The organism is Citrobacter sp. Cpo089, from assembly GCF_030332695.1.
Taxonomy (GTDB): domain Bacteria; phylum Pseudomonadota; class Gammaproteobacteria; order Enterobacterales; family Enterobacteriaceae; genus Citrobacter; species Citrobacter portucalensis.
The window spans coordinates 57534-115204 of record NZ_JAOWHJ010000002.1 but is presented as its reverse complement, the minus strand read 5'-3'; the positions used below and the strand labels follow the sequence as shown (position 1 = coordinate 115204).

General features: G+C 53.1%; 48 protein-coding genes (2 of these 48 cut by a window edge). 21 read left to right on the top strand and 27 right to left on the bottom strand.

Translation table 11 applies throughout. The annotated features are described in order from the left end of the window. Positions 1–122, bottom strand: the 5' end (the start) of a protein-coding gene (locus OGX92_RS00900) for a porin OmpC (RefSeq protein ID WP_286586128.1). It extends 1003 nt beyond the left edge of the window; 122 of the gene's 1125 nt are visible here — the first part of the coding sequence; it begins with the start codon at positions 120–122; its stop codon lies off the left edge, out of view. Between the two features lie 737 nt (positions 123–859). Between OGX92_RS00900 and rcsD the strand changes: the two genes are divergently transcribed. After that, positions 860–3529 (top strand): phosphotransferase RcsD, encoded by a 2670-nt coding sequence (gene rcsD, locus OGX92_RS00895; RefSeq protein ID WP_148361718.1) that lies wholly within the window; start codon positions 860–862, stop codon positions 3527–3529. A gap of 16 nt (positions 3530–3545) precedes the next feature. After that, positions 3546–4196 (top strand): response regulator transcription factor RcsB, encoded by a 651-nt coding sequence (gene rcsB, locus OGX92_RS00890; RefSeq protein WP_003027592.1) that lies wholly within the window; start codon positions 3546–3548, stop codon positions 4194–4196. A 118-nt stretch (positions 4197–4314) separates the two neighbouring features. Here the strand turns inward: rcsB and rcsC are convergent, their stop codons facing one another. Continuing rightward, on the bottom strand, positions 4315–7161 hold the full coding sequence (gene rcsC / locus OGX92_RS00885; protein WP_125112621.1) for a two-component system sensor histidine kinase RcsC: 2847 nt from the start codon (positions 7159–7161) through the stop codon (positions 4315–4317). 121 nt (positions 7162–7282) lie between these two features. Beyond that, the gene (gene gyrA / locus OGX92_RS00880) at positions 7283–9922 is read right to left on the bottom strand and encodes a DNA topoisomerase (ATP-hydrolyzing) subunit A (protein ID WP_003834662.1); all 2640 of its coding nucleotides are present in this window, start codon (positions 9920–9922) and stop codon (positions 7283–7285) included. 158 nt (positions 9923–10080) lie between these two features. Here gyrA and ubiG point away from each other — a divergent pair, with 158 nt between their 5' ends. The 4 genes from ubiG (at position 10081) to yfaE (ending at position 15009) form a co-directional block, all read left to right on the top strand. Beyond that, positions 10081–10809, top strand: a complete 729-nt coding sequence (gene ubiG / locus OGX92_RS00875; RefSeq protein WP_008785314.1) for a bifunctional 2-polyprenyl-6-hydroxyphenol methylase/3-demethylubiquinol 3-O-methyltransferase UbiG — start codon at positions 10081–10083, stop codon at positions 10807–10809. A gap of 419 nt (positions 10810–11228) precedes the next feature. Beyond that, complete coding sequence (nrdA, locus tag OGX92_RS00870; RefSeq protein ID WP_286586127.1) at positions 11229–13514, top strand: class 1a ribonucleoside-diphosphate reductase subunit alpha; 2286 nt, start codon at positions 11229–11231, stop codon at positions 13512–13514. Between the two features lie 110 nt (positions 13515–13624). Further along, complete coding sequence (gene nrdB / locus OGX92_RS00865) at positions 13625–14755, top strand: class Ia ribonucleoside-diphosphate reductase subunit beta (RefSeq protein ID WP_003834668.1); 1131 nt, start codon at positions 13625–13627, stop codon at positions 14753–14755. Beyond that, complete coding sequence (gene yfaE, locus OGX92_RS00860; RefSeq protein WP_286586126.1) at positions 14755–15009, top strand: class I ribonucleotide reductase maintenance protein YfaE; 255 nt, start codon at positions 14755–14757, stop codon at positions 15007–15009. The genes nrdB and yfaE overlap by 1 nt, the downstream gene beginning before the upstream one ends. Positions 15010–15012: 3 nt before the next feature. Here the strand turns inward: yfaE and OGX92_RS00855 are convergent, their stop codons facing one another. Beyond that, positions 15013–16203: an MFS transporter gene (locus tag OGX92_RS00855; RefSeq protein ID WP_003834672.1), complete on the bottom strand. Its 1191-nt coding sequence runs from the start codon at positions 16201–16203 to the stop codon at positions 15013–15015. Positions 16204–16363: 160 nt separating this feature from the next. On the opposite strand from OGX92_RS00855, the gene OGX92_RS00850 reads away from it, so the two are divergent. Further along, complete coding sequence (locus OGX92_RS00850) at positions 16364–17242, top strand: LysR family transcriptional regulator (protein ID WP_008785317.1); 879 nt, start codon at positions 16364–16366, stop codon at positions 17240–17242. 60 nt (positions 17243–17302) lie between these two features. Here OGX92_RS00850 and glpQ read toward each other — a convergent pair whose 3' ends face one another. Then, entirely contained in the window at positions 17303–18370 is a 1068-nt protein-coding gene (gene glpQ / locus OGX92_RS00845; RefSeq protein WP_191222343.1) for a glycerophosphodiester phosphodiesterase, read from the bottom strand. Positions 18371–18373: 3 nt separating this feature from the next. Continuing rightward, the gene (gene glpT, locus OGX92_RS00840) at positions 18374–19732 is read right to left on the bottom strand and encodes a glycerol-3-phosphate transporter (RefSeq protein WP_003834677.1); all 1359 of its coding nucleotides are present in this window, start codon (positions 19730–19732) and stop codon (positions 18374–18376) included. Between the two features lie 270 nt (positions 19733–20002). On the opposite strand from glpT, the gene glpA reads away from it, so the two are divergent. The 4 genes from glpA to OGX92_RS00820 all read left to right on the top strand — a co-directional run bounded on the left by glpA (position 20003) and on the right by OGX92_RS00820 (position 25180). Next, complete coding sequence (gene glpA / locus OGX92_RS00835; protein ID WP_125112623.1) at positions 20003–21631, top strand: anaerobic glycerol-3-phosphate dehydrogenase subunit A; 1629 nt, start codon at positions 20003–20005, stop codon at positions 21629–21631. Beyond that, positions 21621–22880, top strand: coding sequence for a glycerol-3-phosphate dehydrogenase subunit GlpB (gene glpB / locus OGX92_RS00830; protein ID WP_003834683.1), 1260 nt, complete (start codon positions 21621–21623; stop codon positions 22878–22880). The genes glpA and glpB overlap by 11 nt, the downstream gene beginning before the upstream one ends. Beyond that, positions 22877–24067 (top strand): anaerobic glycerol-3-phosphate dehydrogenase subunit GlpC, encoded by a 1191-nt coding sequence (gene glpC, locus OGX92_RS00825; RefSeq protein ID WP_286586125.1) that lies wholly within the window; start codon positions 22877–22879, stop codon positions 24065–24067. Before glpB ends, glpC begins: the two co-directional genes overlap by 4 nt. A 183-nt stretch (positions 24068–24250) precedes the next feature. Beyond that, positions 24251–25180, top strand: coding sequence for an Rpn family recombination-promoting nuclease/putative transposase (locus tag OGX92_RS00820; RefSeq protein ID WP_191222341.1), 930 nt, complete (start codon positions 24251–24253; stop codon positions 25178–25180). A gap of 38 nt (positions 25181–25218) precedes the next feature. Here OGX92_RS00820 and OGX92_RS00815 read toward each other — a convergent pair whose 3' ends face one another. Both OGX92_RS00815 and OGX92_RS00810 read right to left on the bottom strand, forming a co-directional pair. Further along, a complete protein-coding gene (locus OGX92_RS00815; protein WP_286586124.1) occupies positions 25219–26415 on the bottom strand; it encodes a nicotinamide mononucleotide deamidase-related protein YfaY in 1197 nt (398 codons plus the stop codon). Between the two features lie 79 nt (positions 26416–26494). After that, entirely contained in the window at positions 26495–27037 is a 543-nt protein-coding gene (locus OGX92_RS00810) for a YfaZ family protein (protein WP_181510638.1), read from the bottom strand. Between the two features lie 318 nt (positions 27038–27355). On the opposite strand from OGX92_RS00810, the gene nudI reads away from it, so the two are divergent. The 8 genes from nudI (at position 27356) to arnF (ending at position 35441) form a co-directional block, all read left to right on the top strand. Next, positions 27356–27736, top strand: a complete 381-nt coding sequence (gene nudI, locus OGX92_RS00805; RefSeq protein ID WP_286586154.1) for a nucleoside triphosphatase NudI — start codon at positions 27356–27358, stop codon at positions 27734–27736. A gap of 328 nt (positions 27737–28064) precedes the next feature. Further along, positions 28065–29204, top strand: a complete 1140-nt coding sequence (gene arnB, locus OGX92_RS00800; protein ID WP_286586123.1) for a UDP-4-amino-4-deoxy-L-arabinose aminotransferase — start codon at positions 28065–28067, stop codon at positions 29202–29204. 2 nt (positions 29205–29206) lie between these two features. Continuing rightward, the gene (arnC, locus tag OGX92_RS00795) at positions 29207–30190 is read left to right on the top strand and encodes an undecaprenyl-phosphate 4-deoxy-4-formamido-L-arabinose transferase (protein WP_193134236.1); all 984 of its coding nucleotides are present in this window, start codon (positions 29207–29209) and stop codon (positions 30188–30190) included. After that, positions 30187–32169 carry a bifunctional UDP-4-amino-4-deoxy-L-arabinose formyltransferase/UDP-glucuronic acid oxidase ArnA gene (gene arnA, locus OGX92_RS00790; protein WP_286586122.1) on the top strand — a complete coding sequence of 661 codons (1983 nt, stop codon included), beginning with the start codon at positions 30187–30189 and terminating at the stop codon, positions 32167–32169. The genes arnC and arnA overlap by 4 nt, the downstream gene beginning before the upstream one ends. Next, on the top strand, positions 32166–33068 hold the full coding sequence (arnD, locus tag OGX92_RS00785; RefSeq protein ID WP_063940550.1) for a 4-deoxy-4-formamido-L-arabinose-phosphoundecaprenol deformylase: 903 nt from the start codon (positions 32166–32168) through the stop codon (positions 33066–33068). Before arnA ends, arnD begins: the two co-directional genes overlap by 4 nt. Then, positions 33065–34723: a lipid IV(A) 4-amino-4-deoxy-L-arabinosyltransferase gene (arnT, locus tag OGX92_RS00780; protein WP_125112628.1), complete on the top strand. Its 1659-nt coding sequence runs from the start codon at positions 33065–33067 to the stop codon at positions 34721–34723. The genes arnD and arnT overlap by 4 nt, the downstream gene beginning before the upstream one ends. Then, a complete protein-coding gene (gene arnE, locus OGX92_RS00775; RefSeq protein WP_003834709.1) occupies positions 34720–35055 on the top strand; it encodes a 4-amino-4-deoxy-L-arabinose-phosphoundecaprenol flippase subunit ArnE in 336 nt (111 codons plus the stop codon). The genes arnT and arnE overlap by 4 nt, the downstream gene beginning before the upstream one ends. Next, positions 35055–35441, top strand: coding sequence for a 4-amino-4-deoxy-L-arabinose-phosphoundecaprenol flippase subunit ArnF (gene arnF, locus OGX92_RS00770; protein ID WP_003834713.1), 387 nt, complete (start codon positions 35055–35057; stop codon positions 35439–35441). The genes arnE and arnF overlap by 1 nt, the downstream gene beginning before the upstream one ends. Positions 35442–35443: 2 nt before the next feature. On the opposite strand, the gene pmrD is transcribed toward arnF, so the two are convergent. From pmrD to OGX92_RS00725, 9 genes are all read right to left on the bottom strand, one after another. After that, entirely contained in the window at positions 35444–35707 is a 264-nt protein-coding gene (pmrD, locus tag OGX92_RS00765; RefSeq protein WP_286586121.1) for a signal transduction protein PmrD, read from the bottom strand. A gap of 95 nt (positions 35708–35802) precedes the next feature. Further along, on the bottom strand, positions 35803–37227 hold the full coding sequence (gene menE / locus OGX92_RS00760; RefSeq protein WP_063940554.1) for an o-succinylbenzoate--CoA ligase: 1425 nt from the start codon (positions 37225–37227) through the stop codon (positions 35803–35805). Further along, positions 37224–38186: an o-succinylbenzoate synthase gene (menC, locus tag OGX92_RS00755; RefSeq protein ID WP_286586120.1), complete on the bottom strand. Its 963-nt coding sequence runs from the start codon at positions 38184–38186 to the stop codon at positions 37224–37226. The genes menE and menC overlap by 4 nt, the downstream gene beginning before the upstream one ends. Next, a complete protein-coding gene (gene menB, locus OGX92_RS00750) occupies positions 38186–39043 on the bottom strand; it encodes a 1,4-dihydroxy-2-naphthoyl-CoA synthase (protein WP_003027671.1) in 858 nt (285 codons plus the stop codon). The genes menC and menB overlap by 1 nt, the downstream gene beginning before the upstream one ends. A gap of 14 nt (positions 39044–39057) precedes the next feature. Next, positions 39058–39816, bottom strand: a complete 759-nt coding sequence (gene menH / locus OGX92_RS00745; RefSeq protein ID WP_286586119.1) for a 2-succinyl-6-hydroxy-2,4-cyclohexadiene-1-carboxylate synthase — start codon at positions 39814–39816, stop codon at positions 39058–39060. Further along, complete coding sequence (menD, locus tag OGX92_RS00740; protein ID WP_286586118.1) at positions 39813–41483, bottom strand: 2-succinyl-5-enolpyruvyl-6-hydroxy-3-cyclohexene-1-carboxylic-acid synthase; 1671 nt, start codon at positions 41481–41483, stop codon at positions 39813–39815. The genes menH and menD overlap by 4 nt, the downstream gene beginning before the upstream one ends. A gap of 87 nt (positions 41484–41570) precedes the next feature. Beyond that, on the bottom strand, positions 41571–42869 hold the full coding sequence (gene menF / locus OGX92_RS00735) for an isochorismate synthase MenF (RefSeq protein WP_057066387.1): 1299 nt from the start codon (positions 42867–42869) through the stop codon (positions 41571–41573). Positions 42870–42973: 104 nt separating this feature from the next. Beyond that, complete coding sequence (gene elaB / locus OGX92_RS00730) at positions 42974–43279, bottom strand: stress response protein ElaB (RefSeq protein ID WP_003027683.1); 306 nt, start codon at positions 43277–43279, stop codon at positions 42974–42976. A gap of 63 nt (positions 43280–43342) precedes the next feature. Continuing rightward, on the bottom strand, positions 43343–43804 hold the full coding sequence (locus tag OGX92_RS00725; RefSeq protein WP_008785342.1) for a GNAT family N-acetyltransferase: 462 nt from the start codon (positions 43802–43804) through the stop codon (positions 43343–43345). A gap of 66 nt (positions 43805–43870) precedes the next feature. Between OGX92_RS00725 and rbn the strand changes: the two genes are divergently transcribed. Next, a complete protein-coding gene (gene rbn / locus OGX92_RS00720; protein ID WP_200921353.1) occupies positions 43871–44788 on the top strand; it encodes a ribonuclease BN in 918 nt (305 codons plus the stop codon). Between the two features lie 64 nt (positions 44789–44852). Beyond that, a complete protein-coding gene (locus OGX92_RS00715; RefSeq protein WP_003834740.1) occupies positions 44853–45857 on the top strand; it encodes a chemotaxis protein in 1005 nt (334 codons plus the stop codon). 58 nt (positions 45858–45915) lie between these two features. Here the strand turns inward: OGX92_RS00715 and nuoN are convergent, their stop codons facing one another. The 10 genes from nuoN to nuoE form a co-directional block, all read right to left on the bottom strand. Beyond that, positions 45916–47373 (bottom strand): NADH-quinone oxidoreductase subunit NuoN, encoded by a 1458-nt coding sequence (nuoN, locus tag OGX92_RS00710; RefSeq protein WP_003027689.1) that lies wholly within the window; start codon positions 47371–47373, stop codon positions 45916–45918. A gap of 6 nt (positions 47374–47379) precedes the next feature. Further along, entirely contained in the window at positions 47380–48909 is a 1530-nt protein-coding gene (nuoM, locus tag OGX92_RS00705; protein WP_003027692.1) for an NADH-quinone oxidoreductase subunit M, read from the bottom strand. 251 nt (positions 48910–49160) lie between these two features. Beyond that, positions 49161–51002, bottom strand: coding sequence for an NADH-quinone oxidoreductase subunit L (gene nuoL / locus OGX92_RS00700; RefSeq protein ID WP_125112632.1), 1842 nt, complete (start codon positions 51000–51002; stop codon positions 49161–49163). Beyond that, entirely contained in the window at positions 50999–51301 is a 303-nt protein-coding gene (gene nuoK, locus OGX92_RS00695) for an NADH-quinone oxidoreductase subunit NuoK (protein WP_000612644.1), read from the bottom strand. The genes nuoL and nuoK overlap by 4 nt, the downstream gene beginning before the upstream one ends. Further along, positions 51298–51852 (bottom strand): NADH-quinone oxidoreductase subunit J, encoded by a 555-nt coding sequence (nuoJ, locus tag OGX92_RS00690; protein WP_003028059.1) that lies wholly within the window; start codon positions 51850–51852, stop codon positions 51298–51300. The genes nuoK and nuoJ overlap by 4 nt, the downstream gene beginning before the upstream one ends. A gap of 11 nt (positions 51853–51863) precedes the next feature. Then, complete coding sequence (gene nuoI / locus OGX92_RS00685; RefSeq protein WP_003028062.1) at positions 51864–52406, bottom strand: NADH-quinone oxidoreductase subunit NuoI; 543 nt, start codon at positions 52404–52406, stop codon at positions 51864–51866. A 14-nt stretch (positions 52407–52420) separates the two neighbouring features. Beyond that, positions 52421–53398, bottom strand: coding sequence for an NADH-quinone oxidoreductase subunit NuoH (nuoH, locus tag OGX92_RS00680; RefSeq protein ID WP_003028063.1), 978 nt, complete (start codon positions 53396–53398; stop codon positions 52421–52423). Further along, positions 53395–56121: an NADH-quinone oxidoreductase subunit NuoG gene (nuoG, locus tag OGX92_RS00675; RefSeq protein ID WP_286586117.1), complete on the bottom strand. Its 2727-nt coding sequence runs from the start codon at positions 56119–56121 to the stop codon at positions 53395–53397. Before nuoG ends, nuoH begins: the two co-directional genes overlap by 4 nt. 80 nt (positions 56122–56201) lie before the next feature. Continuing rightward, the gene (nuoF, locus tag OGX92_RS00670; RefSeq protein ID WP_003834753.1) at positions 56202–57539 is read right to left on the bottom strand and encodes an NADH-quinone oxidoreductase subunit NuoF; all 1338 of its coding nucleotides are present in this window, start codon (positions 57537–57539) and stop codon (positions 56202–56204) included. Next, a protein-coding gene (nuoE, locus tag OGX92_RS00665) for an NADH-quinone oxidoreductase subunit NuoE (RefSeq protein ID WP_003028069.1) crosses the window boundary here: on the bottom strand, positions 57536–57671 show its 3' portion. The gene runs 365 nt beyond the window's last position; 136 of the gene's 501 nt are visible here — the last part of the coding sequence; its start codon lies off the right edge, out of view — the gene reads right to left on this strand; it ends in the stop codon at positions 57536–57538. The genes nuoF and nuoE overlap by 4 nt, the downstream gene beginning before the upstream one ends.

The following is a 57671-nucleotide window of genomic DNA, read 5'->3' as shown; positions in this document are numbered from 1 at the left end:
AGACCGTCGACTTTACCGTACAGATCTAATTTGTTGCCGTCTTTGTTATAAATTTCAGCCGCATTCGCTGCGCCTGCTACCAGCAGTGCTGGTACCAGGAGGGACAGTACTTTAACTTTCATGTTATTAACCCTCTGTTATATGCCTTTATTGCTTTTTTATGCCACTGCATACTGATTAAGGTCATTAACCAGTCGGCAACTTCATTCTCCGCAAAAACACAGAATAATCCAACACGAATATGATACTAAAACTTTTAAGGTGTTTCATTTATCGGTATAGATGTTTCAAAATATTAATATGAGGGAACTTTTTTAAAATCAAAAAACAGACAAAATAAGCACTAATAATCAAGAATCATTTTAATGATCTTTAAAATCAATGCATTACACAAAAAAATCTTATAGCACTGAATGACAAAACAAAATCTTCACTCGCAACTAAAATAGACCCGCTATCATCATTAACTTTATTTATTACCGTCATTCATTTATGAATGTCTGTTTACCCCTATTTCAGCCGAATGCTCTGCGTTCGGTTTTTTTTTACCCTTCTTTACACAAAACTTACCTTTCCGTGCTACCGATGCAAAACTATAACGACTATTAACTATCTCGGGCGTCACGATCAGATATAAGTTTGATAAATAATTTCTTGTTATTTAATGCTAAATGTATACATTCCGTACGAATATTTGTACCCGCCTTTAACTTCTGTACACCTTTGCACCGTCAAGGCTGCAACAAAATCAGGCGTAAAAAATGCAAGCCAGGCGACACGGTGTAAGTGTGGTAATTCATACATTACCCTTTATACTGCCTCTTCATCTTTCGCGTCGTTTAACAGGTCATAAACACGAATGAGTCAGTCTGACACAACGGTTTCCACCCGATTCTCCCTGTTACCAGGAAGTATTACCCGTTTCTTCTTATTACTGATCGTTGTGCTGTTGGTGATGATGGGTGTTATGGTCCAGAGCGCCGTCAACACCTGGTTAAAAGATAAGAGCTATCAGATTGTTGATATTACCCATGCCATTCATAAAAGGGTCGATACCTGGCGATACGTGACCTGGCAAATCTATGACAATATTGCCGCCTCAACCAGTTCGCCGGGTGCCGAAGGGCTGCAGGAAACACGTCTGAAACAAGACGTCTATTATCTTGAGAAGCCGCGCAGAAAGACCGAGGCGCTGATTTTCGGCTCGCATGACAGTTCTACATTGGAAATGACCCAGCGTATTTCAACGTATCTGGATACGCTGTGGGGCGCGGAGAATGTCCCATGGTCAATGTATTACCTGAATGGTCAGGACAACAGCCTGATCCTAATCTCGACGTTACCGCTGAAAGATCTGACCTCTGGTTTTAAAGAATCGACGATTGGGAATATTGTCGATTCCCGGCGCGCTGAGATGCTGCAACAGGCTAATGCGCTAGATGAACGTGAAAGCTTCTCTTCACTGCGCCGTCTGGCCTGGCAGAACGGGCATTACTTCACGCTACGCACGACCTTTAATCAGCCAGGACATCTGGCAACGGTTGTCGCCTTTGACCTGCCGATTAATGACTTGATCCCGCCCGGTATGCCGCTGGACAGTTTCCATCTGGAACCTGATGCCACCTCAACGACCGAGCACCTGAATGAAAAAGAGTCGCCTGACAGCGTCAGCATTAATTTCAACAACAGTAAAATTGAGATCTCTTCGGCGCTAAACTCAACGGATATGCGGCTGGTGTGGCAGGTTCCGTTTGGCTCATTGCTACTCGACACATTGCAAAGCATTCTGCTACCGCTTTTGCTGAACATTGCGTTACTGGCTCTGGCGCTGTTTGGCTATACCACCTTTCGCCACCTCCCTGCCCGTTCCACCCAGGTGGCGCCAAATCTTGCGGCAAATAATGAGTTGCGTGTTCTGCGCGCAATCAATGAAGAGATTGTTTCCCTTCTGCCGCTGGGATTACTGGTACACGATCAGGAAGCAAACCGCACGGTTATCAGCAATAAAATTGCCGACCACCTGCTGCCGCATTTAAATCTGCAAAATATTACCAATATGGCAGAGCAGCATCAGGGAGTGATTCAGGCCACCATCAATAATGAACTGTATGAAATCAGACTGTTTCGCAGCCAGATCTCCCCGAGAACGCAGATCTTTATCATTCGTGACCAGGACCGCGAGGTGCTGGTCAATAAGAAGCTGAAACAAGCGCAGCGGCTGTATGAGAAAAACCAGCAGGCCCGCGCGGCCTTTATGCAGAATATTGGCAGCGCGCTGAAAGACCCCGCGAAAACGCTGGCTGCTAATGCCGCCGCGCTCAATACACCAGACAGCCAGAAACTGGCCAATCAGGCCGACGTTCTGGTGCGGATGGTGGACGAAATCCAGCTAGCCAACCTGCTGGAGAACGATGCCTGGAAAGGTGAATCCACACTGTTTTCCGTGCAGGCATTAATTGACGACGTGGTTCCGGAAGTTCTGCCGGCCATTAAGCGTAAAGGGCTGCAGCTACTGATTAAAAATCACCTAAGCGCCCATGACGAACGCCGTGGCGATCGCGATGCCTTGCGCCGTATTTTGCTGCTGTTGATCCAATATGCGGTAACCACCACGCAGATAGGTAAAATCACGCTGGAAGTCGACCAGGATGAGTCGGAGGCCGAACGCCTGACCTTCCGCATTCTGGATACCGGGGAAGGCGTCACATTAAATGAAGTTGATAATCTCCATTTCCCATTCATTAATGACACGCAGGGCGATCGGTATGGCAAAGCCAACCCGCTGACGTTCTGGCTGTGCGATCAGTTAGCCCGCAAGCTTGGCGGACACCTGAATATTAAAGCACGGGAAGAACTTGGAACACGTTACATCGTCCATGTTAAAATGCCGCTGCACGATCAACATGCTGATAGTGAAGAGCGCCTGTTGGATGACGTCTGCGTAATGGTTGATGTCACCTCAAATGACGTACGGAGCATTGTATTACGTCAACTGGAAAACTGGGGAGCAACCTGCATCACGCCCGATGAACGGTTGAATAGTCAAGAATATGATCTCTTTTTAACAGATAATCCGTCTAATCTTACTGCCTCGGGCTTGCTTTTAAGCGATGATGAGTCTGGCGTACGGAAAATTGGCCCCGGTCAGCTGCGCGTCAACTTTAATATGAGCAATGCTATGCAGGAAGCTGTCCTTGAGCTGATTGAAGAGCAGCTGGCACAAGAAGAGTTCCAGGAACTCCCCCTCGGCGGAGATGAAAACGCCGAACTTCATGCCAGTGGTTACTACGCACTCTTTGTAGACACAGTACCGGATGATGTTAAGAGGTTGTATACTGAGGCGGCTATCAGCGATTTCGCTGCATTAGCCCAAACGGCCCATCGCCTGAAAGGCGTGTTTGCCATGCTTAATCTGGTACCCGGCAAGCAGTTATGTGAAGCGCTGGAACATCTTATTCAAGAGAAAGATGCTCCAGGTATAGAAAAATACATCAGCGACATTGACGTTTACGTCAAGAGCTTGCTGTAGCAAGGTAGCCCAATACATGAACACTATGAACGTAATTATTGCCGATGACCACCCGATTGTACTGTTCGGTATTCGTAAATCACTTGAGCAAATCGAGTGGGTAAATGTTGTCGGCGAATTTGAAGACTCCACTGCACTGATCAACAATTTGCCTAAGTTGGATGCGCATGTGTTGATTACCGACCTCTCCATGCCGGGAGATAAATACGGTGATGGGATCACGTTAATTAAATATATCAAGCGTCATTTCCCGAGCCTGTCGATTATCGTTCTGACCATGAACAACAATCCGGCTATCCTGAGCGCGGTACTGGATCTCGATATTGAAGGGATCGTACTGAAGCAAGGTGCGCCAACCGACCTGCCAAAAGCGCTGGCCGCGCTGCAGAAAGGTAAGAAATTTACCCCGGAAAGCGTGTCTCGTCTGCTGGAGAAAATCAGCGCCAGCGGCTATGGCGACAAACGTCTGTCACCGAAAGAGAGTGAAGTTCTGCGCTTGTTTGCCGAAGGTTTCCTGGTTACTGAGATCGCCAAAAAGCTCAACCGCAGCATTAAAACCATCAGTAGCCAGAAAAAATCGGCAATGATGAAGCTCGGTGTGGAAAACGATATCGCACTGCTGAATTACCTCTCCTCCGTGACGCTGAGTCCGTCAGACAAAGAATAATTCTTTATCACGTCAAAATGCCTGATGGCGCTGCGTTTATCAGGCCTACGAACACACAGCATCGTGCACGTTTCGTAGGCCGGATAAGACTAACGCCGCCATCCGGCTCTTTTATTCCCTATCCCCGCGTTTTTCTCACTCTTTCCGCATAGACCGCCAGCGTTTGCTTCAATACGTCTAAGGTCACCGGCTTGGACAGACAGCTATCCATACCTGATTCCAGACAACGCTGCTTTTCTTCGGCAAGCGCGTTTGCCGTTACCCCCACAACAGGCAGCGTTAACCCTAGCTGGCGGATACGCTGCGTCAGGCGATAACCATCCATATTTGGCATGTTGACGTCACTCAGCACAATGTCGATATGGTTTTTGCTGAGTACATTGAGCGCATCCACACCGTCATTCGCCGTTTTACACTGATATCCCAACGATCCCAGCTGATCGGCCAGTAAGCGCCGGTTGATAGGGTGATCGTCAACAACCAGGATCATCATGTCATCGTTCGTCGCACCGGCTTTATCCGGGGCTGGCAGCGCCGTGGAGAGATCTTCACTCCCCAGCTCTACACTGTATATATGCGCCAACAGCGCAGGCAGTTCGTGCGGTGACGCCACGCTGTGTACCCATTCTCCAGGCTCTCTTTCCAGCGGAATGCCAATATGGCGGCGGCAGAAAATCACCGCAGCCCGTCCCTGCCACGCCTGTTCCAGCACATCGTCAGCCACCAGCAGGTCATCCGCATCGGGCTGTTGTCCCTCATATCGCAGCACCGTCATCCCGTTACGCGTCAGGCTGGATTCGAGAAAATGGTACAATGACGCATTACGTACTGCCAGCCAGCAACGCGTGCCAGCCAATCCTTCAACACCCTTTTTCAGCGGATACTGTGCGCCATACAGCGGAATACGTAGCGTAAACTGACTCCCCATTCCCGGCTCGGAATCGACGGAAATATCCCCATCCATCATGCTGATCAGTTTTTCACAAATCGCCAAACCGAGTCCCGTTCCCTGGAAATTACGCTGTACGCCAGTCCCCACCTGGAAGAAAGGATCGAACAACCGAACCACCTCTTTGGCAGGGATCCCTACACCGGTATCACGCACTCGAATGCTCAGGTAGTCGCCGCTGCACTGCACGTGCAGCACAATACAACCGGTATCGGTAAACTTGATTGCGTTACTCAGCAGATTAGAAATCACCTGTTGTAAACGCATCGGATCGCCATTCAGCGCCACAGGCACATCCGGGTCGATAAAGCAGTACAACCCCAACTGCTTGCGGACCACCAGCGGCAAATAGTTAGCCGTAATATGGTTCATGACTTCACGCGGTGAAAACTCTCGCGGCTCAATCTTCAGCTGTTCAGATTCAATTTTTGAGAAGTCGAGAATATCGCTGATAATTTTCAGCAGCAGACTGGAAGAGTTATTCATCGCCGTTACCAGACGATCCACCCCACTCGGTAACTCTTTGGTTTGCAACAAATCAAGGTTACCGATAATGCCATATAGAGGTGTACGTAGCTCATGGCTCACCGTCGCAAGGAACATCGATTTGGACTGGCTGGCCTGTTCCGCCGCCTGCGCCATCTCCTGCAACGACTCTTCCATTTTAACGCGCGCACTGACATCAACCAGGACACAAATTGCCACGTTTTCATTGCGATAGCGCGAGTGCACAAAGCTGATTTGCAGATTGGTATTGTTGCTGGTCAGCACATCAACAAAATTGACCTGTTGGCCGCAAATAATTTGCGTTAACCGCTGACGGTCTTCATGCGTCAGCATGTTCAGATAGGTGTGCGCCAGTTCGTTACTCAGGATGTTAATGCCATCCATCGTGCGCAGAATACAAATACCCACCGGCGCAGAAGCTACGATTTTACGGTTAAACTGCTCATGTTCTTCCAGACGCTGAGCATCGCTTTCCGCTGGAATAAAAATGCGCCGTTCATACATGCGCGTGAGCATAAACAATGCCGCCCCGACCAGCACGTTCAACAAGATAGCGTTCAGGATCATCATGCGGATCCGCTCCAGCACCAGATCGACCGGTACGGAGTACACGATGCTCAGGGAGGACGGAGGCAGATTCTTCTTCAATACCAGCTCGCGGAAACCCGGTGTGTAACCAAACCAGGAGCGTTCCTGCATCCAGTGGGGCTCAGCCTTAATATTCCCTTCAGGGCCAGTGAGAGAAATTAGCGCATGCCCATTTTCGTCGAGGATGGTCACGCCCATCGGTAAACTGCCCGGCGTGAAGAAATTCTCCATGCGAATTGGCTGCTCTACGCCCAACAGCGCCTGGAGGCGATTGGCGAGGTAAACCGGCGTCAGCGCATAGAAATACCCTACTCCCGGACGTGGCCCCTGGCTGATCCAGAACAAGTTGTTGCCATTTTCGTCTTGCGTAGCATTACGATACTTAATAATGCGCTCATGCAGCGCCTTCAGGGCCTCGTCACGTTCGACAGGCATATCACGCAAGCCGAAATTGGCCATACAGAGGTTGTCGCTGCCAATCAGGAACACTCGATTTAAATCATAGGCGGCGGAAAAGTTGTCGCGCCAGTAGCGCATAAACCATGCCAGTGATTCCAGAGAACCTCGCCAGGCGTTGCCCATGACAGAACAGTCGGAGTCGGCAAACAACGGCTCAAAATTCGGCACGACGGTTTTATCATCTCGCGCCCGCAGCGACATCACGCCGTTTTCCGCCGTTAAGCGATTCTCGGCAATATATTTCAGTTCTTTAATGACATCAGATGTGCGCTGAATGTAGCGCTGGGCCTGATCGGAGCTGAGATTAAGCTCCTGATGGATCTCAGACTCTCGCTGGTGCAGCGCATTCACAATGTAGAACACGGAAGCAAACGCAATCAGACACCAGATAACGAGCGCCAACGCTCTGAACAGGTAGCGTGAGACTTTTAGGGTTGAATGAACGGAAGCAAGGTATTTCAAAGGGGCGAAGCTCCGCCTCAGGGCATTAATAGAGTGTGGTTAAGGTAGCGGTAAATGTCTTTTGTCGCAATGCCATTAAAAAAAGGGCCGGATTTCTCCGGCCCTTTTTATAGCGTCTTAATTACTCGTCAGCGTCATCCGCTGCTGCATCGTCATCGCTTTCCGCTTCAGGTGCGATATCCTCGTCACCTTCAGCTGCACTTCCGTCGATGGAGTCGAGCTCTTCATCATCAACCGGTTCAGCAACGCGTTGCAGACCCACGACGTTTTCGTCTTCCGCAGTACGGATAAGGATCACACCCTGGGTATTACGTCCTACCACGCTGATTTCCGACACGCGAGTACGTACCAGCGTACCTGCGTCGGTGATCATCATGATCTGGTCGGTATCTTCAACCTGCACTGCGCCAACAACGGAACCGTTGCGCTCGGTAACCTTGATGGAGATAACGCCCTGGGTGGCACGAGACTTGGTCGGATACTCTTCCGCCGCCGTACGTTTACCGTAACCGTTCTGAGTAACGGTCAGGATCGCACCTTCACCGCGCGGAACGATCAGCGATACCACGCTATCTTTTTCCGCCAGCTTGATACCGCGTACACCGGTCGCGGTACGACCCATTGCACGGACAGCATCTTCTTTAAAGCGCACCACTTTACCTGCCGCAGAGAACAACATGACTTCGTCACTGCCGGATGTCAGATCTACACCAATCAGTTCGTCGCCTTCGTTCAGGTTAACCGCAATAATACCGGCAGAACGCGGACGGCTGAATTCGGTCAGCGCCGTTTTCTTCACGGTACCGCTGGCGGTTGCCATGAAGACGTTCACGCCCTCTTCGTACTCACGTACTGGCAGAATTGCGGTAATACGTTCGTTAGCTTCCAGCGGCAGCAGGTTGACGATTGGACGTCCACGCGCGCCACGGCTTGCTTCCGGCAACTGATAGACCTTCATCCAGTACAAACGACCACGGCTGGAGAAGCAGAGGATCGTGTCATGGGTGTTGGCTACCAGCAGGCGGTCAATAAAGTCTTCTTCTTTAATGCGTGCTGCTGATTTACCTTTACCGCCACGACGCTGCGCTTCGTAATCGGTTAACGGCTGATATTTCACGTAGCCCTGATGAGACAAGGTTACGACAACATCTTCCTGGCTAATCAGATCTTCGATGTTGATGTCAGCGCTGTTCGCGGTGATTTCAGTACGACGAGCGTCACCGAATTGTTCACGAATCAGCTCCATCTCTTCACGGATAACTTCCATCAGACGATCGGCGCTGCCCAGAATGTGCAGCAGTTCAGCGATCTGTTCCAGCAGCTCTTTATATTCGTCGAGCAGTTTTTCGTGCTCAAGGCCAGTCAGTTTCTGCAAACGCAGATCCAGAATCGCCTGGGCCTGCTGTTCAGTCAGGTAGTACTGACCGTCACGCACGCCAAATTCCGGCTCCAGCCATTCAGGACGCGCGGCGTCATCACCGGCACGCTCCAGCATGGCGGAAACGTTGCCCAGTTCCCACGAACGCGCAACCAGCGCAGCTTTCGCTTCAGCCGGGGTCGGCGCGCGGCGGATCAGTTCGATGATCGGATCGATGTTCGCCAGCGCAATCGCCAGCGCTTCAAGGATGTGCGCACGGTCGCGGGCTTTACGCAGTTCAAAGATAGTACGACGGGTAACGACTTCACGGCGGTGACGTACGAACGCGGCAATAATATCTTTCAGGTTCATGATCTTCGGCTGGCCATGGTGCAATGCAACCATGTTGATACCGAAGGAAACCTGCAGTTGGGTCTGGGAATAGAGGTTGTTCAGAACCACTTCCCCGACCGCATCGCGTTTCACTTCAATCACGATGCGCATACCGTCTTTGTCAGACTCGTCACGCAGCGCGCTGATGCCTTCAACGCGTTTGTCTTTTACCAGCTCGGCGATTTTCTCAATCAGGCGCGCTTTGTTTACCTGATACGGAATTTCGTGAACGATGATGGTTTCACGACCCGTTTTGGCATCCGCTTCGACTTCCGCGCGTGCGCGAATGTACACTTTGCCACGACCGGTACGGTAGGCTTCTTCGATACCACGACGACCGTTGATGATCGCGGCAGTCGGGAAGTCCGGACCCGGAATATGTTCCATCAGCCCTTCAATGCTGATGTCTTCATCGTCAATATATGCCAGACAGCCGTTGATCACTTCGGTCAGGTTGTGCGGCGGAATGTTGGTCGCCATACCTACCGCGATACCGGACGAACCGTTCACCAGCAGGTTAGGAATTTTGGTCGGCATGACGTCAGGAATTTGTTCGGTGCCGTCATAGTTGTCGACGAAATCAACCGTTTCTTTTTCCAGGTCAGCCATCAGCTCATGGGCGATTTTCGACATACGGATTTCCGTATAACGCATCGCCGCTGCGGAGTCGCCATCGACAGAACCAAAGTTACCCTGACCATCTACCAGCATGTAGCGCAAGGAGAATGGCTGCGCCATACGAACAATGGTGTCGTAAACGGCGGTATCACCATGAGGGTGGTATTTACCGATTACGTCACCAACGACACGGGCAGATTTTTTATAGGCTTTATTCCAGTCGTTGCCCAATACGTTCATGGCGTAAAGTACGCGACGGTGAACCGGTTTCAGGCCATCTCGGACGTCCGGCAGCGCACGGCCAACAATGACCGACATCGCATAATCCAGATAGGAGCTCTTCAGCTCTTCCTCAATGTTGACCGGTGTAATTTCTCTCGCAAGGTCGCTCATCTAACCGCTATCCCTCTACTGTATCCCGGATTCAAAGGTCGCAAATTATAACACATCCGTGCAGATTCAGGTAAATGGATTCCCCCTGACAGAGGCTTTATTCATCCCGTCAGGCTGATATACTCATTTGCATCGCAAATTTAGGAGTAGAAGCCCCCATGAATGCCGAAAAACCTCCGGTAGCTCACAACGTTGACCATGAAGAAATTGCCAAGTTTGAAGCAGTCGCGTCACGCTGGTGGGATCTTGAGGGTGAATTTAAGCCGCTGCACCGCATTAACCCACTGCGTCTGGGCTATATTACTGAGCGCTCAGGCGGCCTGTTTGGTAAAAAGGTACTCGACGTCGGATGCGGCGGCGGTATTCTGGCGGAGAGTATGGCGCGCGAAGGCGCCACCGTCACCGGACTGGACATGGGTTTTGAACCGCTGCAGGTAGCGAAACTGCATGCGCTGGAAAGCGGTATCCAGGTAGAGTACGTACAAGAAACCGTCGAAGAGCATGCGGAAAAGCATGCACATCAGTATGACGTTGTCACCTGTATGGAAATGCTGGAGCACGTGCCAGACCCACAGTCAGTGGTCAGAGCTTGCGCCAGGCTGGTCAAACCGGGTGGCGAAGTATTTTTCTCCACGCTTAATCGCAACGGTAAATCCTGGCTGATGGCGGTGGTCGGAGCGGAATATATTCTGCGCATGGTGCCGAAAGGCACGCACGATGTGAAAAAGTTTATTAAGCCTGCTGAATTATTAGAGTGGGTTGACCAGACCGTACTGAAAGAGCGTCATATGACCGGCCTGCATTACAACCCCATAACCAACACCTTCAAACTTGGCCCGGGCGTTGATGTGAACTATATGGTACATACCACCGCCAAGGTTGATTAACTGCACCTGTAGGCCGGAAAAAGCGTGCTACGCCGCCATCCGGCCTGCTTACTGGAACCATGCCTGATGACGTTTCGCTTATCAGGCCTACAAATCCTGTGCCAGATCATAAGAACTTTCCTTGCCTTAGATGAAGAAATCAGCACTCGATCAAATTTTCTATTTTTTTTCTCAATTATTGACATCCTCGCCAGGCCTTATAAGACGCGCACTTAGCGATTATCACCCTTTTGCAACCTCAATTTAACCTCAAAATCAACTCTTGTGCTGAAAAGAATCCCTACTAGAATACTCACCATATAGCGTCTATTTTATCAAACAACCCCTACATATAGTATTTATCCACAGACTTAGTCACAACATGACTCTGTGGATAATGTGGGGGATATTTTTTCTTTCACGGACAGGTAAAAAACCACATGAATCAGAGTCTGCTGGTGACAAAGCGTGATGGTAGTACAGAGCGCATCAATCTCGACAAAATCCACCGAGTTCTGGATTGGGCGGCAGAAGGACTGAATAACGTATCGATTTCTCAGGTCGAGCTGCGCTCCCACATTCAGTTTTATGACGGAATCAAGACCTCCGACATCCATGAAACAATCATCAAAGCAGCCGCCGACCTGATCTCCCGCGAAGCGCCGGATTATCAGTATCTGGCTGCCCGTCTGGCGATTTTCCACCTGCGTAAAAAAGCCTACGGTGAGTTTGAACCGCCAAAGCTGTTCGACCATGTCGTGAAAATGGTTGAAATGGGCAAATACGACAATCATCTGCTGGAAGACTACACGGAAGAAGAGTTCAAGCAGATGGACTCGTTCATCGTACACGACCGTGATATGACCTTCTCCTACGCTGCGGTGAAGCAGTTGGAAGGTAAATATCTGGTGCAAAACCGTGTTACCGGTGAGATCTATGAAAGCGCACAGTTCCTCTACATTCTGGTAGCGGCTTGCCTGTTCTCTAACTATCCGCGTGAAACACGTCTGCAATATGTAAAACGTTTCTACGACGCCGTTTCTACGTTCAAAATCTCGCTGCCGACGCCAATTATGTCCGGCGTGCGTACCCCAACGCGTCAGTTCAGCTCCTGCGTACTGATCGAGTGCGGCGACAGCCTGGACTCCATCAACGCAACCTCCAGCGCAATTGTGAAATACGTTTCTCAGCGTGCCGGTATCGGCATTAACGCTGGTCGCATCCGTGCGCTGGGTAGCCCGATTCGCGGCGGTGAAGCGTTCCACACCGGCTGTATTCCGTTCTACAAGCATTTCCAGACTGCGGTGAAATCCTGCTCTCAGGGGGGCGTACGCGGTGGTGCAGCCACGCTGTTCTACCCAATGTGGCACCTGGAAGTTGAAAGCCTGCTGGTCCTGAAAAACAACCGTGGCGTCGAAGGCAACCGCGTTCGTCACATGGACTATGGCGTACAAATCAACAAGCTGATGTACACCCGTCTGCTGAAAGGCGGCGACATCACCCTGTTTAGCCCGTCCGACGTCCCGGGTCTGTATGACGCGTTCTTCGCCGATCAGGATGAGTTCGAGCGTCTGTACACCCAATATGAAAACGACGACAGCATCCGCAAACAGCGCGTAAAAGCAGTTGAGCTGTTCTCACTAATGATGCAGGAACGTGCCTCGACCGGTCGTATCTACATTCAGAACGTTGACCACTGCAACACCCATAGCCCGTTTGATCCGGTTGTCGCGCCGGTACGCCAGTCCAACCTGTGCCTGGAAATCGCCCTGCCGACCAAACCGCTGACCGACGTTAACGATGAAAACGGCGAAATTGCGCTGTGTACGCTGTCCGCATTTAACCTGGGCGCTATCGAAAGTCTGGACGAACTGGAAGAGCTGGCTGTACTGGCGGTACGTGCGCTGGATGCGCTGCTCGATTACCAGGATTATCCGATTCCGGCCGCCAAACGCGGTGCGATGGGTCGTCGTACGCTGGGTATTGGCGTGATCAACTACGCTTACTGGCTGGCGAAAAACGGTAAACGCTACTCTGACGGCAGCGCCAATAACCTGACTCACAAAACCTTTGAAACGATTCAATATTACCTGCTGAAGGCTTCTAACGAGCTGGCAAAAGAGCAAGGCGCATGCCCATGGTTTAACGAAACCACCTATGCGAAAGGTATTCTGCCGATTGATACCTATAAAAAAGATCTTGATGCTATCGCTAACGAACCGCTGCATATGGACTGGGAACAGCTGCGTGAATCTATCAAGACTCACGGCCTGCGTAACTCCACGCTGTCAGCCCTGATGCCGTCCGAGACCTCTTCACAGATCTCCAACGCCACCAACGGCATTGAACCGCCACGCGGTTACGTGAGCATCAAAGCATCGAAAGATGGGATTCTGCGTCAGGTCGTGCCGGACTACGAACACCTGCACGACGCATACGAACTGCTGTGGGAAATGCCAAACAACGACGGCTATCTGCAGCTGGTAGGCATCATGCAGAAATTTATCGATCAGTCGATTTCCGCCAACACCAACTACGATCCGTCGCGCTTCCCGTCCGGAAAAGTACCGATGCAGCAGTTGCTGAAAGACCTGCTCACCGCCTACAAATTTGGTGTTAAAACGCTGTATTATCAGAACACCCGTGACGGTGCGGAAGACTCTCAGGACGATCTGGTACCGTCCATTCAGGACGATGGCTGCGAAAGCGGCGCATGTAAGATTTAATCTTTTGCCGGGTGGCGTAGCGCTTACCCGGCCTACAAATTAATTCGCGGTATTGTAGGCCGGATAAGCAAAGCGCATCCGGCAGTACATTCCAGACAGGATTCACATCAATGGCATACACCACTTTTTCACAGACGAAAAATGATCAGCTTCTGGAACCGATGTTCTTCGGCCAGCCGGTGAACGTCGCCCGCTACGATCAGCAAAAATATGACATCTTTGAAAAACTGATCGAAAAGCAGCTCTCTTTCTTCTGGCGTCCGGAAGAAGTCGATGTTTCTCGCGATCGTATCGACTTCCAGGCATTGCCGGAACATGAAAAACATATCTTCATCAGCAACCTGAAGTATCAGACGCTGCTGGACTCCATTCAGGGACGTAGTCCTAACGTCGCGCTGCTGCCGTTAATCTCGATCCCTGAACTGGAAACCTGGGTGGAAACGTGGGCGTTTTCTGAAACGATCCACTCCCGCTCTTACACCCACATCATCCGTAATATTGTTAACGATCCGGCGGTGGTGTTTGACGATATCGTCACCAACGAGCAAATCCAGAAACGCGCAGAAGGCATCTCCAGCTACTACGACGAATTGATCGAGATGACCAGCTACTGGCATTTGCTCGGTGAAGGCACGCATACCGTTAATGGTAAAACGGTTGTCGTAAACCTGCGTGAGCTGAAGAAGAAGCTGTATCTGTGCCTGATGAGCGTGAACGCGCTGGAAGCGATCCGCTTTTATGTCAGCTTCGCCTGCTCTTTCGCCTTCGCCGAACGTGAACTGATGGAAGGCAACGCGAAAATTATTCGTCTGATCGCCCGCGACGAAGCCCTGCACCTGACCGGTACTCAGCATATGCTGAACCTGCTGCGCAGCGGCGTGGACGATCCGGAGATGGCGGAAATTGCCGAAGAGTGCAAACAAGAGTGCTACGACCTGTTCGTACAGGCCGCGCTGCAGGAAAAAGAGTGGGCAGACTATCTGTTCCGTGATGGCTCAATGATTGGCCTGAACAAAGACATTCTGTGCCAGTATGTTGAGTACATCACCAACATCCGTATGCAGGCTGTTGGACTCGATCTGCCATTCCAGACACGTTCTAACCCGATCCCTTGGATCAATACCTGGCTGGTGTCTGACAACGTCCAGGTTGCGCCGCAGGAAGTGGAAGTCAGCTCTTATCTGGTCGGCCAGATCGATGCCGAAGTCGATACTGACGATCTGAGTAACTTCCAGCTCTGATGGGCCGCGTGACTCTGCGCATCTCTGGCACGCAGTTGCTGTGCCAGGATGAACACCCTTCCCTGCTTGCCGCGCTCGAGTCGCACGATGTTGAAGTCGAATATCAGTGTCGTGAAGGCTACTGCGGCTCCTGCCGTACCCGCCTGATGGCGGGACAGGTTGACTGGATTGCAGAACCGCTGGCCTTCATTCAGCCCGGTGAAATATTGCCGTGCTGTTGCCGGGCAAAAGGCGATATTGAAATAGAGCTGTAGTGTTTAGTGAACTTCATGCGCGGAGACCAGTACCACGTCTCCGCGTTTTTTCATCTGCATGATATACAACGCCCCGGCCAGCACCACCAGCAGCGCCCCCACCAGATAAATCGCCCGATATCCCACACCCTCGACCATCATCCCCATGATAAACGCGCCGATTGCCATTCCTGCATCCATCGCATTGAAAAACAGCGAATTGGCGATACCAATTTTATGGGGTTCCACCGAACTAATAATTTGTGTCTGAAATACGGGTGTGACCGAACCATAACCGATGCCAATTAATCCACCGGAAATAATCATCATAATGCTACCGTTAGTATAGCCAAGCGCCACCAGCCCGACTGTGAAAGCCAGCAAACACGGATAGACCACGTATTTCGGCCCTTTTTTATCACAAACATTGCCGGTAAAGGTTCGACAGATCATCAGGCAAATGGCGTAACACAACAGGAAATTACTGGCGGCGGCCATCAGATCGAGCTCGCGCGCATACAGTGCGAGAAAAGCGGAAACGCCCGCGTAGGAAAAGGTCATGAAAAACGTCACCATCGCGAAAGGCAGTGCGGCGCGATCAAACATTGCCGCAAATCCCAGCTTCGGTTTTGAGCCGTCAGCATGACGGATAACCGGCGGTACGGCGACAATCAATGACAGGATAATACCCAGTACGGCAACCGCGCTACACAGCCAGAATGCTGTGGTAAAAGCTCCCCAGCGTGCCATGTTCAGCCCTACCCACGGCCCCACAACCATTGCCAGTCCCATGGCTAACGAGAAAAAACTGATGCCCTCCCCACGTCGGGAGGCCGGTATCAACCGCGCGGAAATCGTTCCTTTTACCGTGGTAATAACGCCAAACGTTACACCATGAAGCACCCGAATCAACAGCAGTGATTCAATTGAGTGGCAAACAGGATACAGCGCAGTGACCACCAAAAAGGCCAGAGAAGAGAGCACCAGAATTGTTTTATTCGAATATTTTCCTACCCATTGTCCCGCAAACGGGCGCACAACAATTGCGGCCCCCAAAAAGAAGGTGACTAATAATCCGGCCTTATCTGGAGTGGCATGCAGGCGATCCGAAATATAGATCGGTAACAGCGTGAGCAGGACATAAAAAACAAAAAATATAATAAAGCTGATTATCGTTATTGCCCAAAAATCTTTCGTCCACAGTTTTTCTTTCATATTCGACAACCTGTCCAGACGGCGCACGCAGGCAACGCTCAGCTCAACTGAACTACGGACAGGTGCGTCGAAGTGTGATTTTACGGTAGACCGCAAGTATAAACAGGTCCATTATATTAGAGAAATTAATCGTTTTAATATTATTGATTAGAGGGAACTAATGACACTAACCCAGATCCACGCCCTGCTTGCCGTACTTGAGTACGGTGGATTTACCGAAGCCAGCAAGCGGCTGTACATGACCCAATCCGCCGTTAGCCAGGCAATTTCAGCGCTAGAGGAAGAGCTAGGGGTTGATATTCTTATCCGCGAACGCCGCAAAGACATTCAACTTAGTCCGGCCGGGAGTCGGATCGTTTCGCACCTGCGGACGATCGTGTCTGAAACCAACGCGGTGAAAGAGATTGCCGAGCAGGAGCGACAAAACCCGGCCAGAACCCTGCGTATCGGCTGCTTTCCCAGCGCCTGTGCCTGCATTTTGCCCGGCATCATCCACCACTTCGAACAGCACCACCCGCATATCAAAATTATCCCTTATGAAGAAAACAGCACGGCAATAGTTGATTCCCTGCGCAGTGGGGATATCGATGCGGGATTTGTGCATTTCCCGGTAAATGGCATGTACTGCGTACCGGTGTATCGCGACAAATTTACCGTTGTAGTTCCTGAAAGCCATCCGCTGGCGGCCAATAGCACGATTTCAGTGGAACAACTGGTTGGAGAACCGCTCATTATCAGCAAAGGTCGCTATGAATTAAGCATCATGGCGCTATTTAAAGAGAAGGGGATTGAACCGGTCATTAAATACGAGTTTAACCATCCGGATACCGCGATGAGCTTTATTCGTCAGGGGCTGGGTATAGCATTATTACCGGAATTAACGCTGAAGGCGGTTGGTGGGAAAGTACGCTCAGTCGCGCTGGAACCAACGTTCTATCGACAGATATCCTTACTGGCAAAAGAGCCGCCGGTGGACGGCAGCCCTTTATTTCTCCTGCAGGCATGTATGGAAACGTTGACAGCAGACGGCCTTATCTAGCAGTTAAAACGTTCATCCATTAAGGCCTGTGACCGGAGGTGCATCACAGGCCTTACGCCATCACTCTTTATTCAAGAATTTCACTGCTTTGTCGGGAAAGTCGGTGAACAGCCCGTCAACGCCCGCCTTGTTATAAAGAATGTCATACAGCTGGTTTACGTCAGTGGTGTAATCCGGCAGTTGATCGGCGCGAACGGTATAAGGATGCACCACCATCTTACTCTGATGTGCGTCCTGCACCATGCCAGTTAACGAGATATTGCCCTTCTTCGACTTCTCATCAATCAGCATGTGGTAGTCCGGCCCAATGCCGTCCGCATACTGCGCAACCTGCTTCATGGCACCCGGTTTAAACATCCAGTCGTAGTTGTAATTCACCCAACTGCCGTCCGGCTTTTTCTCCTGGGTTTCATTCCAGTCAGTGTACGCAATCAACTGTACCAGATTGAGATCCATCCCCATCTTCGGTTCCAGTTCATTTTTAATGCGCTTCAACTCTGCAACATCAAAACACTGTAGATAGACCTTGTCGTTCTTGTCGGTATACCCGTACTTTTTCAGTACTTCCAGTGTTTTAGCCGCAATGTCCTTCCCTTCCTGGTGATGGAACCACGGTGCTTTCATTTCCGGGTAAATACCGATGTTTTTACCGGTGGAATGATTTAATCCCTGAACAAACTCAATCTCTTCTTCGAACGTGTGCACGCGGAAATCAGATTTACCCATCGGGAAGCGCCCTGGGTAGGTCTGGACCTTTTTGCCATTTTCGATATCGAAGCCTTCGGTAAATTTCAGCGATTTAATTTCATCCAGCGTAAAGTCGATGGCGTAGTAACGCCCATCTTTACGCGCACGATCCGGAAAACGCTCGGCAACATCGGTGACGCGGTCAAGATAGTGGTCATGCAGGACGACCAGATGGTCATCCTTGGTCATAACCAAATCCTGCTCCAGATAATCCGCACCCTGGGCATAGGCCATCGCTTTTGCTGGCAGCGTATGCTCCGGCAGATAACCGCTGGCGCCACGATGCGCAATCACGATTTTATCTGCGGCAACCGCTGCACTGCTGACCACCATACCTGCGAGCATCAGCGCCACGCTGAAGCTTTTCAATGTGGTTTTCATCTATTAGCCCCCGTTACGCTTCAGTTCCATCTCTTCGTGATGGCGTTTTTCGCCAATCATGACGACTACCAGCAGAATAACCGCCAGCACGCTACCGCCAATCATCACCATAAAGCCGCCGTCCCAACCGAAGAAGTCAACGGTGTAACCAACAATGGCGCTCGCGGCCACAGAACCACCGAGATAACCGAACAGACCGGTAAAGCCAGCCGCCGTTCCCGCCGCTTTTTTCGGTGCCAGTTCCAGCGCGTGCAGACCAATCAACATTACCGGGCCGTAGATCAGGAAGCCGATGATGATCATACAAGCCATATCCACGTTCGGGTTGCCTGCCGGGTTCATCCAGTAAACGATGGTTGCAATAGTTACCAGCGTCATAAAGAACACGCCGGTCGCACCACGGTTACCACGGAAGACTTTATCCGACATCCAGCCGCACAGCAGCGTGCCCGGAATACCCGCATACTCATACAGGAAGTAGGCCCAGGATGACTTGTCCAGTGCGAAATGCTTCACTTCTTTCAGGTAGGTCGGTGACCAGTCCAGGATGCCGTAACGCAGCAGATAAACAAACACGTTAGCGATAGCGATGTACCACAACAGTTTGTTCGGCAGTACGTACTGCATGAAGATCTGCTTCGCAGTCAGCTCTTCTTCCGCTTTCTCGGTGTAATCGTCCGGATAGTCGTTCTTATACTCTTCGATAGGCGGCAGACCACAGGACTGCGGCGTATCACGCATCAGGGCAAAAGCAATCAGCGCGACGACGATCGCACCGAAAGCAGGCATATACAGCGCCGCTTTCCAGTCATTGAACCAGGCCATACCCAGCAGGAACAACAGCGGAGGCAGACCGCCACCCACGTTGTGCGCACAGTTCCAGACGGAAACAATTCCTCCACGCTCTTTCTGCGACCACCAGTGCACCATAGTACGGCCACACGGCGGCCAGCCCATCCCCTGGAACCATCCGCAGAGGAACAGCAGCACAAACATAATAGCAATACTCGATGTCGCCCACGGCACAAAGCCCATGAACAGCATCACTGCGGCGGCCAGAATCAGACCGGCTGGCAGGAAAACGCGCGGATTCGAGCGATCCGAAATGGACCCCATGATGAATTTCGAAAATCCGTAAGCAATGGAGATACCGGACAACGCAAAACCCAGATCGCCACGCGAGAAACCTTGCTCAACCAGATACGGCATCGCAAGGGCAAAGTTCTTACGTACCAGATAGTACGCGGCATAACCAAAGAAAATCCCCAGAAAAATCTGCCAACGTAATCGACGATATGTCGGGTCGATCTCCGCTGCAGGTAAACGCGCCGTGTGTGACGCTGGTTTAAAAATGCTCAACATAGTGTAGCCTCCGTGGCCGTCTTTCATTCGAAGTAAACACTGCAGTTCGTCATTACTACCCTACCGCTCCCAGTGTGGCCGCGATGTTAAGGAAAGATACATAACAAAAATGTGAAACGCAGCACATATTGTTACAGATTTATGACAAATGTTCATAAAGGCGCACGAAATCACGTTTCATTTTCGAATAATGAGCGATTATGCGCGAAATCAAACAATCCATGTTTTTTATGTGGCTAAATGATAAAAAACGAACTGTGAGGAAAAACAATGAAAACTCGCGACTCGCAAACAAGTGACGTGATTATCATTGGTGGAGGAGCAACAGGTGCAGGGATCGCACGTGACTGTGCGCTGCGCGGGTTGCGCGTCATCTTAGTGGAACGCCACGATATCGCCACAGGTGCGACCGGGCGCAACCACGGTCTGCTGCACAGCGGTGCACGCTACGCCGTCACCGACGCTGAATCTGCCCGTGAGTGCATCAGCGAAAACCAAATTCTGAAACGTATCGCCCGCCATTGCGTTGAGCCAACGGACGGTCTGTTTATCACCCTGCCGGAGGATGAGCTGTCCTTCCAGTCCACCTTTATTCGCGCCTGTGAAGAGGCAGGGATTCGCGCAGAAGCGATTGACCCTCAGCAGGCACGTATTATCGAACCTTCTGTGAATCCACAACTGATTGGTGCAGTAAAAGTACCAGACGGCACGGTCGATCCTTTCCGCTTAACAGCAGCTAACATGCTGGATGCGCGTGAGCATGGCGCGGTTATCTTAACGGCGCATGAAGTGACGGGACTGATCCGCGAAGGCGCAACGGTTTGCGGCGTTAACGTGCGCAATCATCTGACAGGCGAAATGCAGTCCCTGCATGCACCGGTTGTCGTCAACGCCGCTGGGATCTGGGGTCAACGCATTGCGGAATATGCCGATCTGAGCATCCGTATGTTCCCGGCCAAAGGTTCGTTGCTGATTATGGATCATCGCATTAACCAGCATGTCATTAACCGCTGCCGTAAGCCATCTGACGCCGATATTCTGGTGCCTGGCGATACCATTTCACTGATCGGTACCACCTCACAGCACATTGATTACGACGATATCGACAGCAACCGCGTCACCGCAGAAGAGGTCGATATTCTGCTGCGTGAAGGCGAGAAGCTGGCGCCGATTATGGCGAAAACGCGCATTTTACGCGCCTACTCTGGCGTACGCCCGCTGGTGGCTAGCGACGACGACCCAAGCGGTCGTAACGTCAGCCGTGGGATTGTACTGTTCGATCACGCTGAACGTGACGGACTGGACGGATTTATCACCATTACCGGCGGCAAACTGATGACCTACCGCCTGATGGCGGAATGGGCCACCGATGCCGTTTGTCGTAAGCTGGGCAATACCCAGCCTTGCACAACGGCAGACACCGCGCTGCCTGGCTCACAGGAATCTACCGAGCATACGCTTAAACGCGTGATCTCATTGCCTGCGCCACTGCGCGGCTCGGCGGTCTACCGTCACGGCGATCGCACCCCTGCGTGGCTTAGCGAAGGCCGTCAGCACCGCAGTCTGGTCTGCGAATGCGAAGCAGTCACCGCAGGCGAAGTGCAATACGCCGTCGAGAATTTAACCGTCAACAGCCTGCTCGATTTGCGTCGCCGTACCCGTGTTGGAATGGGGACCTGCCAGGGCGAATTGTGTGCCTGCCGCGCCGCAGGTTTACTGCAACGTTTTAATGTCACTACCGCAGCGCAGTCCATTACCCAGCTTTCCGACTTCCTCAATGAACGCTGGAAAGGCGTGCAGCCTATCGCCTGGGGAGATGCGCTGCGCGAAAGCGAATTCACGCGCTGGGTTTATCAAGGGTTGTGTGGTCTGGAAAAGGAGCACCAGGATGAAATTTGATACCGTCATTATCGGCGGCGGCCTCGCCGGACTGCTATGTGGCCTGCAACTGCAAAAAAGCGGACTGCGCTGCACGATTGTTACCCGCGGCCAAAGCGCCCTGCATTTTTCCTCCGGCTCACTGGATTTGCTCAGCAGCTTACCCGATGGTCAACCGGTGACGGATATAGAAGCGGGTTTGAATGCGCTGCGCACTCAGGCACCCACACATCCGTATAGCACCATCGGAACGCAGAACGTTCTGGAACTGGCCCAGCAGGCGCAAAATTTACTGGATGAATGCGGAACGCATTTGCAGGGCAAAGTGCATCAGGCGCATCAACGTGTTACCCCGCTGGGCACCCTGCGCTCAACCTGGTTAAGTTCCCCGGAAGTGCCGGTCTGGCCGCTGTCCGCGCAGCGTATCTGCGTTGTAGGGATTAGCGGGTTACTGGATTTTCAGGCGCATCTCGCCGCAGCGTCATTACGCCAACGCAATCTCAGCGTCGAGACGGCAGAAATCGAGCTGCCGGAGCTGGATGTCCTGCGTGATAACCCAACCGAGTTTCGCGCCGTTAATATTGCGCGCCTGCTGGATAACGAAGATAAATGGTCGCTGCTCTATGACGCATTGCTGCCAATGGCAAAAACCTGCGACATGATAATCATGCCGGCATGCTTTGGTCTGGCCGATGAGCGGCTCTGGCAGTGGCTTAACGAGCGCCTCCCCTGCTCGCTGACACTGTTACCGACCCTACCACCTTCGGTGCTGGGCATGCGTTTGCACAACAAATTACAGCGCCAGTTTGTGCGCCAGGGCGGTGTGTGGATGCCGGGTGATGAAGTGAAAAAAATCACCTGTCAGGATGGCGTGGTCAGCGAAATCTGGACCCGAAATCATGCCGATATCCCCTTGCGGCCACGTTTCGCCGTGCTCGCCAGCGGCAGCTTCTTCAGCAGCGGGCTGGTCGCCACGCGTGAGGCAATCCACGAACCAATCCTGGGACTTGATGTACAGCAAACAGCTACCCGCGCCGAGTGGTATCAGCGTGATGTTTTCGATCCACAACCGTGGCAACAGTTTGGCGTAACAACCGATACCGCATTGCGTCCATCACTGGCGGGAAAAACGATAGAGAACATGTATGCCATCGGTTCCGTCCTCGGCGGATTCGACCCTATCGCCCAGGGTTGCGGAGGCGGCGTGTGCGCAGTTAGCGCCTTACATGCCGCGCATCATATTGCGAAACGTGCAGGAGGACAGCAATGAGCGACACACGTTTTGAAAGTTGTATCAAATGTACGGTGTGCACCACCGCCTGCCCGGTAAGCCGCGTCAATCCGAGCTACCCGGGCCCTAAGCAGGCCGGCCCGGACGGTGAACGTCTGCGCCTGAAAGATGGCGCGCTATATGACGACGCGCTGAAATACTGCATCAACTGTAAACGCTGCGAAGTGGCCTGTCCGTCAGACGTGAAAATCGGCGATATCATCCAGCGCGCGCGTGCCAAATACGACACGACGCGCCCATCGTTGCGTAACTTTGTCTTAAGCCATACAGATTTAATGGGTAGCGTATCCACCCCCTTCGCCCCAATAGTGAATACCGCCACCTCATTAAAACCGGTGCGTCAATTGCTGGATTACGCGTTAAAAATCGATCATCGCCGTACGCTGCCGAAGTACTCCTTTGGCACCTTCCGCCGCTGGTATCGTAGCGTTGCCGCACAGCAGGCGCAGTATCAGGATCAGGTCGCCTTTTTCCACGGCTGTTTTGTGAATTACAACCATCCCCAGCTCGGCAATGACCTGATTAAGGTGTTGAATGCGATGGGAACCGGCGTGCAACTGCTGAGTAAAGAGAAATGCTGCGGCGTGCCGCTGATTGCCAACGGTTTTACCGATAAAGCGCGTAAGCAGGCAGTAAGCAACGTGGCCTCACTCAGAGAGGCAATTGATGGCAAAGGCATTCCGGTGATTGCCACCTCATCAACCTGTACCTTTGCGCTACGTGATGAATATCCGGAAGTGCTGGATGTCGACAACTCAGGCCTGCGTGAACACATTGAACTGGCAACCCGCTGGCTATGGCGCAAGCTGGATGAAGGTAAAACGCTGCCGCTGAAAACGCTGCCGCTGAAGGTGGTCTATCACACGCCATGTCACATGGAGAAAATGGGCTGGACGCTCTATACGCTGGAGCTACTGCGACAAATTCCAGGGCTGGAGCTGACGGTGCTGGATTCTCAGTGTTGCGGGATTGCCGGGACTTACGGCTTTAAAAAGGAAAACTATCCGACTTCACAGTCTATCGGCGCACCGTTATTCCGCCAGATTGAAGAAAGCGGCGCTGATATCGTCGTCACCGACTGCGAAACCTGTAAATGGCAGATTGAGATGTCAACAAGCAAGCGCTGCGAACATCCTATCACCCTGCTTGCCAAAGCGTTGGGTTAACTCTGTTGCCCGGTAGCATTTGCTACCGGGCATTTTTGCGTAGCCCGTTCCGCTTAATTGAATACGTTGCAGTCGGGCGTATTTATCTCTGATTCATCCACGCAAAGAACCCATTTCCCACATGCAGTGCATATTAAAAGTAGATACCGTCACGCCATCTTCTCTTTCTGGTGACGGACTACCATGGCTAAATCCACTACATCTACACCGCATGATGCCGTTTTTAAAAAGATAATGTCTTACCCTGAGATGGCTCGGGATTTTCTGGATATACACCTTCCCATCGCATTACGTGAGATATGTGATTTACAAACGCTGAAGCTGGAGTCCACCAGTTTTATCGAACAGGATCTCCGCGCATACTACTCCGACGTAGTGTGGTCACTAAAAACCCGCGAAGGCCTGGGCTATATCTATTGTGTTATTGAACATCAGAGTACCGCGGTACCGCACATGGCATTTCGCCTGATGCGATATGCCACCTCGGCGATGCAGCATCATCTTGATGCCGGCAATAAAACGCTGCCGCTGGTGATCCCCATGTTGTTTTATCACGGCCAACAAAGTCCTTATCCCTGGTCACTAAACTGGCTGGATGAATTTGACAATCCACAGCTGGCACGACAGCTTTATTCAGAAGCCTTTCCGCTGGTCGACCTTACCGTAATACCTGACGATGAAATCGCGCAGCATCGTGGGGTTGCGCTGCTTGAGTTGATGCAAAAACATATCCGCGATCGTGATTTAATGGGGTTAGTGGATCGACTGGTCTCGCTATTAGTTACAAGCACGGCTAATGACAGCCAGCTACAAACGCTATTTAATTACCTGCTACGGTACGGCGACGTTTCTCGCGCCAGCGAGTTTATCCGCGAAGTTGCCGAACGAACCCCCCAGCACAAGGAGAAGCTGATGACAATTGCAGAGAGGCTCAGGCAGGAAGGCCACCAAAATGGACTGCAAGAAGGGATACAGCAAGGGTTAGAACAAGGGGTGCAAAAAGGTACGCAAGAAGAAGCCTTACGTATCGCTCACATAATGCTGGAACAAGGTATTGATCGTGATTTAGTTCAGTTAATTACCGGGCTATTGCCTGGCGATACCACCGCATGAGCCAGATTGGGAAGGCATTTAGCCTTCCCAATCAATAATTAAATCGTCAACGACTCAACCATTTCGATCCAGCCGTGTTCGCTAGCGATATCCTGATTGTTAAGCCAGCGGCGCAGCATATTTAGCGCCATCATCGCGCACACTTCCTGACGAATCGCCAGACTGTAGCGATTTGCATTCAGCCGTACGCGCAAGGCGTGTGTCCCATCAGGCGTGGCCAGCGCAAAGTTAATATGTTCGTTTTCGAAAGCCGATATCGCGAGTGCCAATCCAGCATAATGCTTGCTGCGTCGCTCGGTTATCCAATGCGCCGTTTGTGCCAGCGTTTCTTCCTGGGGCGGAACCACTTCACTCGCCAATAACGGAGCATTCGCACGAGAAAGCTGCAATGCCACCAGACCACCGGTGAATTGTTCGCTCAGCGTCAGGCTGTATTGCCGTTCTTGCAACGTGCGGGCGATTTGCGCGGGTAAGCCTTCCGTACCTTCAAAAATCATGTTCTGCCCGGCAACCCGCTTAACTTCTGGCCACAGCGCCAGCATCGCTTCCCGTTGGGAATCCGGACCGGTCAGCTTCAGCTCAATAATCGGCATTGAGGAGCGATAGCCCATTGTTACTCCCGGAGGCAACGGGAGCGGATCCAGGCTCTGCGCCAGGTCGCTTTCAGAACGGCCAAAGGTGGTTAATCGCAGGCATAACGGGGGTTGAGCCAAAGAGAAACGCTCACGCAAACGAGGCAGGATCTCATGCTCCACCATGACTTTGAATTCTGACGGTACACCCGGTGTAAAGAACATCAGGCAGCGGTTAAGCTTCAGGGCGAACCCACACGCGGTACCCACCGGATTATTGATAAACTCAGCGCTGGCTGGGAGTTCAGCCTGTTTGCGGTTGCTTGGCGCCATCACGCGGCCACGATCGCGGAAATATCGCTCCATCTCGGCCAGCCATGCTTCATGCAACACCAGCCCTTCGTCTTTTGCCGTTGCCGCTGCCAGCGCGCTCAAATCATCGCTGGTAGGTCCCAGACCGCCATTAACGATCAGTACATCGGCGTGTTCGCTACGCTCACGCAAAATGGCGACCAAATCGTTAAGATTGTCACCTACCGTGTTGCGGCGTGTTAGCGGTAAACCCTGATTAAAGAAAAAATCGGCCAGCCAGGCGGCATTAGTGTCGACGATTTGTCCGTGCAACACTTCATCCCCTGTGGATAGCATCTCCACGTTTAACATCGTGTTCTCCTGCTTTTATGATGAAAACACTATAACGCATGGAGGGGGGAAGGCGCGACTGAACGCCGCGCCAGAAATGTTAGAAGCTGGCGTTAACCCCAACGTACGGGCCATCAGCAATCGCGTTATCACGGTTGCCGTCTTTGCCTGCCAGGTTTAGGTAACGATAACCGGCTTCGATGCTCAGCGGACGCATAATGGTCAGACGCGCACCGGCATTCGCTTCTTCATAGCTGTCGATACCGCTGGAAAGTGAATCAGGAGAGTAATAATACTCACCAAACAGACGGAAGCTATCGCCAATCGGCCATTGTAAACCACCACCGACAGCGGCAGCATAGCCTTCATCGCCATCATTTGGATTGGTATAAACACCTTTACCACCAACGGTCGCCATCAGCGGCCCCAGTGGGATATTCAGACCTAAACCCAGCCCGGCAACATCACCGTCGTCATCGTTATGCATCCAGTTACCGCTGACAGCCAGACCGGTGGTCTCAGTGCCCATACCGAATCCCAGGTTGGTGTAGTCTTCACCAGCCTGGCCGCTGATGCTAATCGCGTTCGCCGACGCGGAAACAAACAACATTCCGGCGAAACCCAACAGTAAACTTTTTTTCATTTTCTATCCTTTCCAGCAAGAATCAAAACATAGCCCCAAAACCGATGAATTGTACTGTCAGATGACGAGGAATCAATGAGCTAAAAAAGCGATGCAATGACATATTGTAACTAAATACTACTCACAAGATTTGTTAAAGGTTAAATTCTTGTGCCAATTACACAGATGGACGTCCCAGAACGTCATTTTCAACAAACATCCTGATTTCCCTGCCAAAGCGCTCTTAATTGCCGATGAAACATTTTTTCTGCCGCCAGCAAAAGGTAAGATGAGCACATGATGGAATTTTTCTATACCTCCCCCACAAGGACTCGAATGATGCGCCAAAGAACGATTGTTTGCCCATTAATTCAAAACGATGGCTGTTATTTACTCTGCAAAATGGCTGATGACCGCGGTGTGTTTCCCGGTCAGTGGGCGCTTTCCGGTGGCGGTGTTGAACCGGGTGAACGTATTGAAGAAGCTCTGCGCCGTGAAGTGAGGGAAGAGCTGGGCGAACAACTGGTGTTATCAGAAATTACCCCCTGGACCTTCAGTGATGATATTCGCACTAAAACCTATGCTGATGGCAGTCAGGAAGAGATTTACATGATTTATCTCATCTTCGATTGTGTGGCGGCGAATCGTGAAGTGAAGATTAACGAAGAGTTCCAGGCATTCGCCTGGGTTAAACCGGAAGATCTCGGTGCCTACGATTAAAATATCGCCACGCGTAAAACGTTAACCTTGAAAGGGTTACTGTAGGTTATCATTTTAATAACGGCATATAATTAACATTCCGAATAGCGGCATTGTACTCATAAACTTATAGCAAACAGCAATGCCGCAAAAACTGAAAAAATAATTTAATTTCATCAAGATAAATAAAAATCACCTCTATTTATCCGTCTATCCCAAACCTTAAACTCTTAAGGATAAATTAACCTTCAGTCATTAACCTTTGTAGCCTGATCAAATAATTAACGACGCCCCTGTTTATCACTAAAAATAAAGCTTTGGTGGCGTTAAATGGCTTGAAGGAATAATGATGTCTGACTTTTTGCCTTTCTCTCGCCCGGCAATGGGTGCTGAAGAACTTGCCGCAGTGAAGGCAGTTCTGGACTCTGGGTGGATAACCACCGGCCCGAAAAATCAACAGCTGGAAGAAGCCTTCTGTCAGCTCACAGGAAATCAACACGCCGTCGCCATCTGCTCCGCCACGGCGGGTATGCACATCACGCTGATGGCATTGGGCGTAAGCGCAGGCGACGAGGTCATAACGCCGTCGATGACGTGGGTTTCTACCCTCAACATGATTGTCCTGCTGGGGGCAACGCCCGTCATGATCGACGTCGACCGCGATACGCTTATGATCACACCTGAGCAAATTGAAGCCGCTATCACCCCACGAACCAAAGCCATTGTTCCGGTACATTACGCTGGCGCTCCCGCCGACCTCGACGCGATTTATGCCATTGGCGAGCGTTATGGCATCCCGGTAATAGAAGATGCAGCCCATGCCGTAGGGACATTGTATAAGGGCCGTCATGTCGGTGCTCGCGGTACGGCAATCTTCTCGTTTCACGCTATTAAAAATATCACCTGTGCGGAAGGTGGACTGATCGTTACCGACGACAGCCAGCTCGCTCAGCGGCTTCGCAGCCTGAAGTTTCACGGTCTGGGCGTTGATGCTTTTGATCGACAAACCTACGGCCGGGCACCACAAGCCGAAGTGCTTGCACCTGGATACAAATACAACCTGACGGATATCAATGCCGCTATTGCGCTGGTACAGCTGAATAAGCTGGAGCAACTGAACTCACGCCGGGCGCAAATTGCCCAGCTCTATCAACAAGCGCTGGCTGATACGCCATTTCAACCGCTGGGCCTGCCCCAATGGTCGCACGTTCATGCCTGGCACTTATTCATCATTCGAGTTGACGAAACGCGCTGCGGGCTGAGCAGAGATGCCCTGATGGAAGCGCTGAAGACCAAAGATATCGGCACCGGTCTGCATTTTCGTGCGGCCCATACGCAAAAATATTATCGCGAACGCTTCACTACCCTTTCGCTCCCAAATACTGAATGGAACAGCGCGCGCATCTGCTCGCTGCCGTTATTCCCAGACATGACTGAAGCGGATACCCAGCGGGTCATTACGGCGCTTCGCGAGATCGCAGGACAATAACCATGTTTGAAGCCACACCGATTAAAAAAGTCTCGGTGGTCATTCCCGTTTTTAATGAACAGGAAAGCCTGCCAGAGTTAATCAGACGCACCAGCGCCACCTGCGAGAAATTGGGCAAAGACTATGAAATTCTGCTCATCGACGACGGCAGCAGCGACCGTTCCGCTCAGTTGATGATGGACGCCTCTCAGGCACCGAACAGCCATATTGTCTCTATTTTACTGAATCGTAATTACGGACAGCACTCGGCGATTATGGCCGGTTTCAGCCATGTCACCGGAGACTTGATCATCACACTGGATGCCGATTTGCAAAACCCGCCGGAGGAGATCCCACGGTTGGTCGCCACCGCAGATGAAGGCTTCGATGTGGTAGGCACGGTACGCCAGAACCGTCAGGACAGCGTATTTCGTAAGACCGCCTCACGAATGATCAACCATCTGATACAGCGCACCACCGGTAAAGCAATGGGTGATTACGGCTGCATGCTACGCGCCTATCGCCGTCACATCGTCGATGCCATGCTGCATTGCCAGGAGCGCAGCACCTTTATCCCTATTCTGGCCAACATTTTTGCCCGTCGCGCCACGGAGATCCCGGTACATCATGCAGAGCGTGAATTTGGTGACTCCAAATACAGCTTCATGCGTCTGATCAACCTGATGTATGACCTGGTAACTTGCCTTACCACAACACCGCTTCGCATGCTGAGCCTGTTGGGCAGCGTGATCGCCGCCACGGGCTTTACCTTATCAGTCCTGCTTGTTGTTCTGCGCCTGACGCTCGGCCCGCAGTGGGCAGCGGAAGGGGTATTCATGCTGTTTGCCGTCCTGTTTACCTTTATCGGCGCACAGTTTATTGGCATGGGTTTACTCGGCGAATATATCGGTCGCATCTATAACGATGTCCGCGCCCGCCCCCGCTATTTTGTTCAACACGTTATTCGCCCACAAACCACGCAGTCAACCGAGGAAAACCGCGCATGAAAGCCGTCGTATTTGCCTATCACGATATGGGATGTCAGGGTGTCCAGGCCTTGTTGGATGCAGGTTATGAAATCGCTACCATTTTTACGCACACAGACAATCCGGGTGAAAAAGCGTTTTTTGGATCTGTTTCCCGCCTCGCGGCCAGCGCCGGTATTCCGGTTTACGCCCCCGACGAGGTTAATCATCCCCTGTGGGTTGAGCGCATTAGCCAACTGGCGCCGGATGTTATCTTCTCATTCTACTATCGCCATTTACTGAGTGATGAGATCCTCAGTCTTGCCCCTAAGGGCGCATTTAATCTGCACGGCTCGCTGCTGCCGAAATACCGTGGTCGCGCCCCGCTGAACTGGGTATTGGTCAATGGCGAAACCGAAACCGGCGTCACGCTTCACCGCATGGTCAAACGCGCGGATGCCGGTGCCATTGTTGCCCAGCAGCGCGTTGCTATTTCATCAGATGATGTGGCGTTAACGCTGCACCATAAGCTGTGCCAGGCAGCGCGTCACCTGCTGGAAGAGGCGCTGCCCGCGATTAAAACGGGAGATTATGCAGAACTCCCCCAACAGGAAGCAGAGGCTACCTGTTTTAGTCGCCGTACGCCGGAAGATAGCTTCCTCGACTGGAACAAACCAGCCGCAGAGTTACATAACCAGGTTCGTGCCGTCAGCGATCCATGGCCGGGCGCATTTAGCTATGTTGGCACGCAAAAGTTCACCGTCTGGTCATCGCGCGTTTGCACAAACGACATTGCGGCCCAGCCGGGCACCGTCATCTCCGTGTCTCCTTTACTGATCGCCTGTGTCGATGGTGCACTGGAGATTATTACCGGACAAGCTGGCGATGGTATTGCAATGCAGGGTTCACAACTGGCGCAAGTTCTGGGTCTGGTGCCAGGTTCTCGCCTGAACAGCCAGTCAGTGACCACCAGCAAACGCCGTACTCGCGTACTGATCCTCGGCGTTAACGGCTTCATTGGTAACCATCTGACCGAGCGCCTGCTGCAAGAAGATAATTACGAAGTGTATGGACTCGATATTGGCAGCGACGCCATTGGGCGTTTCCTGCAACATCCGCGATTCCATTTCGTCGAAGGTGATATCAGCATTCACTCCGAATGGATTGAATATCATGTGAAAAAATGCGACGTTGTGCTGCCGCTGGTGGCGATCGCAACGCCTATCGAATATACCCGCAACCCGCTGCGCGTATTTGAGCTCGATTTTGAAGAAAACCTGAAAATCATTCGTTACTGCGTGAAATACCGCAAGCGCATCATTTTCCCGTCAACCTCCGAAGTCTACGGCATGTGTACCGACAAAGTCTTTGATGAAGACAGTTCGAATCTGATCGTCGGTCCGGTCAATAAACCACGCTGGATCTACTCCGTATCCAAGCAGTTACTGGACCGTGTTATCTGGGCGTACGGCGAAAAAGAGGGATTGCGCTTCACCCTGTTCCGCCCGTTTAACTGGATGGGACCGCGTCTGGACAGCCTAAACGCCGCGCGTATCGGCAGCTCACGCGCCATTACACAGCTGATCCTCAACCTCGTGGAAGGTTCACCGATTAAGCTGATTGAAGGCGGTAAGCAAAAACGCTGCTTTACCGACATTCGTGATGGTATCGAAGCTCTGTACCGCATCATTGAAAACGAAGGCGGCCGCTGTGACGGTGAGATTATCAACATCGGTAATCCGCAGAACGAAGCAAGTATTCAGGAACTGGCAGAAATGCTGCTTTCCTGCTTTGAAAAACATCCGTTGCGTAACCACTTCCCGCCGTTTGCCGGTTTCCGTGACGTCGAAAGCAGCAGCTACTACGGTAAAGGTTATCAAGACGTTGAGCATCGTAAGCCTAACATTCGCAATGCAAAACGCTGCCTGAACTGGGAACCGACCATTGAGATGCAGGAAACGGTAGAAGAGACGCTGGACTTCTTCTTACGCAGTGTGGATATCACGGAACACACATCATGACCAAAGTAGGCTTGCGCATTGATGTCGATACATTCAGGGGGACGCGCGAAGGCGTGCCCCGCCTGCTGGAGACATTAAACCGACATAACGTTCGGGCAAGTTTTTTCTTTAGCGTTGGGCCTGACAACATGGGGCGCCATCTCTGGCGTCTTGTGAAGCCGCAATTTCTGTGGAAAATGCTGCGTTCAAACGCAGCATCGCTCTACGGATGGGATATTTTATTGGCTGGAACCGCATGGCCGGGAAAAGAGATCGGCCAGGCCAACGCGGCAATCATTGCACAAACCGCCCAGATTCATGAAACTGGTTTGCATGCCTGGGATCATCACGCCTGGCAGGCGCGAAGCGGAAACTGGAATGACAAACAGCTGATTGATGATATTTCGCAAGGTATCACCGCACTTGAAGCCATCATCGGTCAGCCAGTCACCTGCTCTGCCGTTGCCGGATGGCGTGCCGACAACCGTGTCGTCCATGCCAAAGAAGCATTCCATCTGCGTTATAACAGTGACTGTCGGGGAACATCGTTATTTCGTCCGGTGCTGGAATCCGGGAAAACGGGGACGCCACAAATTCCCGTCACCCTACCAACATGGGATGAAGTGGTTGGTCAGGAGGTCCAGGCGGTGGACTTCAACTCCTATATTCTCTCCCACATCCAGATGAGCAGAGGAACACCGGTGTACACCATTCATGCGGAAGTTGAAGGCATCGCCTTTCATCAGAATTTTGACGAGCTGCTTACTCGCGCCGCGGACATGGGGATGACATTCTGCCCGCTTGGCGAGCTGTTACCTGACGACATCAGTACACTGCCGTTAGGACAGATCGTACGTGGAAAAATACCCGGCAGAGAGGGATGGCTCGGCTGCCAACAACCGTTGAGTGTGACACAATGAAATCTGCTGCCCGCTACACTCTGGCATTTATCGCTTTAATCGCACTGTATTTTATTTTACCTATCAACAGCCGTATGCTCTGGCAGCCTGATGAAACGCGCTATGCTGAAATCAGCCGGGAAATGCTCAACTCTGGTGACTGGATCGTTCCACACTTTTTAGGGCTGCGTTATTTTGAAAAACCAATTGCCGGATACTGGTTGAACAGCATCGGACAATGGTTGTTTGGCGCCAATAATTTTGGCGTCAGAGCGGGGGCTATTTTTGCCACTTTGATGACGGCGCTACTGGTAGCCTGGCTTGCCATGCGACTGTGGCAGGATAAGCGTACCGCCGTACTCTCCTCCGCTATCTTTTTAACGTTTTTTTCGGTTTACAGCATCGGCACCTACGCGGTACTTGATCCCATCATTGCGCTTTGGCTGATGGCGGGCATGTGCTGTTTTTGGGAAGGCATGCAGGCCACCACCAGAACACGCAAAATCATCGCTTTTTTGCTGCTTGGTCTGACCTGCGGTATGGGTGTAATGACCAAAGGTTTTCTGGCACTCGCCGTCCCTGTGCTTAGCGTATTACCATGGGTTTTTGCACAAAAGCGTTGGAAAGACCTCATTCTCTACGGTCTGCTGGCGGTGATCGGCTGCATCGCGATCGTACTACCGTGGGGTATAGCGATTGCGCAACGCGAGCCGGATTTCTGGCATTACTTCTTCTGGGTTGAACATATTCAGCGCTTTGCGCAGGATGATGCCCAGCATAAGGCTCCTATCTGGTACTACATCCCGATATTTGTGGCAGGCACATTACCGTGGCTCGGGCTACTCCCCGGCGCGCTGCGTACGGGCTGGCGTGAGCGGGATGTTCCGCGCAGTGCTCTGTACCTGTTAAGCTGGATTATTATGCCAATCCTGTTTTTCAGCATCGCGAAAGGAAAACTGCCGACCTATATTCTTTCCTGCTTCGCGCCGCTGGCGATATTAACGGCGCGCTTCGGCCTGCAGGCTGCGGAAAAAGGCTCGACCGCGCTGCGCGTGAATGGTTGGATCAACGTGCTGTTCGGCATCGTCGGCATCGTCGCCACGTTTATTGTTTCCACGCTGGGTCCATTGAAGACGCCAGTCTGGTCGCATATCGAAACGTATAAGGTTTTTTGTGCCTGGGGCATCTTTATCATCTGGACGCTTTTTGGCTGGTATACGCTAAATAACCGCGAGAAGAACTGGAAATTCGCAGCACTATGCCCATTAGGGCTGGCGCTGTTATTTGGCTTCTCCATTCCTGACCGGGTGATGGAATCTAAACAGCCGCAGTTTTTTGTCGAGATGACCAAAGAATCGCTGGAGCCGAGCCGTTATATTCTCACCGACAGCGTTGGCGTCGCTGCGGGACTGGCCTGGAGCCTGAAGCGCGACGACATCATGATGTACGGACAAACGGGCGAGTTAAAATATGGCCTCAACTACCCGGATGCCCAGGGTCGCTTTGTCAGCCGGGAAGGCTTTGCCGACTGGTTAGCGCAACATCGACAGCAAGGAAACATTACGCTCGTGCTCTCGATTGATAAGAATGAAGATATTAATCAACTTGCCATCCCTCCCGCTGACTACATTGATAATCAGGGGCGTCTGGTCCTGATTCAGTATCGGCCCAAATGATCTGGATAGCCTTAGTCCTCGCCAGCCTGCTCAGCGTCTGCGGCCAGCTATGCCAGAAGCAGGCGACCCGACCGGTGTCTGTTCGTGCGCGAAAACGCTACATTACGCAATGGATTGGGCTTGCTCTGGCAAGCCTCGGCCTGGCCATGCTGCTATGGCTGGCAGTTTTACAAAACATTCCTGTCGGTATTGCCTATCCCATGCTGAGCCTTAACTTTGTCTGGGTTACTCTCGCCGCATGGAAAATCTGGCGCGAACCCGTAACAACCCGCCACTGGCTGGGCGTTGGGCTGATCATTACCGGCATATTTATTCTTGGGAGTGCAGTGTAATGGGCGTATTTTGGGGATTATGTAGCGTGATGATCACCTCTATCGCCCAGTTGAGCCTCGGCTTTGCGATGGATAATCTGCCGCCAATGCTGCAGCCGCTGGCGTTCATCTCTGCCGTATTCTCTGTCAGTATCGGAGCGTTTGCTTTATATGCCGGATTGACAGGGTATTTACTGTCAGTGATTTGCTGGCATAAAGCCCTACACCAACTTGCGCTGAGCAAAGCCTATGCCCTACTCAGCCTGAGCTATGTGCTGGTGTGGGTTGCCTCAATGATCCTGCCCGGCTGGCAGGGAACATTTTCAGTGAAAGCGCTGGCAGGGGTACTGTGCATCATGGCAGGGCTAATGACGATTTTTCTGCCTTCACGCAAACACCAACCCTGAGATTACTTATCTTCAGACTGTCGTAACAGACGTTCCCATTCATCACAGATGTACTGTCTGGCATCAATTACCTTAATGACCCGGGATTTATCGCGGTTAATACAATACTGTGCATCCTTCAGCGGTGAAAGGAGATCGCCGGGCTTAACCCGCTCGGAAGATTGCGCCTCAGCAAGCATCTTTAGCGAACCACCGCTATCGCAAAGTACGATATAGAGCCTCCCTGCTTTTTTGTGACAGCAAGACTTCTTCACATGCCATTCCATAGCGCACCTTTTGTTAATAAATTTCACAATAGGTTACACTTTAGCAGATAAACAAAAGGACAATCGCTGCTGAATGACAAAAACGAGAAATACTATTAATGTTTTCTTAATGTTAATGATGAAGTACTTACCCAATCCAATAACGCACGGCGCGAAATTTTAATTCCTCCAGCTTTGAGCTCGGGCGGCAATGTTAGCCAACATACCGGCTGCTGAAAGCGGGCCAGCTTATCTTTTACCCACACTGCGAGATTAGTTTCTCCAGCATTAGCGTCATACTCAATGACCGCCACCGGGCGATGGCCAAACTCTTTGTCTTCTATCGGCACAATAAAGGCTTGTAGAACATGCGGATGCGCTGCAATCACGCGTTCCACTTCTTCCGGCTGTATACCTTCCCCGCCGCTAAAAAACAGATTATCCATACGACCGACAATCGTTAACTTGCCGTCCTTTAGCATGCCGCGATCGCGGGTTGCAAACCAGCCTTCCGCGTTCACTAAAGGAATAAGCTGTCCGTTACGCCAGTAACCTTGCGCCATGCTGGCAGCCCGTAACCAGACTTCATCATCAACGATTCTGACTTCTCTGCCTGCCAGAGGGGAACCCACATCTGCCAGACCATCCGCCTCTTTCGCACAGACCGTAGAAGCAAACTCCGTTAATCCGTAACCGCACCAGCAACGAATCCCTTGCTCGCGCGCTTGCTCCGTCAATTCAACAGGAATTGCAGCGCCACCCAGCAGTACCGCTTTGAGCGTGACTGGCGTGTTGTTGACCAGCAAGCGCCACAGCTGCGTGGGCACCAGTGAAGCGTGGGTACATCCAGCCAGCATTTGCTCCAGCGGCTGCTTGTCGCGCACGGTCATTCGCGCTCCGGCGAACAACCAGCGCCACAAAATACCCTGGCCGGAAACATGAAACAGCGGCAGCGAGAGCAGCCAGTCATCCTCAGCACCAAACGGCATTAATGACAGGACGCCCTGCGCGCTTGCCAGATGCGCCTGACAGGTATGAACAGCCGCTTTTGGCAATCCGGTAGAACCTGAAGTTAACGTCATCGTGCTCAAACGTTCAGGCAACCACGCTGCGGCGTGATCGCCTGGCAATGGCTGCATCTGCAACGGGCTGAGTTCCGGAAGTGCGATAGCGGCCTCCAGATCCAGCGCAAAACGTAGCGTTAAGTCCGGGATCAGCGCATCAAGCAGCGGCTGAGGCAACTGTGGGTTCACAGGTAAAACTCGTGCCCCACATTGCAGCAGCGCGAGCCAGGCCAGCAAAGCGCGCGGATGATTCCACGCGCGAAGCAGAACACCATCGCCCTCTTCCACGCCCTGAGCGGCAAAACCGCAGGCCAGCTGATCTACACGTGTGCAGAGATCGCTCCAGCTTAATACCTCATCGTTGAGGCGTAAGGCTGGCACCTTCGCACGAACCTGTCGCCAGTGACGCCACGGCCAGTCACCCGGTTGTACCAAGCCCGATAAGCTCACGCTATCGGACCTTTCCTGCTGGGTCATAGCGGACGTTCCAGCGCATCAACGTCGATACACGGCAACGTGCTACCCGGCCAGGTGCGAACCTGCTGGCACTGCATCAGGCTCAGGGTATCCAGACCCGGAATGGTCTGCGGCGTTAACCATGCGGCAATTCGCGCCAGCTGGGTTAAGCCCAGACTCGACTCGATTGACGAACTGATAACGGCAGTAAGACCAAGCGCATGTGCCGCAGCCACCTGTTCACGGACTTTATCGAGACTGCCGGTCAGCGTAGGTTTGATAACAACGGCCTTGACGCCTTCTTCGGCTTCGAAGGTGAAATCCGCTTCACGCAGGCTTTCATCCCAGGCGATGGCAATGCCGGTTTCACGCGCGAAGGCACGGGAGTCGTCGCGGGTTTTGCACGGTTCTTCGAGGAAGGCAATGCGTCCGCGATACTCCGGATTAACGTATTTCGCGAACTGCTGAGCTTTCAACGGCGTCCAGGCCCGGTTGGCGTCAAGTCGCAAATGCAGCTCCGGGATCGCCTCAAGCAGCAGATTGGCTACCATGCCGTCGCGGACCGCTTCATACAGACCGACCTTGATCTTCGCCACTTTTTCGCCCGGCATATCCGCCAGTTGTAGCACCAGATCGTCAGGATCGCCCGTGCACAGCGGCGCAGCACGATAGTCCGCGTCCTGTGGCAATACGCCAGTCAGTTCGGCCAGCGCACAGCTTACGCCAAAGGCGACCGAAGGCAGTTGCGGTAAGGAGTCATCCCCTTGCAGCCAGCCTTTCACCCAGGCCAGCAGCTCGGTTTGCGCCTCTTCCCAGCTTTCCTGACTGAAGCCCGGCAGCGGGGAGATCTCTCCCCACCCTTCGCTCTCACCGTCACGAAGACAAACGTACAACCCGTCACGCGTTTTTAACCGCCTGTCGCGCAGAATCACCCCCGCGTCCATGGGGATCTGCCAGCGGTATACCTGCGCGCTACGCATTACGGATTCCGTTTGAATTTGCTGAAATCAGGCTGACGTTTTTGGTTAAAGGCGTTACGGCCTTCCTGACCTTCTTCCGTCATGTAGAACAGCATAGTGGCGTTACCTGCCAGCTCCTGCAGACCAGCCTGACCATCACAGTCGGCGTTCAGTGCGGCTTTCAGGCAGCGCAGCGCCATTGGGCTGTTTTGCAGCATTTCACGGCACCAGCGTACGGTCTCTTTTTCCAGATCCGCCAGCGGAACCACGGTGTTGACCAGACCCATATCCAGCGCCTGTTTCGCATCGTACTGACGGCAAAGGAACCAAATTTCACGCGCTTTCTTCTGACCGACGATGCGCGCCATGTAGGAAGCGCCCCAACCGCCGTCAAAGGAACCGACTTTCGGGCCGGTCTGACCGAAAATAGCGTTTTCAGCCGCAATGGTCAGGTCACACATCATGTGCAGTACATGGCCACCGCCAATGGAGAAACCTGCAACCATCGCTACTACCGGTTTCGGACAGGTACGAATCTGGCGCTGGAAGTCCAGTACGTTCAGGTGATGCACACCGGAGTCATCCTGGTATCCGCCGTAGTCACCACGCACTTTCTGATCGCCGCCTGCGCAGAACGCTTTGTCGCCAGCACCAGTCAGAATAATGACGCCGATGTTGTCATCATAGCGAGCATCCGCCAGCGCCTGGATCATCTCTTTCACGGTGACCGGACGGAAAGCATTGCGTACCTGCGGACGATTAATGGTGATTTTTGCGATACCATCGGTGGATTTCTCGTAAAGAATGTCGGTATAGCCTTCAGAGCAATCGTGCCATTCTACCGGTGCGTAAAGCATTGTTTCATCAGGATAGATCATAAAATGTCCTATAGTCAGCGACGCAGAATCTGAGCCAGACAGTCCACTACGCCCGCGGGGTTGTCCCGATGCGCGTTGTGTCCGGCATTACGAATCACATGGTTTGGTACTGATATTTCCGCCGCCAGAGCGCGGAATTTATCGTCACGTTCACCACATAAATAATAAAACGGAAATGTGCGCATCGTGAGTTGCGCACGTAAATCAGGTTGTACGGCAAGCGAGGTGGCCTCCAGCATTGCCGCCAGCGTTTGCCCATTATTCTGGCTACGCAGAGCGACCAGCGCCTCTCTTTGTGCCGCGTTCAGCGAGGAAAAAACGGGCTGTTGATACCAGTCATTAAACACCTCACGTAGCGGCTCTGCGCGAAAACGCGCAGCCCAGCGGCCATCCGAGAGACGACGCTGAACGCGCGCTTCTTCGCTTTGCAAGCCGGGATGTCCACCCTCAACCACCAGACCACAAAGCCCTGGCATCTCCTGACTGGCCGCCATCATCGCGACTCTGCTGCCAAGAGAGTATCCCACCAGCCAGTAGTTAAGTATGTTGTAACTAAGTAGAGTATTACGCAGCAAAACGCTGACATCATCGAACCCGCTCACGCTGATGTCAGCGGAGCCACCGTGTCCCGGCAGGTCGATGTATAGCCGCGAATAATCCTGAAACGCTTCGCCGACCGTCTGCCATTCCTGGCAATCACCAGAGAAACCGTGCAGGAAAACCAGCCAGGGAAACCCCGTCTGCCCCTCTTTCGCCTGCGCATGCAGGATCATAGGTGACTTACCTTCGCCAGCAGTTGCTGCAAGGTTTGCGCCCCGTCAGTTTCGTTCACCACCAGCTCAATCACCGTGGCCGCAGGTGTACGCCACGCGGTAGTCAACGCGCTCTCCAGCTGCTCCCAGTTTTCCGGGCGCTGGTATTTAAGGTTAAACATGGCGGCAGCATGCTCGAAATGTACGTTCTGCGGCATCAGATAGAACCGTTCGCGTTCGCTGGCTGGCGTCGGCAGCAGGGAAAAAATCTGCCCGCCGTTATTATTGACCACTATCAGGACAAACGGTGCAGAAACCTGGCGCAATAACGCCAGCGCATTCAGGTCATACAATGCAGATAAATCGCCAACAATCGCCAGCGTCGATTTCGCGCTGGCACGCTGTACACCAGCTGCCGTTGACAGCAGGCCGTCAATACCGCTCGCGCCACGGTTGCTATAGACCGGGTAACCAGCCGGAAGCTGCGACAGCGCATCAATCAGGCGCACCACCAGACTGTTACCCACGAACAGCTGGCCCTGCTCCGGCAAGTAGTCGCGGATACGGTGGGCTAGTTGCGCTTCACCAAACGCCTCGCGACGGGCTTCTACCGCCTGCCAGGCCTGTTGCGCCAGACGAGGGATCTCAATACACCAGGGCTGACGTTTCTCCGCCGGATGTAGCTCCAGCCAGTCGCCAACTTTCGCTACCAACCTGCGGCCGCGATGATGGGCCGGATCGAGGCGGCCTTCGATATTATCGACAATCCAGTATTCCTGCGGATCGCAGCTGGCCTGCCATTGCAGCAGACGTTTTCCGGTCAGGCTGCTACCAAGCTGCACCACAATCTGCGCCTGCTGCAATTCAGCTACAGCTTTCGCATTTCCCAGCCACAGGTCGGCGCACGGCAGCGGTTGTCCGGTTTGCGACAGAACATCGCCAATCAGCGGCCAGCCTAATGTCTGCGCCCACTGCGCAACCTTCTTACCTTCTTCCGCGCTCATGCGACCGGCAATGACTACGCCGCGTTTTTGTCGCCAGAAAAACCAGTCGCGCTGTTTGTCGCTTTCCAGCCGACGCGCTTCTCGCAGCCAGGGTTTATCGTCCTGCCACCAGTCGCCGAGGCGCTGCTGCCAGGCAATCCCCGTTTCGTCCATATCGCCATACAGCGGTTCCGCAAACGGGCAATTGATATGAACCGCCCCGCTATGCAGGGCAGCTAACGCATTATCAATAGTGGACACCAGCCAGCTTGCCGGAATGTCCTGAGTCGGACGCGGTAAAGAGAGCGTTTGCGATGGATGCGAGGCAAACATTCCGGCCTGACGAATCGCCTGGTTCGCGCCACAGTCGATAAGCTCTGGCGGTCGGTCTGCCGTAAGTAAAATCAGTTTTTCACCGGTCAGGCCCGCTTCAATCAACGCGGGATATAAATTCGCCACCGCGGTACCGGACGTCACAATCACGGCGACAGGCTGCCGGCTGACTTTTGCCAGACCTAAAGCCAGATGCCCAAGACCGCGCTCGTCAAAATGGGTGTGGTGGATGAATGCGGGGTTTTCCGCTGCCGCCAGCGTCAACGGTGTAGAACGAGAGCCAGGGGCAATGCAGACATGCCTGACGCCGTGGCGAGTGAGTGCTTCCAGAATGACCGCCGCCCAGCGTCGGTTAAATGCGCTTACTGACATGAGATTGTCCGGTATCAATATTGCGACACAGTATAGAGAATCGAATAAATGGATTTTTGATATGAATCGGAAATATACACGAAATCACTATCCTTCCATCTGTAATAAAGTACGTAACCCTGCCGCTTTATTGTCTATTTCTTGCCATTCCTGCTCAGGATCTGAGCCACGTACAATCCCTGCCCCGGCATACAGGCGTACCACGTTTGCGCTAATTTTCGCCGAACGCAATGACACACAAAACTCGCTTTGGCGCAAAGAAAGATAACCCGCTGAACCGGCATACCACTCGCGTTCAAAGGGTTCATTTTGTTGGATGAACTCACGCGCCAGCTCACGCGGAATACCGGCAACGGCCGCCGTTGGCTGGAGCTGCATCAGGCAAAGCGTATCGTCGGCCTGATTCAGTTCCGTCCAGATGCAACGGCGCAGGTGCTGCACTTTACGCAGCCTGAGCACCTGCGGTGGCAGCACATCGAGAGTTTGCGTACAGCCTTGTAGCCGCTGGCAAATATCTTCGACCACCAGCATATTCTCGCGCTGGTTTTTGTCATCTTTCATTAGCCAGTCGCCCAATTGCCAGGCCCGATGATCCTCAGGGTGATTGGCCACAGTTCCGGCCAGCGCCTCGGTGCGCAGCGCCGTATCACGTCGTCGATACAGACGTTCAGGAGAAGAGCCAAGAAAAGCGGTGTCGGCGGAGAATGCCATAAAGAAATGGTAGCAGTTCAGATTTAAGCGACGGCTGGAAGCCATCACGGCAGCGGCATTAACCGACTGAGAAAACTGTAAATCGGTCGCCCGCGCCAGCACGACCTTATCGAGGTCTTCTCCTGCGATCGTTTGAGTAGCGAGTTTTATCAGGTCTATCCAGCCAGCTTTCTCCGGCCAGTGCTGTTCTCCCGTCAAATTCAAACGCAATGCAGGGAGCGGTTTTACGGGAGCAAGCGATGAGATGAAGGCGATCGCTTGTGCAGCGTCTTCACGTAGCGACACGTCGCTATAGAGATGTAAGCGTAAGCTCGCCACTCCGGCGCAACGTCGCCACTCCAGCCGCGGCAGCAGTAAATTGCCACGCTGAGGCTCAAAGGCATTCAGGCCCCAGATGCGCAGGTCGGGATGATTATCATGCTGATGTAAAAATTGCTGGGCTGATTCCAGCGAGGAAAATGCGGCGACGGCCCCTAATACGGCGGCTTCTTCATCGCCGTTACGCTGCTGCCAGTAAAACTGGGGCCAGACGGGTTGACTGGCCAGCCATCCTAAAGCGTCAAACGCATCATTCAGTGGGAAAGGTATATCGTAAATACGAATTCCAGGTGCTGCTGGCATCTCTTGCGATAAATGACGCATCAGACTTTCCAGCGCAGTAGTGATTGAATGCACGCGGACCTCTCCCTGTTAAAAACCTCTCATTATACGGGGTACTGAGCAGAAAAAGCAGTACCCCCAGTTAGGGAGTACGTACAAATGCGATGACAGAACGGAATTTATCGCCGCGCTAACAATAATCCCATCACTAAACCGACTGTGGCGCCAACGCCGATTCCGCGCCAGGGTTTTTCGTGCACATAGTCATCCGCCCGACAAACGGCTTTTTTCGCACGGTAATAGTAGCTATCAGAAGCATGGCTGACGCGATTTCTCACCTCTTCTAACGCCCGCTCTGCCCGCGCTTTTAACTCAAGGTATTTTTGATCTGCTGGGTCGCCAGAAGAACGCAGCACCTCTTCCAGCGTTTCGCTTAATAATTCCAGATCATCATCGATACGTGATTCATAAGAATGAAAAGACATTATATTCTCCCTTTCTATTGACGTACCCGCTAACTATAGACAACCTGGACTGATTGCGCCTGTTTACGCCTGATGTGCTTCCCGCGCCATTCCGACGTGTGGAATACCATCTTCGTCATAGATATCCGTCACTGGAACAAAGCCAAAGCGCGCATAGAACGATTGCAGATGCGCCTGCGCGCCCAGATACAACGCCTTGTGTGGCCAGTGTTGCGCGCAGGATGCCAGCGTCTGGGCCATTAGCTGTTGCCCCAGTTTTTCACCACGCAGCGCTTCGCTTACAATCACCCGACCAATCACTACCGGCTCCAGCTCGTCATCGCTTTTCAGAATCCTCGCATACGCCACCAGCTCATCGTTATGCCAGCCCAGAATATGCCGATTCTCTCCGGCCAGGTCATCGCCATCCACATCCTGGTACGGACACTGTTGCTCAACTACAAACACCGCGCATCGTAGCTGAAGTAGTGCGTACAGTTGTTGGGTACTCAGCTTTGCATGGTGGAGATCTTGCCAGTGAATCATTGTCTGCCCCTATGTTGTGATAACCTGAACACCCTGCCTTATTGATGGCGAAAGTGTAACGCAAAGATGGAATTACTATTTTTAGGCACGTCTGCGGGAGTCCCCACGCGCTCACGCAATGTAACGGCAATTTTACTGAATCTGCAACACCCGACTCAGGCGGGGCTGTGGCTTTTTGATTGCGGCGAAGGGACGCAGCATCAGATGCTCACCACGCCTTTCAATCCAGGAAAACTCGATCGTATTTTTATCAGCCATCTGCACGGCGATCACCTGTTTGGTTTACCGGGGCTACTGTGCAGTCGCTCAATGGCCGGCAATGTCCAGCCTCTGACGCTCTACGGGCCAAAAGGGTTGCGAGAGTTTACCGAAACCGCATTGCGTCTGAGCGGCTCCTGGACCGATTATCCGCTGGATATTGTGGAAATTACCGCGGGTGAGATTGTGGATGACGGCCTGCGAAAAGTAACGGCGTACCCGCTGGCGCATCCGCTGGAATGCTACGGTTTTCGCATTCAAGAGCACGACAAACCGGGTGCGCTTGACGCCAATGCCCTGAAGGCGGCAGGCGTTAAAGCGGGCCCGTGGTTTCAGGATTTGAAAGCCGGAAAAACCATCGTGCTGGAGGATGGTCGAGCGATTAACGGTGCCGATTATCTTTCCCCGCCCACCAGAGGAAAATCAGTCGCTATTTTCGGTGACACAGGACCCTGCGCATCCGCCATTGAACTGGCTCGAGGTGTAGATGTCATGGTACACGAAACCACGCTGGACGCGTCAATGGAGGAAAAAGCAAACAGTCGCGGGCACAGCTCAACCCGACAAACCGCACAGCTGGCGCTGGATGCCGGAGTGGGACGTCTGATAATGACCCACGTTAGCTCACGCTACGATGAAAAAGGCTGCCAGCGCTTACTCGCAGAGTGCAAAACAATATTTCCAGACACGGCACTGGCTCACGATTTCGCCATTTTCAGCGTTTAACGCTCTATTTTTCCGCCTCAGTGCCGATAACAGTGGAAAGGCTGGCTTTCACACTGAGGACAGGATGAACAATTTCCAGAAAGATATTGATGACAGGACAAACCTAACCCTGTCTAACCGTTTTGAACTGCTGCTGTTTCGCCTCGGCAAATCTGTTGAGGAGCAGAAATCAGAGCTGTTTGGCATCAACGTATTCAAGCTACGTGAAATCGTGCCGATGCCGACCTTTACGCGTCCGGCGGGTATGAAGGCCCCGTTACTGGGTATGGTTAATATTCGCGATCAGGTGATCCCGGTGATTGACCTGCCCGCCGTTGCGGGCTGTAAGCCAGAGACCGGACTCAACATCCTGTTGATCACAGAATATGCCCGCAGCGTCCAGGCGTTTGCTGTGGAGTCAGTGGAAAACATTATGCGCCTGGACTGGCAACAGGTGCATACCGCCGAGAAAGCCGTTAATGGTCGCTATATCACCAGTATCGCTTGCCTGGACGACAACAAAGAGACCAACAACCTGGCGTTGGTGCTCGACGTTGAGCAGATCCTGTACGACATCGTACCAGCGAACCACGACCTGCGCGCAACCGATCTTAAAACCAATAAATTCAACATCACGCCGGGTGCGGTGGCGATTGTGGCTGATGATTCCAAAGTGGCCCGCGCCATGCTGGAAAAAGGGCTTAACGCCATGGAGATCCCGCATCTGATGCATGTAACAGGTCAGGATGCGTGGGAAAAAATACAGCAGCTTTCCGCAGAAGCGCAGGCGGAGGGCAAGCCAATCAGTGAGAAGATCGCCCTGGTGCTCACCGATCTCGAAATGCCGGAGATGGACGGTTTTACGCTTACCCGTAAGATAAAAACCGATGAACGTCTGAAGAAAATCCCGGTCGTTATCCACTCTTCGCTTTCCGGTAGCGCGAACGAAGATCACGTTCGCCGAGTAAAAGCGGATGGCTACGTGGCCAAATTCGAAGTCAATGAGCTTTCTTCAGTGATCCAGGAAGTGATGGATCGCACAGCGAAAGGCATCAGCGGTCCGCTGGTGAGCCGTCAGCTATTAAACTGACCGTATTTCACGCATAAAAAAACCCGCCAAGGCGGGTTTTTTCGTTTCTGCATTTCGTTTACATCAGCGGAGTCGCTAACTGCACAATGCTGATCAGCGGTTGTGGGTAAATACCCAGCACCAGAACCAGCAGGGCAGAAATCAGCACTACGATACCGCCCGCGCTGTACTGCCAGTTAGACGGCGCATCACGGTTCAGCTGTTGCGGTGCGCTCAGGTACAGGCTCACGGCAACGCGCAGGTAGTAGTACAAACCAATCGCGGAACCGACCACCACAGCGGCAACCAGCCACCACAGGTTAGCCTGCACACCGACGGCCAGTACGTAGAACTTACCGATAAAGCCCAGCGTCATCGGGATACCTGCCAGAGACAGCATCATCACCGTCATCACTGCCGCGAGGATCGGACGATGCCAGAACAGACCACGGTAGGAGAACAGAGAGTCCGCATCCGGGCCGCGGTACGGGCTGGACATCAGGCTGACCACACCGAACGCGCCGAGGCTGCTGAACAGGTAACCGGCCAGGTAAACGCCAACCGCTTCCATCGACATCTCGCCGCTCTGCAGAGCAATCAGCGCCACCAGCAGGTAACCGAGGTGAGAGATAGAAGAGTAACCGAGCAGACGTTTAATATTGGTCTGGCTCAGCGCCATCAGGTTACCGAAGATGATGGAAGCAAAGGCAATTACGCCCAGTACGATACGTACCGCTTCGCTATCCCCTACCGGGGCGTACAGGAACAGACGCATCACCACGCCGAAGATAGCGATTTTGCTCGCCGTCGCCAGGAAGGTGGAAACCGGAGCAGGAGCACCCTGGTATACGTCTGGGGTCCACAGGTGGAACGGAACCAGCGAGAGTTTAAAGCCGAGGCCAACAATCATCAGACCGAAGCCAGCCAGCAGCAGCGGTTCGTGCAGCATGCCGTCGCCGAGGCTCTTACCGAGTGCAACAAACGACAGATTTCCAGACTGCGCGTACACCAGCGCCATACCGAACAGCAGGAAGGAAGACGCTGCGGCAGACAGAATGGTGTATTTGATACTGGCTTCCAGCGAACGTTTCTGACGGAACGCATAGCCAACCAGACCAAACAGCGGCAGAGAGATCAGCTCAATACCAAGGAACAGCGCCGCCAGATGGTTAGCGTTAGCCAGCAGAATACCGCCAAGTGCGGCAATCAGCACCAACAGGTAGAACTCTTCCCGGTTGTCATCGTAGCCTTCCAGCCACGGGTAAGCGAAGGTACAGGTGGCAAGACTCGCCAGTAGCACCAGCCCGGTGTAGAGCATGGCGAAACCGTCAACCCGCATCAGCGGGGTGACGTCCATGGCGCCCGCCTGGCCAACAAACCAGAGCGAAACCAGCGCGGCGTTAAGCCCAATGACCGACAGCGTGGCATTGAGGAAGTGATTGCGTCGCCACGCAATGGAGAGCATCACAACCACCACCGTCAAGCCGACGATCAGCAGCGGTAGCAGCGCAATCAGGTGTTGTGGAGTTATTGTCATGGCGATTTACGGCCTTGTAGTAGTAACGGAATTAACAAACCACTGCTGGATGTTGCTCATCGCAGAATGCGAGGTATCCAGAATCGGCTGCGGATAGAAGCCAAGCAGTACCAGAAGCACGACCAGCAACAGGATGATAAACAGCTCACGCAGCGACATCCCTGGCAGTTCAACACTGGCAATCTGGCTCTTCGCTTTACCGAAGTAAGCGCGATGCAGCATCGCCAGCGAGTAAACAGAGGCAAACACCAGACCAAAAGTCGAGATCACGGTAATGACCGGAACCACCTGGTAGCTGCCGAACAGAATCATAAATTCGCCAACGAAGTTACCTGTACCCGGCATACCCAGCGTACACACTGCGAAGAACATCGACAGCGCAGGCAACCATTTCATTTTGCCCCACAGGCCGCCCATCATACGCATATCACGCGTGTGCAGACGTTCGTACAGCTGACCACACAGAATGAACAGACCGGCTGCGGACAGACCGTGCGCAATCATCTGGATAACAGCGCCCTGGTACGCCAGCTGGCTGCCGGTGTAGATAGCAATCAGTACGAAGCCCATGTGCGATACGGAGGTGTAAGCGATCAGACGTTTGATATCGTACTGATTAAAGGCCATCCACGCGCCATAGAAGATACCGATAACGCCCAGCCACATTGCGATAGGTGCAAACTCCGCCGACGCGTTCGGGAACAGCGGCAGAGAGAAGCGCAGCAGACCGTAAGCCGCGGTTTTCAGCAAGATCCCCGCCAGGTCAACGGAACCTGCCGTCGGCGCCTGGGAGTGCGCATCCGGCAACCAGCCGTGCAGCGGAACCACCGGCATTTTCACCGCGAAGGCGATGAAGAAGCCCAGCATCAGCAGATATTCCACACCGTGGGACATCGGGGTATTCAGCAGCTCTTCATAGTTGAAGGTCCACACACCGGTCGCTTTATAGTGCACAAACACCAGCGCCAGGATGGCAATCAACATCACCAGACCACTCGCCTGGGTATAAATGAAGAACTTGGTCGCCGCCGTGATACGCGTTTTACCGTCAGAGGCTTTATGCCCCCACAACGCGATCAGGAAGTACATCGGCACCAGCATCATTTCCCAGAAGAAGAAGAACAGGAACATGTCGATGGCAAGGAACACGCCGATCACGCCGCCTAAGATCCACATCAGGTTCAGATGGAAGAAGCCCTGGTATTTTTCGATTTCATTCCAGGAGCAAAGTACCGCCAGAACACCGAGCAGACCGGTCAGCACAACCATCAGCAGCGACAGACCGTCGATAGCCAGATGAATAGAGATGCCAAAACGTGGGATCCACGGCAGGACAAATTCAGACTGCCACTGCGGAATGCCAGCGGATTGCGTCAGTGAATAGCCGCCCTGCAACCACAGTTGCAGGCCAAGCGCCAGCGTCAATCCCATAGTAATCAGCGCGATCCAGCGCGGCACCTTCACGCCAAAGCGTTCGGTCTGCCAGCACAGGAAGCCACCGATAAAGGGAATTAATATCAACCAGGGTAATAACATAGCTAAGTATGTCCCTTATATTTACTCCTGCTCAGGCTATCTCACTCGTCAGCCCAAATCCCGGCAGTGCTCGCAATCCTCACGTACTTCAGTACGCTCCGGTTGCTCTGCGCTGGCGGTCTCCGGTCTGACTTCGCCGATGACGCCTGTACATCAGGAACAGATTTTCAACGAATTCTAAAAATTATTTTTGGGTTTGTAGGCCGGATAAGCGCAGCGCCATCCGGCAATCGTTCATCCAGCCAACAAACTCAACGCAGTACCATCAACAGTGCCAGCACAACGACGGCGCCGATGCTCATTGATGCAACATACCAGCGCAGATAACCGTTCTCGCTCAACAGCAGGCCTTTACCTGCAAAGCGGGAAAGGATCGCCGGAATGTTCATCATTGAGTTGAGCGGATCGCGTTTCAGCAACCAGGCAACACCCAGGAACGGCTTAACGAACACTTTGTCGTACAGCCAGTCGAAGCCCCAGGCGTTATACCACCAGGTACCCAGCAGGCGGCCCGGCGCACTGTTCGCAATCGACGTCACCAGCGTGCGTTTACCCAGCCACAGCCATGCTGCGATCAGGATGCCCGCAATCGCTACGATACCGGAGGTAATTTCCAGCGTCATGACGCGACCATGCTCAAGCTCTGTCGTCGCAGGCAGTACACCATGCAGCGGCGGCACAATCAGCGCGCCAACGAAGGTGGACAGGATCATCAGCACAATCAGCGGCAGATGATGGGTAATCCCCTTCCCTGCGTGAGCGTGAATTTGTTCTTTACCGTGGAACACGATGAAAATCATACGGAAGGTGTACAGAGAGGTCATGAATGCACCGACCAGACCTGCAACCATCAGATTAATATGACCATTCGCCATTGCACCGGCCAGAATCTCATCCTTACTGAAGAAGCCAGCGGTAATCAGCGGCAGAGCCGACAACGCCGCACCACCGATCAGGAAGCAGAGATACACCAGCGGAATTGACTTACGCAGCCCGCCCATCTTGAAGATGTTCTGTTCGTGGTGGCAAGCCAGGATAACCGAGCCGGATGCCAGGAACAGCAGCGCTTTAAAGAAGGCGTGCGTCATCAGGTGGAAAATCGCCGCGTCCCACGCCTGTACGCCGAGAGCCAGGAACATATAACCAATCTGGCTCATGGTGGAGTACGCAAGAACGCGTTTGATGTCGGTCTGTACCAGCGCAGCAAAACCCGCCAGCACCAGAGTGATAGCACCGATAATCCCCACCAGGTGCAGGATTTCAGGCGTCATCAGGAACAGGCCGTGCGTACGAGCTATCAGGTAGACACCAGCGGTAACCATCGTCGCGGCGTGGATCAACGCGGAGACAGGCGTCGGGCCGGCCATCGCATCAGCAAGCCAGGTCTGCAACGGCAGCTGTGCAGATTTACCGACCGCACCGCCCAGCAGCATCAGGGTTGCCCACATCAGCATGTTGTTACCGTCTGCAAAGTGCGCAGGCGCCAGTTCCACCATTTCGCGGAAGTTCAGCGTGCCCAGCTCGTTGTAGAGGATGAACAGCGCGAACGCCAGGAATACGTCACCAACGCGGGTTACCACGAAGGCTTTCATTGCCGCAGCGCCATTCTTCGGATCGGTGTAGTAGAAACCAATCAGCAGATAGGAGCACAGGCCCACGCCTTCCCAGCCGAGGTACATCAGCAGCAGGTTATCCGCCAGTACCAGAACCACCATGCTGGCGATAAACAGGTTGGTGTAGGCGAAGAAACGAGAATAGCCCTCTTCTCCGCGCATATACCAGGAAGCGAACATGTGGATCAGGAAACCAACGCCGGTCACCACGGAGAGCATGGTCAGCGACAGGCCGTCCAGCACCAGGTTAAAACCGATGTTGAAGTCACCGACTGACATCCACGTCCACAGCGGCTGGCTGTAAGCCTGCTGACCATTGGCAAAGAAATCAACGCCAACAAACGCAGTCACCAGCGCGGCCAGGCCGATCGAACCGACACCCACGGTAGCGGACAGATTTTCTGACCAACGACCACGAGAAAACGCCAGTAATACAAAGCCAATAAATGGCAGAATAATGGTTAAGGCAAGCATGTTCATCCACGCATCTCACTTACTGAATCGATGTTCAGGTTCTGGCGACGGCGATGAAGTTGCAGCAACAGCGCAAGCCCAATGCTCGCTTCGGCAGCCGCAAGGCTGATGGCGAGAATATACATCACCTGACCATCGGTCTGGCCCCAGTAGCTTCCGGCGACCACAAAGGCCAGCGCGGAGGCGTTAATCATGATTTCCAGCCCGATCAGCATAAACAGCAGATTGCGGCGGATAACCAGACCGGTTAAGCCCAGCACGAATAAGATCGCAGCGAGGATCAGTCCATGTTGTAAGGGGATCATGCGTGCTCCTCCGTTTTTCTTTTCGCGCGGTCGTCGGTGCGATTGCTCAGCACTTCACCAGAACGCTCTTCGCGCCCCACATGGAAGGCCACAACCAGACCCGCCAGCAGCAGCATCGATGCCAGTTCAACCGCCAGTACATACGGTCCGAACAGGGAAATACCGACTGCTTTCGCGCTAATTGGCGTGCCGTCGATGCCCTGATCGTTAACGCCCAGAATGGCGTAAACAATAACCACCAGCATAATGGCCGACAGAATCGCCGGACCAATCCACACCTGCGGTTTCAGCCACTGACGTTCCTGTTCAATTTCAGAACCACCAAGGTTGAGCATCATCACCACGAACACGAACAGCACCATGATGGCGCCCGCGTAGACGATAATTTCCAGTGCACCAGCGAAGTAAGCGCCTAACGAGAAGAACACCCCAGAAATCGCCAGCAGCGAAATAATCAGGTACAGCAACGCGTGTACCGGATTGGTGTGGGTGATCACCCGCAAGGTTGCGAGAATGGCTATCAGGCCACAGATATAAAAAGCGAACTCCATTGCCCCTCTCCTTACGGTAACAGGCTCTTGACGTCGATAGGCTTAGCTTCGTTCTCTGCTTCGCCCTTATCTTTGCCGTCGATTGCCATACCTGCCATCCGGTAGAAGTTATATTCCGGGTATTTGCCCGGACCGGAGATCAGCAGATCCTCTTTCTCGTAAACCAGGTCCTGGCGCTTGTACTCACCCAGCTCGAAATCTGGAGTCAGCTGAATAGCCGTAGTCGGACAGGCTTCTTCGCACAGGCCGCAGAAAATGCAGCGTGAGAAGTTAATGCGGAAAAACTCCGGATACCAGCGACCGTCTTTGGTCTCTGCTTTTTGCAGAGAGATACAGCCTACCGGACACGCTACCGCACACAGGTTACAGGCAACGCAGCGCTCTTCACCGTCTGGATCACGAGTCAGAACGATACGACCACGAAAACGGGGCGGTAGATAGACCGGCTCTTCCGGATACATCTGCGTTTCGCGTTTCGCGAACGCATGCAGGCCGATCATCCAGATACTGCGTACCTGGGTGCCGAAACCTACGAACAATTCTTTTAAGGTCATGGTCTTTGTGTCCCTTATTGCGCCTGCCAGAGAATGACAGCCGCCGTTACCAGCAAGTTGACGAGCGTCAGCGGCAGACAGACTTTCCAGCCGAAGGACATTACCTGGTCATAACGAGGACGCGGTAACGACGCACGAATCAAAATGAACATCATCATGAAGAACGCGGTTTTCAGCGCGAACCAGACGAATGGCGGTAAGAACGGGCCATGCCAGCCACCGAAGAACAGGGTAACCATCAGTGCAGAAATGGTGACGATACCGATGTACTCACCCACGAAGAACAGACCGAATTTCATACCGGAATATTCAATGTGGTAACCGTCGGCCAGTTCTTGCTCGGCTTCTGGCTGGTCAAAAGGGTGACGGTGGCACACCGCCACGCCCGCGATGGCAAAGGTGACAAAACCAAAGAACTGCGGAATAACGTTCCAGATATCAGCCTGGTTGTTGACGATGTCGGTCATGTTAAATGAACCGGCCTGCGCCACCACGCCCATCAGGGAAAGTCCGAGGAACACTTCATAGCTCAGCGTCTGCGCAGACGCACGCATCGCACCGAGCAAAGAGTATTTGTTGTTACTGGACCAGCCGGCGAACAGTACCGCGTATACCGCGAGGCCCGCCATCATCAGGAAGAACAGGATCCCGATGTTCAGGTCAGCAACCACCCAGTTCGGACTCACCGGCACGATGGCGAAAGCCAGCAACAGCGAGGTGAAGGCGATCATCGGTGCCAGGGTAAAGATGACGCGATCCGAGAATTTCGGGATCCAGTCTTCTTTAAAGAACATCTTGATCATGTCCGCAACCAGCTGGAGCGAACCGCCCCAGCCAACACGGTTCGGTCCGTAACGGTTCTGGAACAGACCCAGCAGACGACGTTCGCCAAAGCTCATGAATGCCCCGCAGGTGACCACCACCAGCAGGATCACGACCGCTTTGAGAATGCTCAGCAGGATCTCAATCAGATCGGGTGTAATCCAACTCATTGTTGTGCCTCCTGCAGATCCTCAAGACGCGCACCAGCCAAAACCGGCGCGATGCCAGGCATACCCATCGGCAAACCAACCTGCCCTGCCGTTAATCCTTCGGCTATTTCAACCGGCAATGTAACCGTGTTGCCATCGTAGCTGAAAGAAACGCGCGTACCGGCATTAACACCCAACTTCGCGGCATCAGCCGGGTTGAGTTTGATGTACGGCTGCGGCATACGGGTCTGGAAGACCGGCGCACGCTGGGACATTTCGTCACTGCCAAACAAATGGTAGTACGGCGCGATACGCCACTGACCATCCTGAGCCTGGAAGCTCGCCGGAACGGTAGTGAAGTAATCCATACCATCCGCAGAAGCTTCGATCAGGCGCACGCCCGGATCGCCATGACGCAGTTTACCGCCCACTTCATCCTGGAACTTGTTCCACGCCTGTGGGGAGTTCCAGCCTGGAGCCCAGGCAAACGGAATTTGTGAACGCGGCGCAGACGGTTGGTTGTTCCCTTCCATAGAGAAGGCGAACATGGTGTCTTTGTCCTGCGGCTGGCGCGGTTCGTGTACGCTGATGTTGGCGCGCATTGCGGTACGACCACTGTAGCGGTGCGGTTCACGAGCCAGTTTCTGTCCACGGATACGGAAGGTTGCGTCCGGCGCGGCATCTTTGATACCCGCCAGCTGCGGCAGCTTCTCAACGACCGCGTCGATAACGTGGTCGAGCTGCGTCCAGTCCACTTCACGGCTCTGCACGGTGCTGTGCAGCGAATGCAGCCAGCGCCAGCTTTCCAGCATGATAGTGTTACTGTCGTAGTAGGACGGATCATAAACCTGGAAGAAACGCTGGGCGCGGCCTTCGTTGTTAATCACCGTACCATCGCTTTCGGCGAAGCTTGCGGCGGAAAGCACCAGATGAGCGTTTTCCATAATTGCCGTACGCTGATGGTCAATGACCAGTACCAGAGGTGCTTTCGCCAGCGCAGCGTTCACACGCGTTGCTGAAGCATGGCGATGCAGGTCATTCTCCAGCACCACAACGGCGTCAGCACGACCTGTTTCCAGCTCGGTCAGCGCATCGTCAAGGGAACCACCGCCAATCATACCCAGGCCCATGCTGTTAACAGAGCGAGCAATCATGGTGATGCCAACGTCTGCGCCACGGCCTTTCAGCGCCTTCGCCACGTTGGCAGCCGCCTGAATCACTTCGGCGCTACCAGCGTTGGTGCCGGAAATAATCAGTGGTTTCTTCGCCCCGGCCAGTGCCTGAACGATAACGTCAATTTTGTTCTGCAGGTCACGGTCGATACCGTCAACCGCCGGAGCATTGTTATCCAGCGCATGAGCGATAGCGAAACCTAAACGCGCCTGATCTTCAACCGGTGCACGATAGGTCCATGCGGCGATGTCATCCAGACGGGTGTTATCGACGTTGGTAACGAACAGCGGGTGCTTAGCACGCTGGCCGATGTTAAGGATTGCTGCGATCTGCCAGTCAGCCACTTTCTGTGCCGCCGCCATTTCACGCGCTTTACCTTTCACCGCCTGACGCACTGCCAGCGCAACGCGTGCGCCGGTCTGGGTGACATCTTCGCCCAGCACCAGAACCGCATCATAAGATTCAATTTCGCGCAGTGCCGGAGTATGAATCCCGCCGTCACGCAGCACGCTCAGTGCCAGTTGCAAACGTTCCTGCTCGCCCTGGGCGATACCGGTATAGAAGTTATCCGCACCCACCAGTTCACGCAGCGCGAAGTTACTTTCAACGCTGGCGCGCGAGGAGCCGATACCAATTACTTTCTTCGACTGACGTAGAATATCTGCCGCGCCCTGCATCGCCTGCTCGGCGTTCAGCGTGATCAGGTCATCGCCACGACGCTGTACCGGCTGACGTGGACGGTCTTTCAGGTTCACGTAACCATAGCCAAAACGACCACGGTCGCAGAGGAAGTAGTGGTTAACGGTACCGTTATAACGGTTTTCGATACGACGCAGTTCACCGTAGCGTTCACCCGGGCTGGTGTTACAGCCGATGGAACACTGCTGGCAGATGCTCGGCGCAAACTGCATGTCCCATTTACGGTTATAACGCTCGGAGTGCGTTTTATCAGTGAAGACGCCGGTCGGGCAAATTTCTACCAGGTTACCAGAGAACTCGCTTTCGAGCGTACCGTCTTCCGGGCGACCGAAGTAGACGTTGTCATGTGCGCCATAGACGCCCAGATCCGCGCCATCGGCGTAATCTTTGTAGTAACGTACGCAGCGATAGCAGGCGATGCAGCGGTTCATTTCGTGAGAGATGAACGGCCCCAGGTCCTGGTTACGGTGAGTACGCTTCGTGAAGCGGTAGCGACGGAAGCTGTGACCGGTCATGACGGTCATATCCTGCAGGTGGCAGTTGCCGCCCTCTTCACAGACCGGACAGTCGTGCGGGTGGTTAGTCATCAACCACTCCACGACGCTTTCGCGGAACTGTTTCGCTTCTTCGTCATCAATAGAAATAAAGGTGCCTTCGGTGGCCGGTGTCATACAAGACATCACCAGGCGACCACGCGTGTCTTCCGCGTTTTGATATTGCTTCACCGCACACTGGCGGCAAGCACCGACGCTTCCCAGCGCCGGGTGCCAGCAAAAGTACGGAATATCAAGGCCGAGAGACAGACAAGCTTCCAGCAGGTTGTCCGCTCCGTTGACCTCATATTCTTTGCCGTCTACATGAATCGTAGCCATAGTCAGCATGCTTCCAGTTGGCTCGGTCGTAACCGAGCGTTAATCGAATTTCTTATCGCGACACAGGGCTAACCCTGTAATCACCAGCGCTCTTTCAACAGGTTCGGCTGAATACCACCAATCTGATGGGTATTGCTGAAGGACTGCTTGATGCCAGCTTCGAATTCTTCGCGGAAATATTTAATGGCGCTCTGCAGCGGTTCCACTGCGCCCGGTGCGTGTGCACAGAAGGTTTTACCCGGGCCGAGGAAACGACACAGTTGCTCAAGTGTCTCGATATCCCCTGGCTGGCCTTCGCCACGCTCCAGCGCGCGCAGAATTTTCACACTCCACGGCAGACCGTCACGGCACGGCGTACACCAGCCGCAAGACTCGCGGGCAAAGAACTCTTCGAGGTTACGCACCAAAGGAACCATGCCAATCTCGTGATCGACAGCCATGGCCAGCGCGGTGCCCAGACGGCTACCTGCTTTACCAATGCTTTCGAATTCCATCGGCAGATCGAGGTGTGCTTCGGTCAGGAAGTCAGTCCCTGCGCCGCCTGGCTGCCAGGCTTTGAACTTCAGTCCATCGCGCATGCCACCCGCGTAATCTTCGAGGATCTCACGCGCGGTAGTACCGAAAGGCAGTTCCCACAGGCCAGGATTCTTCACGCGACCAGAGAAGCCCATCAGCTTGGTGCCCGCGTCTTTGCTCTTCGAAATGTTCTGGTACCACTCCACGCCGTTCGCGAGGATAGCCGGTACGTTACACAGGGTTTCGACGTTGTTTACGCAGGTCGGTTTGCCCCATGCGCCAGAGCTTGCCGGGAACGGCGGCTTGGAACGTGGGTTAGCACGGCGACCTTCGAGGGAGTTGATCAGCGCGGTTTCTTCACCGCAGATGTAACGCCCTGCCCCGGTGTGGACAAACAGTTCGAAGTCGAAACCGGTGCCCATAATGTTTTTACCAAGCAGACCGGCTTCGGTCGCTTCGGCGATCGCGCGACGCAGATGCACGGCTGCTTCGATATATTCACCGCGCAGGAAGATGTAACCACGGTACGCTTTCAGCGCAAACGCGGAAATCAGCATGCCTTCCACCAGCAGGTGCGGCAGCTGTTCCATCAGCAGACGGTCTTTATAGGTGCCCGGCTCCATTTCATCGGCGTTACACAGCAGGTAACGGATGTTCATGGATTCGTCTTTCGGCATCAGGCTCCACTTCAGACCGGTGGAAAAGCCCGCGCCGCCGCGCCCTTTCAGGCCAGCGTCTTTTACCTGATTAACGATTTCGTCCGGTGACAGCCCGGTCAGGGCCTTACGCGCACCTTCGTAGCCGTTCTTGCTACGGTATTCGTCCAGCCAGACCGGCTGTTTGTCATCACGCAGACGCCAGGTCAGCGGATGGGTTTCGGGAGTACGGATAATGTCTTTCATTTATACCGCTCCAGTAGTTCGGGAATGCCTTCCGGGGTCAGGTGAGCGTGAGTATCCTCATCGATCATCATATTTGGCCCTTTATCGCAGTTCCCCAGGCAACAGGTCGGCAGCAGCGTAAAGCGACCATCA

What these genes read in the sequence shown, in the direction of transcription:
- rcsD (WP_148361718.1), top strand. Translation starts at nt 860, where the DNA reads ATGAGTCAGTCTGACACAACGGTTTCCACCCGATTCTCCCTGTTACCA.
- rcsB (WP_003027592.1), top strand. Translation starts at nt 3,546, where the DNA reads ATGAACACTATGAACGTAATTATTGCCGATGACCACCCGATTGTACTG.
- gyrA (WP_003834662.1), bottom strand. Translation starts at nt 9,922, where the DNA reads ATGAGCGACCTTGCGAGAGAAATTACACCGGTCAACATTGAGGAAGAG.
- ubiG (WP_008785314.1), top strand. Translation starts at nt 10,081, where the DNA reads ATGAATGCCGAAAAACCTCCGGTAGCTCACAACGTTGACCATGAAGAA.
- nrdA (WP_286586127.1), top strand. Translation starts at nt 11,229, where the DNA reads ATGAATCAGAGTCTGCTGGTGACAAAGCGTGATGGTAGTACAGAGCGC.
- nrdB (WP_003834668.1), top strand. Translation starts at nt 13,625, where the DNA reads ATGGCATACACCACTTTTTCACAGACGAAAAATGATCAGCTTCTGGAA.
- yfaE (WP_286586126.1), top strand. Translation starts at nt 14,755, where the DNA reads ATGGGCCGCGTGACTCTGCGCATCTCTGGCACGCAGTTGCTGTGCCAG.
- OGX92_RS00855 (WP_003834672.1), bottom strand. Translation starts at nt 16,203, where the DNA reads ATGAAAGAAAAACTGTGGACGAAAGATTTTTGGGCAATAACGATAATC.
- OGX92_RS00850 (WP_008785317.1), top strand. Translation starts at nt 16,364, where the DNA reads ATGACACTAACCCAGATCCACGCCCTGCTTGCCGTACTTGAGTACGGT.
- glpQ (WP_191222343.1), bottom strand. Translation starts at nt 18,370, where the DNA reads ATGAAAACCACATTGAAAAGCTTCAGCGTGGCGCTGATGCTCGCAGGT.
- glpT (WP_003834677.1), bottom strand. Translation starts at nt 19,732, where the DNA reads ATGTTGAGCATTTTTAAACCAGCGTCACACACGGCGCGTTTACCTGCA.
- glpA (WP_125112623.1), top strand. Translation starts at nt 20,003, where the DNA reads ATGAAAACTCGCGACTCGCAAACAAGTGACGTGATTATCATTGGTGGA.
- glpB (WP_003834683.1), top strand. Translation starts at nt 21,621, where the DNA reads ATGAAATTTGATACCGTCATTATCGGCGGCGGCCTCGCCGGACTGCTA.
- glpC (WP_286586125.1), top strand. Translation starts at nt 22,877, where the DNA reads ATGAGCGACACACGTTTTGAAAGTTGTATCAAATGTACGGTGTGCACC.
- OGX92_RS00820 (WP_191222341.1), top strand. Translation starts at nt 24,251, where the DNA reads ATGGCTAAATCCACTACATCTACACCGCATGATGCCGTTTTTAAAAAG.
- OGX92_RS00815 (WP_286586124.1), bottom strand. Translation starts at nt 26,415, where the DNA reads ATGTTAAACGTGGAGATGCTATCCACAGGGGATGAAGTGTTGCACGGA.
- OGX92_RS00810 (WP_181510638.1), bottom strand. Translation starts at nt 27,037, where the DNA reads ATGAAAAAAAGTTTACTGTTGGGTTTCGCCGGAATGTTGTTTGTTTCC.
- nudI (WP_286586154.1), top strand. Translation starts at nt 27,356, where the DNA reads ATGCGCCAAAGAACGATTGTTTGCCCATTAATTCAAAACGATGGCTGT.
- arnB (WP_286586123.1), top strand. Translation starts at nt 28,065, where the DNA reads ATGTCTGACTTTTTGCCTTTCTCTCGCCCGGCAATGGGTGCTGAAGAA.
- arnC (WP_193134236.1), top strand. Translation starts at nt 29,207, where the DNA reads ATGTTTGAAGCCACACCGATTAAAAAAGTCTCGGTGGTCATTCCCGTT.
- arnA (WP_286586122.1), top strand. Translation starts at nt 30,187, where the DNA reads ATGAAAGCCGTCGTATTTGCCTATCACGATATGGGATGTCAGGGTGTC.
- arnD (WP_063940550.1), top strand. Translation starts at nt 32,166, where the DNA reads ATGACCAAAGTAGGCTTGCGCATTGATGTCGATACATTCAGGGGGACG.
- arnT (WP_125112628.1), top strand. Translation starts at nt 33,065, where the DNA reads ATGAAATCTGCTGCCCGCTACACTCTGGCATTTATCGCTTTAATCGCA.
- arnE (WP_003834709.1), top strand. Translation starts at nt 34,720, where the DNA reads ATGATCTGGATAGCCTTAGTCCTCGCCAGCCTGCTCAGCGTCTGCGGC.
- arnF (WP_003834713.1), top strand. Translation starts at nt 35,055, where the DNA reads ATGGGCGTATTTTGGGGATTATGTAGCGTGATGATCACCTCTATCGCC.
- pmrD (WP_286586121.1), bottom strand. Translation starts at nt 35,707, where the DNA reads ATGGAATGGCATGTGAAGAAGTCTTGCTGTCACAAAAAAGCAGGGAGG.
- menE (WP_063940554.1), bottom strand. Translation starts at nt 37,227, where the DNA reads ATGACCCAGCAGGAAAGGTCCGATAGCGTGAGCTTATCGGGCTTGGTA.
- menC (WP_286586120.1), bottom strand. Translation starts at nt 38,186, where the DNA reads ATGCGTAGCGCGCAGGTATACCGCTGGCAGATCCCCATGGACGCGGGG.
- menB (WP_003027671.1), bottom strand. Translation starts at nt 39,043, where the DNA reads ATGATCTATCCTGATGAAACAATGCTTTACGCACCGGTAGAATGGCAC.
- menH (WP_286586119.1), bottom strand. Translation starts at nt 39,816, where the DNA reads ATGATCCTGCATGCGCAGGCGAAAGAGGGGCAGACGGGGTTTCCCTGG.
- menD (WP_286586118.1), bottom strand. Translation starts at nt 41,483, where the DNA reads ATGTCAGTAAGCGCATTTAACCGACGCTGGGCGGCGGTCATTCTGGAA.
- elaB (WP_003027683.1), bottom strand. Translation starts at nt 43,279, where the DNA reads ATGTCTTTTCATTCTTATGAATCACGTATCGATGATGATCTGGAATTA.
- OGX92_RS00725 (WP_008785342.1), bottom strand. Translation starts at nt 43,804, where the DNA reads ATGATTCACTGGCAAGATCTCCACCATGCAAAGCTGAGTACCCAACAA.
- rbn (WP_200921353.1), top strand. Translation starts at nt 43,871, where the DNA reads ATGGAATTACTATTTTTAGGCACGTCTGCGGGAGTCCCCACGCGCTCA.
- OGX92_RS00715 (WP_003834740.1), top strand. Translation starts at nt 44,853, where the DNA reads ATGAACAATTTCCAGAAAGATATTGATGACAGGACAAACCTAACCCTG.
- nuoN (WP_003027689.1), bottom strand. Translation starts at nt 47,373, where the DNA reads ATGACAATAACTCCACAACACCTGATTGCGCTGCTACCGCTGCTGATC.
- nuoM (WP_003027692.1), bottom strand. Translation starts at nt 48,909, where the DNA reads ATGTTATTACCCTGGTTGATATTAATTCCCTTTATCGGTGGCTTCCTG.
- nuoL (WP_125112632.1), bottom strand. Translation starts at nt 51,002, where the DNA reads ATGAACATGCTTGCCTTAACCATTATTCTGCCATTTATTGGCTTTGTA.
- nuoK (WP_000612644.1), bottom strand. Translation starts at nt 51,301, where the DNA reads ATGATCCCCTTACAACATGGACTGATCCTCGCTGCGATCTTATTCGTG.
- nuoJ (WP_003028059.1), bottom strand. Translation starts at nt 51,852, where the DNA reads ATGGAGTTCGCTTTTTATATCTGTGGCCTGATAGCCATTCTCGCAACC.
- nuoI (WP_003028062.1), bottom strand. Translation starts at nt 52,406, where the DNA reads ATGACCTTAAAAGAATTGTTCGTAGGTTTCGGCACCCAGGTACGCAGT.
- nuoH (WP_003028063.1), bottom strand. Translation starts at nt 53,398, where the DNA reads ATGAGTTGGATTACACCCGATCTGATTGAGATCCTGCTGAGCATTCTC.
- nuoG (WP_286586117.1), bottom strand. Translation starts at nt 56,121, where the DNA reads ATGGCTACGATTCATGTAGACGGCAAAGAATATGAGGTCAACGGAGCG.
- nuoF (WP_003834753.1), bottom strand. Translation starts at nt 57,539, where the DNA reads ATGAAAGACATTATCCGTACTCCCGAAACCCATCCGCTGACCTGGCGT.